This window comes from Nocardia mikamii NBRC 108933 (genome assembly GCF_001613505.1).
Lineage (GTDB): Bacteria > Actinomycetota > Actinomycetes > Mycobacteriales > Mycobacteriaceae > Nocardia > Nocardia mikamii.
On record NZ_BDCM01000001.1, the window covers coordinates 57,672 to 109,254 of the forward strand.

General features: G+C 68.4%; 56 protein-coding genes and 1 pseudogene (1 of these 57 running past the window's edge). 28 read left to right on the forward strand and 29 right to left on the reverse strand.

Annotation, left to right across the window (positions count from 1 at the left end):
- The 5 genes in view from NMI01S_RS00270 to atzF are tightly spaced (at most 34 nt apart) and all read left to right on the forward strand, a layout consistent with a single transcriptional unit that may run on beyond the window.
- Positions 1-1,326: the 3' portion of an amino acid permease gene (locus NMI01S_RS00270; protein ID WP_062994037.1), read on the forward strand. 198 nt of this gene lie to the left of the window's left edge; 1,326 of the gene's 1,524 nt are visible here — the last part of the coding sequence; its start codon lies off the left edge, out of view; its stop codon occupies positions 1,324-1,326.
- A gap of 34 nt (positions 1,327-1,360) precedes the next feature.
- Positions 1,361-2,110: a DUF1989 domain-containing protein gene (locus NMI01S_RS00275; protein WP_062994038.1), complete on the forward strand. Its 750-nt coding sequence runs from the start codon at positions 1,361-1,363 to the stop codon at positions 2,108-2,110.
- Entirely contained in the window at positions 2,107-2,727 is a 621-nt protein-coding gene (locus tag NMI01S_RS00280; protein WP_062994039.1) for an urea amidolyase associated protein UAAP2, read from the forward strand. The genes NMI01S_RS00275 and NMI01S_RS00280 overlap by 4 nt, the downstream gene beginning before the upstream one ends.
- Positions 2,724-4,745 (forward strand): 5-oxoprolinase/urea amidolyase family protein, encoded by a 2,022-nt coding sequence (locus NMI01S_RS00285; protein ID WP_062994040.1) that lies wholly within the window; start codon positions 2,724-2,726, stop codon positions 4,743-4,745. The genes NMI01S_RS00280 and NMI01S_RS00285 overlap by 4 nt, the downstream gene beginning before the upstream one ends.
- A gap of 10 nt (positions 4,746-4,755) precedes the next feature.
- The gene (atzF, locus tag NMI01S_RS00290; protein WP_062994041.1) at positions 4,756-6,348 is read left to right on the forward strand and encodes an allophanate hydrolase; all 1,593 of its coding nucleotides are present in this window, start codon (positions 4,756-4,758) and stop codon (positions 6,346-6,348) included.
- A 6-nt stretch (positions 6,349-6,354) separates the two neighbouring features.
- On the opposite strand, the gene NMI01S_RS00295 is transcribed toward atzF, so the two are convergent.
- From NMI01S_RS00295 to NMI01S_RS00305, 3 genes and pseudogenes are all read right to left on the reverse strand, one after another.
- Positions 6,355-7,170 carry a sulfurtransferase gene (locus NMI01S_RS00295; RefSeq protein ID WP_062994084.1) on the reverse strand — a complete coding sequence of 272 codons (816 nt, stop codon included), beginning with the start codon at positions 7,168-7,170 and terminating at the stop codon, positions 6,355-6,357.
- Between the two features lie 62 nt (positions 7,171-7,232).
- Entirely contained in the window at positions 7,233-8,387 is a 1,155-nt protein-coding gene (locus NMI01S_RS00300; RefSeq protein WP_062994042.1) for a benzoate/H(+) symporter BenE family transporter, read from the reverse strand.
- Positions 8,388-8,668: 281 nt separating this feature from the next.
- Positions 8,669-9,151: pseudogene (locus tag NMI01S_RS00305) on the reverse strand (Lrp/AsnC family transcriptional regulator); the annotation flags it as partial.
- Between the two features lie 180 nt (positions 9,152-9,331).
- Here NMI01S_RS00305 and pdhA point away from each other — a divergent pair.
- From pdhA to NMI01S_RS00320, 3 genes are read left to right on the forward strand one after another with little or no spacing between them, the layout of a single operon-like run.
- A complete protein-coding gene (pdhA, locus tag NMI01S_RS00310; protein WP_084512057.1) occupies positions 9,332-10,468 on the forward strand; it encodes a pyruvate dehydrogenase (acetyl-transferring) E1 component subunit alpha in 1,137 nt (378 codons plus the stop codon).
- Positions 10,465-11,445, forward strand: coding sequence for an alpha-ketoacid dehydrogenase subunit beta (locus NMI01S_RS00315; RefSeq protein ID WP_062994043.1), 981 nt, complete (start codon positions 10,465-10,467; stop codon positions 11,443-11,445). Before pdhA ends, NMI01S_RS00315 begins: the two co-directional genes overlap by 4 nt.
- Positions 11,446-11,469: 24 nt before the next feature.
- A complete protein-coding gene (locus NMI01S_RS00320) occupies positions 11,470-12,855 on the forward strand; it encodes a dihydrolipoamide acetyltransferase family protein (protein WP_062994044.1) in 1,386 nt (461 codons plus the stop codon).
- Here NMI01S_RS00320 and NMI01S_RS00325 read toward each other — a convergent pair.
- On the reverse strand, positions 12,852-13,313 hold the full coding sequence (locus NMI01S_RS00325; RefSeq protein ID WP_245716638.1) for an acyl-CoA thioesterase: 462 nt from the start codon (positions 13,311-13,313) through the stop codon (positions 12,852-12,854). The two genes, NMI01S_RS00320 and NMI01S_RS00325, sit on opposite strands and share 4 nt — an antisense overlap.
- 430 nt (positions 13,314-13,743) lie before the next feature.
- Between NMI01S_RS00325 and NMI01S_RS00330 the strand changes: the two genes are divergently transcribed.
- The 7 genes from NMI01S_RS00330 to NMI01S_RS00360 all read left to right on the forward strand — a co-directional run bounded on the left by NMI01S_RS00330 (position 13,744) and on the right by NMI01S_RS00360 (position 19,249).
- Positions 13,744-15,102 (forward strand): MFS transporter, encoded by a 1,359-nt coding sequence (locus NMI01S_RS00330; RefSeq protein WP_062994087.1) that lies wholly within the window; start codon positions 13,744-13,746, stop codon positions 15,100-15,102.
- Positions 15,103-15,111: 9 nt separating this feature from the next.
- Positions 15,112-15,687: a TetR/AcrR family transcriptional regulator gene (locus NMI01S_RS00335; RefSeq protein ID WP_062994045.1), complete on the forward strand. Its 576-nt coding sequence runs from the start codon at positions 15,112-15,114 to the stop codon at positions 15,685-15,687.
- Positions 15,688-15,757: 70 nt separating this feature from the next.
- A complete protein-coding gene (locus NMI01S_RS00340; RefSeq protein ID WP_062994046.1) occupies positions 15,758-16,546 on the forward strand; it encodes an oxidoreductase in 789 nt (262 codons plus the stop codon).
- 358 nt (positions 16,547-16,904) lie between these two features.
- Positions 16,905-17,225 carry a hypothetical protein gene (locus tag NMI01S_RS00345; protein ID WP_062994047.1) on the forward strand — a complete coding sequence of 107 codons (321 nt, stop codon included), beginning with the start codon at positions 16,905-16,907 and terminating at the stop codon, positions 17,223-17,225.
- Positions 17,226-17,257: 32 nt separating this feature from the next.
- Positions 17,258-18,652 (forward strand): WXG100 family type VII secretion target, encoded by a 1,395-nt coding sequence (locus tag NMI01S_RS00350; RefSeq protein ID WP_062994048.1) that lies wholly within the window; start codon positions 17,258-17,260, stop codon positions 18,650-18,652.
- On the forward strand, positions 18,653-18,955 hold the full coding sequence (locus tag NMI01S_RS00355) for a hypothetical protein (protein WP_062994049.1): 303 nt from the start codon (positions 18,653-18,655) through the stop codon (positions 18,953-18,955).
- Positions 18,956-18,964: 9 nt separating this feature from the next.
- Positions 18,965-19,249 carry a hypothetical protein gene (locus NMI01S_RS00360; protein ID WP_157125985.1) on the forward strand — a complete coding sequence of 95 codons (285 nt, stop codon included), beginning with the start codon at positions 18,965-18,967 and terminating at the stop codon, positions 19,247-19,249.
- A 6-nt stretch (positions 19,250-19,255) separates the two neighbouring features.
- On the opposite strand, the gene NMI01S_RS00365 is transcribed toward NMI01S_RS00360, so the two are convergent.
- On the reverse strand, positions 19,256-20,692 hold the full coding sequence (locus tag NMI01S_RS00365) for an MFS transporter (protein WP_062994051.1): 1,437 nt from the start codon (positions 20,690-20,692) through the stop codon (positions 19,256-19,258).
- A gap of 59 nt (positions 20,693-20,751) precedes the next feature.
- Between NMI01S_RS00365 and NMI01S_RS00370 the strand changes: the two genes are divergently transcribed.
- A complete protein-coding gene (locus NMI01S_RS00370) occupies positions 20,752-21,261 on the forward strand; it encodes a MarR family winged helix-turn-helix transcriptional regulator (RefSeq protein ID WP_062994052.1) in 510 nt (169 codons plus the stop codon).
- Positions 21,262-21,267: 6 nt separating this feature from the next.
- On the opposite strand, the gene NMI01S_RS00375 is transcribed toward NMI01S_RS00370, so the two are convergent.
- From NMI01S_RS00375 to NMI01S_RS00390, 4 genes are all read right to left on the reverse strand, one after another.
- On the reverse strand, positions 21,268-21,585 hold the full coding sequence (locus NMI01S_RS00375) for a hypothetical protein (protein WP_051024354.1): 318 nt from the start codon (positions 21,583-21,585) through the stop codon (positions 21,268-21,270).
- 189 nt (positions 21,586-21,774) lie between these two features.
- A complete protein-coding gene (locus tag NMI01S_RS00380) occupies positions 21,775-23,187 on the reverse strand; it encodes an NAD(P)(+) transhydrogenase (Re/Si-specific) subunit beta (RefSeq protein WP_062994053.1) in 1,413 nt (470 codons plus the stop codon).
- Positions 23,188-23,190: 3 nt separating this feature from the next.
- Positions 23,191-23,532, reverse strand: coding sequence for an NAD(P) transhydrogenase subunit alpha part 2 (locus NMI01S_RS00385; RefSeq protein ID WP_062994054.1), 342 nt, complete (start codon positions 23,530-23,532; stop codon positions 23,191-23,193).
- Entirely contained in the window at positions 23,532-24,620 is a 1,089-nt protein-coding gene (locus tag NMI01S_RS00390) for a Re/Si-specific NAD(P)(+) transhydrogenase subunit alpha (protein ID WP_062994088.1), read from the reverse strand. Before NMI01S_RS00390 ends, NMI01S_RS00385 begins: the two co-directional genes overlap by 1 nt.
- Positions 24,621-24,946: 326 nt before the next feature.
- On the opposite strand from NMI01S_RS00390, the gene NMI01S_RS00395 reads away from it, so the two are divergent.
- The 3 genes from NMI01S_RS00395 to NMI01S_RS00405 are packed head-to-tail and all read left to right on the forward strand — an operon-like array spanning position 24,947 to position 26,910.
- Positions 24,947-25,417: an HIT family protein gene (locus NMI01S_RS00395; RefSeq protein ID WP_062994055.1), complete on the forward strand. Its 471-nt coding sequence runs from the start codon at positions 24,947-24,949 to the stop codon at positions 25,415-25,417.
- Complete coding sequence (locus tag NMI01S_RS00400; RefSeq protein ID WP_062994056.1) at positions 25,414-26,253, forward strand: maleylpyruvate isomerase family mycothiol-dependent enzyme; 840 nt, start codon at positions 25,414-25,416, stop codon at positions 26,251-26,253. Before NMI01S_RS00395 ends, NMI01S_RS00400 begins: the two co-directional genes overlap by 4 nt.
- Before the next feature lie 6 nt (positions 26,254-26,259).
- Positions 26,260-26,910 (forward strand): Type 1 glutamine amidotransferase-like domain-containing protein, encoded by a 651-nt coding sequence (locus NMI01S_RS00405; RefSeq protein ID WP_062994057.1) that lies wholly within the window; start codon positions 26,260-26,262, stop codon positions 26,908-26,910.
- Positions 26,911-26,934: 24 nt separating this feature from the next.
- On the opposite strand, the gene NMI01S_RS00410 is transcribed toward NMI01S_RS00405, so the two are convergent.
- A complete protein-coding gene (locus NMI01S_RS00410; RefSeq protein ID WP_030513638.1) occupies positions 26,935-27,267 on the reverse strand; it encodes a winged helix-turn-helix transcriptional regulator in 333 nt (110 codons plus the stop codon).
- A gap of 67 nt (positions 27,268-27,334) precedes the next feature.
- Between NMI01S_RS00410 and NMI01S_RS00415 the strand changes: the two genes are divergently transcribed.
- Both NMI01S_RS00415 and NMI01S_RS00420 read left to right on the forward strand, forming a co-directional pair.
- Entirely contained in the window at positions 27,335-27,661 is a 327-nt protein-coding gene (locus tag NMI01S_RS00415; protein ID WP_062994089.1) for a YciI family protein, read from the forward strand.
- Positions 27,662-27,670: 9 nt separating this feature from the next.
- Positions 27,671-28,315 (forward strand): cysteine hydrolase family protein, encoded by a 645-nt coding sequence (locus NMI01S_RS00420; RefSeq protein ID WP_062994090.1) that lies wholly within the window; start codon positions 27,671-27,673, stop codon positions 28,313-28,315.
- Between the two features lie 12 nt (positions 28,316-28,327).
- On the opposite strand, the gene NMI01S_RS00425 is transcribed toward NMI01S_RS00420, so the two are convergent.
- Complete coding sequence (locus NMI01S_RS00425; protein WP_062994058.1) at positions 28,328-28,915, reverse strand: TetR/AcrR family transcriptional regulator; 588 nt, start codon at positions 28,913-28,915, stop codon at positions 28,328-28,330.
- 157 nt (positions 28,916-29,072) lie between these two features.
- Here NMI01S_RS00425 and NMI01S_RS00430 point away from each other — a divergent pair, with 157 nt between their 5' ends.
- On the forward strand, positions 29,073-30,536 hold the full coding sequence (locus NMI01S_RS00430; RefSeq protein WP_062994059.1) for an MFS transporter: 1,464 nt from the start codon (positions 29,073-29,075) through the stop codon (positions 30,534-30,536).
- A gap of 47 nt (positions 30,537-30,583) precedes the next feature.
- Here the strand turns inward: NMI01S_RS00430 and NMI01S_RS00435 are convergent, their stop codons facing one another.
- On the reverse strand, positions 30,584-30,904 hold the full coding sequence (locus NMI01S_RS00435) for a GroES family chaperonin (RefSeq protein ID WP_062994091.1): 321 nt from the start codon (positions 30,902-30,904) through the stop codon (positions 30,584-30,586).
- A gap of 50 nt (positions 30,905-30,954) precedes the next feature.
- Here NMI01S_RS00435 and NMI01S_RS00440 point away from each other — a divergent pair, with 50 nt between their 5' ends.
- The 3 genes from NMI01S_RS00440 (at position 30,955) to NMI01S_RS00450 (ending at position 33,081) form a co-directional block, all read left to right on the forward strand.
- Positions 30,955-32,313, forward strand: a complete 1,359-nt coding sequence (locus tag NMI01S_RS00440) for an FAD-binding oxidoreductase (protein ID WP_062994060.1) — start codon at positions 30,955-30,957, stop codon at positions 32,311-32,313.
- 111 nt (positions 32,314-32,424) lie between these two features.
- Positions 32,425-32,745 carry a hypothetical protein gene (locus tag NMI01S_RS00445; RefSeq protein WP_062994061.1) on the forward strand — a complete coding sequence of 107 codons (321 nt, stop codon included), beginning with the start codon at positions 32,425-32,427 and terminating at the stop codon, positions 32,743-32,745.
- A gap of 45 nt (positions 32,746-32,790) precedes the next feature.
- The gene (locus NMI01S_RS00450) at positions 32,791-33,081 is read left to right on the forward strand and encodes a GNAT family N-acetyltransferase (protein WP_062994062.1); all 291 of its coding nucleotides are present in this window, start codon (positions 32,791-32,793) and stop codon (positions 33,079-33,081) included.
- A 22-nt stretch (positions 33,082-33,103) separates the two neighbouring features.
- Here NMI01S_RS00450 and NMI01S_RS00455 read toward each other — a convergent pair whose 3' ends face one another.
- The 5 genes from NMI01S_RS00455 to NMI01S_RS00475 all read right to left on the reverse strand — a co-directional run bounded on the left by NMI01S_RS00455 (position 33,104) and on the right by NMI01S_RS00475 (position 37,517).
- The gene (locus tag NMI01S_RS00455) at positions 33,104-33,412 is read right to left on the reverse strand and encodes a hypothetical protein (protein ID WP_063920619.1); all 309 of its coding nucleotides are present in this window, start codon (positions 33,410-33,412) and stop codon (positions 33,104-33,106) included.
- A gap of 300 nt (positions 33,413-33,712) precedes the next feature.
- Positions 33,713-34,870 (reverse strand): acyl-CoA dehydrogenase, encoded by a 1,158-nt coding sequence (locus tag NMI01S_RS00460; RefSeq protein ID WP_062994064.1) that lies wholly within the window; start codon positions 34,868-34,870, stop codon positions 33,713-33,715.
- Between the two features lie 183 nt (positions 34,871-35,053).
- A complete protein-coding gene (locus NMI01S_RS00465; RefSeq protein ID WP_062994065.1) occupies positions 35,054-35,734 on the reverse strand; it encodes a TetR family transcriptional regulator in 681 nt (226 codons plus the stop codon).
- 51 nt (positions 35,735-35,785) lie between these two features.
- Positions 35,786-36,322 (reverse strand): 5-(carboxyamino)imidazole ribonucleotide mutase, encoded by a 537-nt coding sequence (gene purE / locus NMI01S_RS00470; protein ID WP_062994066.1) that lies wholly within the window; start codon positions 36,320-36,322, stop codon positions 35,786-35,788.
- Complete coding sequence (locus tag NMI01S_RS00475; protein WP_062994092.1) at positions 36,315-37,517, reverse strand: 5-(carboxyamino)imidazole ribonucleotide synthase; 1,203 nt, start codon at positions 37,515-37,517, stop codon at positions 36,315-36,317. Before NMI01S_RS00475 ends, purE begins: the two co-directional genes overlap by 8 nt.
- Positions 37,518-37,668: 151 nt before the next feature.
- Here NMI01S_RS00475 and NMI01S_RS00480 point away from each other — a divergent pair, with 151 nt between their 5' ends.
- A complete protein-coding gene (locus NMI01S_RS00480) occupies positions 37,669-38,214 on the forward strand; it encodes a GtrA family protein (RefSeq protein WP_062994067.1) in 546 nt (181 codons plus the stop codon).
- 9 nt (positions 38,215-38,223) lie between these two features.
- Here the strand turns inward: NMI01S_RS00480 and NMI01S_RS00485 are convergent, their stop codons facing one another.
- The 7 genes from NMI01S_RS00485 to NMI01S_RS00515 all read right to left on the reverse strand — a co-directional run bounded on the left by NMI01S_RS00485 (position 38,224) and on the right by NMI01S_RS00515 (position 42,934).
- On the reverse strand, positions 38,224-39,534 hold the full coding sequence (locus NMI01S_RS00485; RefSeq protein ID WP_062994068.1) for a sensor histidine kinase: 1,311 nt from the start codon (positions 39,532-39,534) through the stop codon (positions 38,224-38,226).
- A gap of 6 nt (positions 39,535-39,540) precedes the next feature.
- The gene (locus tag NMI01S_RS00490; RefSeq protein ID WP_030513615.1) at positions 39,541-40,218 is read right to left on the reverse strand and encodes a response regulator transcription factor; all 678 of its coding nucleotides are present in this window, start codon (positions 40,216-40,218) and stop codon (positions 39,541-39,543) included.
- 60 nt (positions 40,219-40,278) lie between these two features.
- Positions 40,279-40,827: a PH domain-containing protein gene (locus NMI01S_RS00495; RefSeq protein WP_036498425.1), complete on the reverse strand. Its 549-nt coding sequence runs from the start codon at positions 40,825-40,827 to the stop codon at positions 40,279-40,281.
- A 29-nt stretch (positions 40,828-40,856) separates the two neighbouring features.
- Positions 40,857-41,654: a biotin--[acetyl-CoA-carboxylase] ligase gene (locus NMI01S_RS00500; RefSeq protein WP_245716639.1), complete on the reverse strand. Its 798-nt coding sequence runs from the start codon at positions 41,652-41,654 to the stop codon at positions 40,857-40,859.
- A 126-nt stretch (positions 41,655-41,780) separates the two neighbouring features.
- Positions 41,781-42,011 (reverse strand): hypothetical protein, encoded by a 231-nt coding sequence (locus NMI01S_RS00505; protein ID WP_062994069.1) that lies wholly within the window; start codon positions 42,009-42,011, stop codon positions 41,781-41,783.
- Between the two features lie 132 nt (positions 42,012-42,143).
- Complete coding sequence (locus NMI01S_RS00510) at positions 42,144-42,482, reverse strand: hypothetical protein (protein ID WP_062994070.1); 339 nt, start codon at positions 42,480-42,482, stop codon at positions 42,144-42,146.
- On the reverse strand, positions 42,482-42,934 hold the full coding sequence (locus NMI01S_RS00515) for a DUF1707 SHOCT-like domain-containing protein (RefSeq protein ID WP_062994071.1): 453 nt from the start codon (positions 42,932-42,934) through the stop codon (positions 42,482-42,484). The genes NMI01S_RS00510 and NMI01S_RS00515 overlap by 1 nt, the downstream gene beginning before the upstream one ends.
- A gap of 279 nt (positions 42,935-43,213) precedes the next feature.
- Here NMI01S_RS00515 and NMI01S_RS00525 point away from each other — a divergent pair, with 279 nt between their 5' ends.
- Entirely contained in the window at positions 43,214-44,875 is a 1,662-nt protein-coding gene (locus NMI01S_RS00525; RefSeq protein ID WP_062994073.1) for a serine/threonine-protein kinase, read from the forward strand.
- A gap of 149 nt (positions 44,876-45,024) precedes the next feature.
- Here NMI01S_RS00525 and NMI01S_RS00530 read toward each other — a convergent pair whose 3' ends face one another.
- Both NMI01S_RS00530 and NMI01S_RS00535 read right to left on the reverse strand, forming a co-directional pair.
- The gene (locus NMI01S_RS00530) at positions 45,025-46,827 is read right to left on the reverse strand and encodes an acetyl/propionyl/methylcrotonyl-CoA carboxylase subunit alpha (RefSeq protein WP_062994074.1); all 1,803 of its coding nucleotides are present in this window, start codon (positions 46,825-46,827) and stop codon (positions 45,025-45,027) included.
- A 121-nt stretch (positions 46,828-46,948) separates the two neighbouring features.
- Entirely contained in the window at positions 46,949-47,878 is a 930-nt protein-coding gene (locus NMI01S_RS00535) for a sulfurtransferase (protein ID WP_062994075.1), read from the reverse strand.
- 158 nt (positions 47,879-48,036) lie between these two features.
- On the opposite strand from NMI01S_RS00535, the gene NMI01S_RS00540 reads away from it, so the two are divergent.
- Positions 48,037-48,828 carry a helix-turn-helix transcriptional regulator gene (locus NMI01S_RS00540; RefSeq protein ID WP_062994076.1) on the forward strand — a complete coding sequence of 264 codons (792 nt, stop codon included), beginning with the start codon at positions 48,037-48,039 and terminating at the stop codon, positions 48,826-48,828.
- Here NMI01S_RS00540 and NMI01S_RS00545 read toward each other — a convergent pair.
- The 3 genes from NMI01S_RS00545 to NMI01S_RS00555 form a co-directional block, all read right to left on the reverse strand.
- Complete coding sequence (locus tag NMI01S_RS00545; protein ID WP_062994077.1) at positions 48,736-49,461, reverse strand: nucleoside triphosphate pyrophosphatase; 726 nt, start codon at positions 49,459-49,461, stop codon at positions 48,736-48,738. The genes NMI01S_RS00540 and NMI01S_RS00545 overlap by 93 nt on opposite strands.
- Position 49,462: 1 nt before the next feature.
- Positions 49,463-49,795, reverse strand: coding sequence for an acyl-CoA carboxylase subunit epsilon (locus NMI01S_RS00550; RefSeq protein WP_062994078.1), 333 nt, complete (start codon positions 49,793-49,795; stop codon positions 49,463-49,465).
- Between the two features lie 205 nt (positions 49,796-50,000).
- A partial coding sequence (locus NMI01S_RS00555; RefSeq protein ID WP_062994094.1) for an acyl-CoA carboxylase subunit beta occupies positions 50,001-51,583 on the reverse strand: 1,583 nt, incomplete at its 5' end.

Below are 51,583 nucleotides of genomic sequence, written 5' to 3' on the forward strand. Positions count from 1 at the left end.
TTCTGGACCTGGCCGATCGTGTTCGCCGGTCAGTTCCTCGTCGCGCTGAATTTCGCGGAACTCGCCGCGCGCTATCCCATTTCGGGCTGCATCTACCAGTGGTCGCGCCGGCTCGCGGGTGAGGTGGTGGGCTGGTTCGCGGGCTGGATGATGATCATCGCGCAGATCGTCACGGCCGCCGCGGCCGCCATCGCGCTGCAGGTCGTGCTGCCCTCGATCTGGAGCGGTTTCCAGCTGATCGGCACCGACACCGCCCTCACCTCCACCGACGGCGCCGCGAACGCGGTCCTGCTGGGCAGCGTGCTGCTGGTGATCACCACGGTGATCAATGTGATCGGCATCGACCTGATGGCCCGTATCAACTCGATCGGCGTCACCGTCGAGATCGTGGGCGTGCTCGCCGTCATCGCCCTGTTCTTCACCCATACCGAACGCGGCGCCGATGTGGTGCTGCAAACCGATCAGGCCGCGCCGGGCCCGTACTGGGCGGCGTTCCTCGTCTCCGGTTTGATGGCCGCGTATGTGATGGTCGGATTCGATTCCGCCGGAGAGCTTTCCGAGGAGACGAAGAATCCGCGCCGGGTCGCCCCGCGCACCATCCTGCTGGCGCTCGCCGCCTCCGCCCTCGGCGGCGGACTGCTTCTGCTGGGCGCGTTGATGGCCGCACCCAACATCAGCGACGGCCACCTGGCCACCGAGGGACTGGCCTACGTGATCACCGCCAAACTCGACAGTCCGGCCGGCACCGTGCTGCTGTGCTGTGTCGCGGTGGCGATCACGGTGTGCACCTTGGCCATTCAGACCGCGGGTTCACGACTGATCTTCTCGATGGCCCGCGACGGCCGCCTGCCGTTCGCGTCGCGGCTGGCCGCCGTGCACCCGCGCTTCGGCACCCCGGTCCTGCCCGCGGTGATCATCGGTGCGCTCGCCGTGGCGCTGCTGGTGGTGAACCTCGGCAACGCCGCGCTGTTCGCGACGCTGGCCAGCGTGTGCATCGTGACGCTGTACGTGGCGTATCTGCTGGTCACCGTCCCGCTGCTGATCCGGCGGCTGCGGGGGCTGCCTCCCGCCGAACCCGGCCTGTTCTCGCTGGGCCGCTACGGCATCGCGGTGAACGTCGCGGCGGTGCTGTGGGGCGTCGCGATGGCGGTGAACCTGGCGTGGCCGCGCGCGGAGGTGTACACGCCCGCCGGCGGCGGCTGGTGGATGCTCTGGGCCGCACCGCTGTTCCTGCTCCTGACCGTCGCGGTGGGCGCGGTGGTGCACCGCATCGTCACACCCCGCGCCGCGGCCGCCGAAGCCCGGCCCGCACCGCAACCCGCCTGAGCGACATTCCCATCCGACTCTGCGAGGAGACATCATGTCCGCAACCGCCTCCACCGTCGGCGCCCGCGACCACGCGCGAGCGCAGGCCGCGGCCGCGACCGTCGCCGGCCCCGATCTGCCCGAGGGCGTCGATCCCGCGAAAGTGACCTTCGCCCAACGTGTTCCGGGCAACGGCTACACCACCGCGGTACTCGCCCGCGGCACCCGGCTCCGGCTGGCCGATCCGGACGGCGCGGCCGGCGCCCACCTCCTGCTCCTGCGGGCCGAGGCGCCGTGGGAACGGCTGAACGTCGCCGACACCATCAAGGTGCCGTGGCAGGCGTATCCGGGCCCGGGCCATCCGCTACTGTCGGATCAGGGGCGCGTCCTCGCCACGATCGTCGCCGACACCTCCGGCCACCACGACACGCTGTGCGGACCGACACCGCGAGTACGACAGGCACTGCGGGTCGCGGGCGCGAAACACGGTCTCACACCGCGCGATATCGGCCCGTCCGTCGCCCTGTTCCGCGGGGTGCGCGTCGGCGCGGACGGCGCCCTCACCGCCACCGGCAGCGCCGGTCCGGGCCGCTCGGTCGAACTGCTGATCCACCTGCCGCTGACCGTCCTCATCGCCAACGGCACCCATCCACTCGACGACCGGCCCGCCACGGCACTGGACGTCGTCGCCTGGCGCGGCGCCGCGGAGCCGGACGACGCCGACACCGAGCCGGAATATCGCCGGGCCGTGGAGAACACCGAACAGGCCTGGCTGGCCGCACACGATCCGGAGGCGATCGCATGACCACCGTTACCGAACGCACCGTCGTCCTGGACGAGACCGTGGCCGCCTGCGCACCGTGGTCGACCGTGGTCCGGGCGGGTCAGCAGTGGCAGATCATCGACCTGTACGGCAACCAGGCGGTGGACTGCCTGCTCTATTCGGCCGCCGATCACGCCGACCGCTACAGCGCCCAGGCGACCGTCGCCGCCCAGCGCAATATCTTCCTGACCACCGGCAGCGTGCTCCGCGCCGAATCGGGGACCGCACTGATGACCGTGGTCGCGGACGAGGTCGGCAATCACGACACCATCGCCGGCGCGTGCTCACAGGAATCCAACACCCTGCGTTACGGCCACCACACCCGCCATCAGCACGCCTGCGTGGAGAACTTCCTCACCGAGGCGTTGCGCTGGGGGCTGGGCAAGCGGGATCTGGTCTCGAACATCAACTGGTTCATGAACGTTCCGGTCGAGGCCGACGGCACTCTCGGCATCGTCGACGGGCTCTCCGCACCGGGAAAGTCGGTGACGCTGCGTGCCGAGATCGACACACTCGTCCTGATCTCCAACTGCCCGCAGATCAACAACCCCTGCAACGGATTCGATCCGACGCCGGTGAGAATGGTGGTGACGCGATGACGACGGCGATCGAAACAGACTCCGGAACAACGACTCTGGAGGCCCGCGCCACCGATATCGAGGTAGTGCGGCCGGGGATGCTGACCACCGTGCAGGATTGGCCGGGCCGCGTCGGCTACTGGCACGTCGGCGTCCCGCCGTCGGGACCGATGGACGATCTGTCGTTCCGGCTCGGCAATCGGGCGCTGGGCAACGACGAGGGCGCGGCCGGACTCGAATGCACCCTCGCCGGGCCCGCGCTGCGATTCCGCACCGCGACCCGGGTGTGCGTGACCGGTGCGCCCGCGACGGTGACCGTCGACGACGAGCGCGTACATCAGTGGCGCACCGTCGAGGTCCCGGCGGGCGGCACGCTGGATGTCGGCGCCGTGCAGGGACCGGGGATGCGGACCTACATCCTGTTCGCAGGCGGTCTCGATCTGCCCGAATACCTCGGCAGCACAGCCACTTTCACGCTCGGCAGGTTCGGCGGCGGCACCGGTGCCGCCCTTCGCGCAGGCGACCGGTTACCCCTGGGCGAGCCGACCCGCGCCGTCGGGTCCGGGGTGCCGATGGCCGAGCAGCCGGTACTGACGCGCCGATGGGAACTCGCGGTCACCGAGGGCCCGCACGGCGCGCCGGAATTCTTCACCCGCGCCGATATCGACACCATCCTCGGCACCGACTACGAGGTGCACTTCAACTCCGATCGGACCGGGGTGCGGCTGATCGGGCCGAAACCGCACTGGGCGCGCAGCGACGGTGGCGAGGCCGGACTGCACCCGTCGAACATCCACGACACCGCCTATTCGATCGGCGCCCTGGACTTCACCGGTGATACGCCGATCCTGCTGGGTCCGGACGGACCCAGCCTCGGCGGATTCGTCTGTCCCGTCACGGTTGTCGCCGCGGAGCGCTGGAAACTCGGGCAGCTCTGCCCCGGTGACACCGTGCGCTTCGTCCCGGTACGCGCCGACCGCGCCGCCTCGATCCGCGCCCTCGGCCCGGCCCGGCGAGCCGACTGGCCGATCGTGCTGTCCGACGGCGGTGACGGCGACGACGGCATTCTGGCCCGCGCCGACGCCGACGACACCACCACCGTCACCTACCGCCGCGCCGGTGACGACGGTGTCCTCGTCGAATACGGTGATATGACGCTGGATCTCGCATTGCGCGCCCGCGTCCACGCCCTGCACCGGCATCTGCTCGAATACGCCGAGCCGGCGATCACCGAACTGACACCCGGAATCCGTTCGCTCCAGGTACGTTTCGATCCGGACCGGCTGGCCACGCCGAAACTGTTGCGATTGCTGCGCGAGGCCGAATCCGCCCTGCCCGCGGCCACGGAACTGGTGGTGCCGAGCCGCACCGTGCACCTGCCGCTGTCGTGGGACGATCCGGCCACGCGCGAGGCCATCATCCGCTATATGCACGGTGTGCGGGCGGATGCGCCGTGGTGCCCCTGGAATATCGAGTTCATTCGCCGGATGAACGGATTGTCCACGGTGGCAGACGTTTTCGACACCGTCTTCGCCGCCGAGTACCTCGTGCTCGGCCTCGGCGACGTGTACCTCGGCGCACCGGTCGCGACCCCGACCGATCCGCGTCACCGCCTGGTCACCACCAAATACAATCCGGCTCGCACCTGGACGCCGGAGAACGCGGTCGGCATCGGCGGCGCCTATCTGTGCATCTACGGCATGGAGGGACCCGGCGGATATCAATTCGTCGGCCGTACCACGCAGGTGTGGAACCACCGCTCCACCGGCGCCGCCGAGGATCCCTGGCTGCTGCGGTATTTCGATCGCATCCGCTGGTATCCGGTGTCCGCGGAGGAACTGCTGGACCTGCGGGCCGACTTCGCCCGCAGCCGCGGCGCGCTGCGTGCGGAGGAGGGCGAATTCCGGCTCGCCGAATATCGCGATTTCCTGTCCGCCAACGCCGAATCCATCGCCGACTTCCGCGCCGTACAGGCGGATGCGTTCGCCGCCGAACGTGATTCGTGGCAGGCCGCGGGTGAATTGCACGAACGAGGATGAGGAGTCCGACATGAGCATCTGGATTCATCGCTCCGAAGACCCCGGTCCGCACGGCACCGGCCCGCTCGCCGGTCTGCGGGTGGCGGTCAAGGACAACGTCGATGTCGCGGGCCTGCCGACGACCGCCGGCTGCCCGGACTACTCCTTTCTTCCCGACCGCGACGCACCCGCCGTCGCGGCCCTGCGCGCCGCGGGTGCGGTGGTGGTCGGCAAGACCAATATGGATCAGTTCGCGACCGGTCTGGTCGGCACCCGCTCGCCCTACGGTCCCGTCTCCGATTCGCGCCGTCCCGAATTCATCTCGGGCGGTTCGAGTTCCGGGTCGGCCGTGGCCGTCGCGACCGGTGCCGCCGATATCGCGATCGGCACCGATACCGCGGGTTCCGGGCGCGTTCCGGCGGCGCTGCAGGGCATCGTCGGAATCAAACCGACCGTGGGGGTCGTCTCCACCGCGGGCGTCGTCCCGGCCTGCCGTTCCTATGACTGCGTGACGATCTTCGCCGCCGCCCCGGCGCGCGCCGATCAGGCGATGGGAGTGATGGCCGCCGGAGCGCCCGGCCGCGCGTGGCCCGCCGATACCCGGCTGGCGGCGCCGCCCCATCCGACCGTCGCGATCTTCGCCGAACTGCCGGAACTGGATCCGGTGTGGCGGGCGGCGTTCGACCGGACCGTCACCGCGCTCCGGCAGCGCGGGGCGACCATCGTGGAGGTCGACCCGGCGCCCTTCCTGGCCGCGGCCCGGTTGCTCTACGACGGGGCGCTGGTCGCCGAAAGGTACGCCGCGGTAGGTGAATTCATCGAGGCACGACCGGATGCGGTCGAACCGACCGTCGCGAGCATCATCCGCGCCGCGCGCGAGATTCCGGCGCATCGGCTGGTCGCCGACCGCGCCGAACTCGAGCGCTTACGCGCGCTCGCGATGGACAGCCTGGGCGACGCCGACGCTCTGCTCGCGCCGACCGCACCGATGCATCCGACCATCGCGCAGGTCGAGGCGGATCCGATCGGGATCAACTCCCGCATGGGCACCTACACCAACTTCTGCAATCTGTTCGATCTGTGCGCCGTGGCCGTGCCCGCCGGGATGGCGGGCGAATCCTGTTTCGGTGTCACGGTTTTCGCGCGTCCGTTCGAGGATGCGGTGGCGTTGGATATCGCCGTCTCGATCACCGGCGACGCGGAGATCACGCGACCGTGGCCACTGGCGGCCGCGCCGGTGTGCGAGCTGATCGTGTTCGGGGCGCATCTGCGCGGCCAGCCGTTGGAACACCAGTTGCATGCGCTCGGCGCGCGCTGGGCCGGAGCGGTCCGCACCGCCGCGGCCTATCGCCTCGCCGCCCTGGACACCACGCCGCCGAAACCGGCGGTGACCCGCTGCGAGGGTGGGGTGTCGGTCGCGGGTGAACGCTGGTTGCTCTCCCCCGCCGCCCTCGGCCGCTTCCTCGCCGCACTGCCGGCGCCGATGCAGCTGGGCGCCGTCGAACTCGCCGACGGCACCTGGCACACCGCGTTCGGATGTGAGGGGACCGCCGCCGCCGATGGCAAGGACATCAGCGAATACGGTGACTGGCGTGCGGCCCTCGCGGCGGGGGCCGTGGGCTGATTCGCGTCAATCCAGCGCCGTGGCGACCGGGCGCTCGGGATCCGACGACCACTGCGACCACGAACCCGGATACAGCGCCGCCGAGACTCCCACGACCGACAGCGCCGCGATCTGGTGGGCGGCGGTCACCCCCGAACCGCAGTAGACCGCCACCGGGCCGGAGCCGAGATCGGAGAACCGCGCCCGCAACTGGTCCGGAGTCTTGAAAGTGCCCTCGGGCGTGAGGTTTTCCGCGGTCGGCACGCTCACCGCGCCGGGAATGTGCCCGGCACGCGGGTCGATCGGCTCGACCTGCCCGCGATAGCGTTCCCCGGCTCGCGCGTCCAGCAGCGCGCCCCGCCAGCCCGCGACCTCGTCGGCTTCCACCACCGGCATATTTCCGGGCGTGAGCACCACGTCGCCGGGCTTCGGGTCGGGTTCGGCGCCGACGGCCATCTCGCCGCCGCCGCGCTCCCACGCGGGCAGGCCGCCGTCGAGAATGCGCACGTCGCGCAGGCCCGCCCAACGCAGCAGCCACCACGCCCGCGCTGCGGCCATGCCGCCGGTGGCGTCGTAGACGACCGTCGGCTCCCCGGCGCGCAGGCCCCAGCTGCGGGCACATTTCTGCAGGTGGGTGAGTGTCGGCAACGGGTGGCGGCCGTGCGCCGGGGACGGCGGCGCGGCCAGTTCGGTCTCCAGATCGACGAAGATCGCGCCGGGAATGTGGCCGGCGAGATAGTGCTGAGGCCCGTCGGGATCGCCCAGCGCCCATCGCACATCCAGCAGATGCACCCGGCTCTCGCTGTCCGCCAGCGAATTCCGGAGTTCTTCGGGGGAGATCAGTACCGCGGTCAAGCCCGGCTCCTCAGTCAACAGATGTACCCGTGACGCGAACAGGTGTCAGCCTACGACACGGGCGCGTCCCCGCGAGTCAGCATCCACCGCACGACCAGGCCCGCGACCACCGCCCAGAACGCGGCGCCGATACCGAACACCGCTATCCCGGAGGCCGAGACCAGAAACGTCACCGTGGCCGCGACACGATGTTCGGCGACCCCGAGCGCGGCGGTGAGCGCGGCCGCGAAGGTGCCGACAAGGGCAAGTCCGGCAACGGTTTCCAGCACACCGGCGGGTGCGGCGGCGGCGAGCGCGACCAGCGCCGCGGCAGCGGGAGCCAGTACGAGATAGGACCCGCCGGCGGCCATGGTGGCCGCCCAGCGCCGGCGCGGGTCGGGGTGGGCCGACGGCGCGGCCGCCAGCGCCGCGCTGATCGCGGCCAGGTTGATCGCATGCCCGCCCGCCGGGGCACCCACGATGGTCCCGAGCCCGGTGACCGTCATCGACGCCCGCCACGGCACCCGATATCCGAACGAGCTCATGACCGCCACGCCGGGAATGTTCTGCGCGGCCATGGTGACCACGTACAGCGGAATCGCGATGCCGATGATCGCCTGCCAACTCCAGTGCGGCACAGTGAGTTCCAGCTTCGGCACCAGCTCGGCGGCCGGAATCGAGCGATGTCCGGCGACCATCGCGATCGCCGCCCCGGCCACCGCGGTGACGAAGGCGCCGGGCACCGCCCACCGCTGCGCGTACCGCTGCAGCACCACCCACACCACCAGCACCGGCGCGACCACCGCCGCGCTCGAGGTGGTCAGGGCCCGCAGCGGCGCCAGGCACAGCGGCAGCAGTACGCCGGCGAGCATGGCCTGTGCGATCTCGACCGGGATCGCGGTGATCAGCCGGCCCAGCCGTGACCAGCATCCGGTGAGGACGATCAATACCCCGGTGACCACGAACGCTCCCACCGCCGCGGGCCAGCCACCGGTCACCGCGCCGGCGCCGGCCAGCAGCGCCGCCCCCGGAGTGGACCATGCGAGGGTGATCGGCATGCGGTAGCGCCGGCTCAGGATCCACATGCCCACCGCCTGCGTGACACAGACCGCCAGCAGTCCCGAGGCGGACTGGGCCGGGGTCGCGCCGACCGCGGTCAGTCCGGCCAGCACGACCGCGAACGAACTGGTGAAACCGACCAGCGCCGCGATGATTCCGGCGCCCATCGCTTGTCCGGTACCGCCGGGTCCGTGCCCGCCCTCGACGGCCGCCGCCGGAAGGCCCGTCTGCGTCTCGGCAACGTCGGGCGGGTGGGATGCGGAGTCGGCGGTGGCAGTCACCGAGCTATCTTCGCGGGCGGCTGGCCCTGCCGTCAGCGGCCAGTACGCCGGAACTGGACCGAATTCTGCCCGGCCTCGGATCGCGCTGTGTCTTCTCGCGCCGCATCGTTTCGCCCTGTGTCGTTTCGCCCGGCGTCCTGTCGTGGGGCTGCCGACTCGTCGGCTCCGGCCAGTCGCTGCAGCAGCGGCGCGGTGCGCGGCCCGACCAATTGCTGCATCACCAGCGCCATATTGGTGCGCTGCACGCCCGCGATCTTCAGGATCGCGCCGGTGATCCGATACAGATCGTCGGCGTCGCGCGCGACGACGCGCACGGTCAGATCCGTCTGCCCGGTCGTGCCGCACACCTCGGTGACCTCGGGGATCTCGTCGAGTTCGGCCACCACGTCGGCGAGCCGATGCTGATCGACCACCACCGCGACGAAGGCCGCCAACCGGTACCCGAGGGCGCGCGGATCCACCCGACGTTCGAATCCGGCGAGCACACCGGCGGCCTCCCACCGCGCCAGCCGGGCCTGGACGGTGTTGCGGGACAACCCCAGGCGCGTGGCCAGTTCCACCCCGGTGGCACGAGGGTTGGCAACCAGTTCCAGCAGCAGCCGGGCGTCGGTGGCGTCGATTGTCGCCGGAGGGGGTTCAGCACTGGGCATGTAACGCAGTATGACAGTCCCCAACCCGTCCGGATCGAGCATTCTGCGCAGTCCGCGTGTCACCACTTGCGCATTGCGCTCAACAGTGGATGCTGTGAGGTACAGCACACAGCTGGCGAAAGAGCAGTCTGCCGGATCGCGCGGGACGGAGACCCCGTCGGACGCGACAACGAGGAGGTGATGGCTGTGCACAACACCACGACGCACAACCCCACAACCAGGTACGACACCGGGACGAACCCCTATCCCGTGCAACTGGTCCAGCCCGACGGGCGCCGTGTTCTCGACCGCGAGCACGCGGCCCTGATCGCGGATATCGGTCCGGCCGAACTGCGCGAACTCTACGAGGACCTGGTCGTCACCCGCCGCATCGACGTCGAGGCGACCGCACTGCAGCGGCAGGGCCAGCTCGGGCTGTGGGCGCCGCTGCTCGGCCAGGAGGCATCGCAGATCGGCTCGGCCCGCGCCCTGCACGACGACGATTACGTCTTCTGCAGCTACCGCGAGGCGGGCGTCGCCTACTGCCGTGGCGTGGATCCCACCCTCATCACCCGACTGTGGCGAGGCGTCGCGCATTCGTGCTGGGATCCGGACGAGATCAACATGACCAATCCGGCCATCGTGGTCGGCTCTCAGGGCCTGCATGCCACCGGTTACGCCTACGCCGCACATCTGGAAGGCGCGGAGATCGCGGTGCTCACGTACTTCGGTGACGGGGCCAGCAGTCAGGGCGATATCGCCGAGGCGCTCGGCTTCGCCGCCTCCTGGAGTGCGCCGGTGGTGTTCTTCTGCCAGAACAACCACTGGGCGATCAGCGAACCGGTACAGCTGCAGAGCCAGACGCCGATCGTCCGGCGCGCCTACGGGTACGGCATCCCGGGTGTGCAGGTCGACGGTAACGACGTGCTGGCCGTACTGGCGGTGACCCGCCAGGCCGTCGCCCGCGCCCGCGCCGGGGGCGGGCCGTCGTTCATCGAGGCGATCACCTATCGGATGGGCCCGCACACCACCGCCGACGATCCCACCCGGTACCGCTCGGCCGCGGAAACCGAACTGTGGAAGCGCCGCGACCCGATCGACCGCATGCGACGGCTCCTCGAACGAGAAGGGCTGTGGGACAGCGACTTCGAGCGGCAGGTCACCGCACGCGCCGACGCGGTCGGCGCCGCGGTCCGCACCGCGACCATCGAGATGCCCGATCCCGATCCGATGCAGCTGTTCGAGCACGTCTACACCACCGCGCATCCGCTGATCGCCGCCGAGCGCGACGAGTACGCCGGGTACCTGGCGGGTTTCGAGGAAGGAGTACGGGCATGATCACCACCTTCGCGAACGCGCTGAACACGGGGATGCGCCGGGCCTTGGAGGACGATCCGAAGGTCGTGCTGATGGGTGAGGACATCGGGCGGCTCGGCGGTGTATTCCGGGTGACCGACACGCTGCAGAAGGATTTCGGCAACAATCGCGTCATCGACACACCGCTGGCCGAATCCGGCATCATCGGAACCGCTTTCGGCATGGCTCTGCGCGGTTTCCGGCCGGTGTGCGAGATCCAGTTCGACGGGTTCGTCTACCCGGCCTTCGACCAGATCGTCTCGCAGGTCGCCAAGATCCACTACCGCACCCAGGGCAAGGTCCGCGCGCCGATCACCATCCGGGTTCCGTTCGGCGGGGGAATCGGTTCGGTCGAACATCATTCGGAATCTCCGGAGGCGTATTTCGCGCATACGGCCGGTCTGCGCGTGGTCTCGCCGAGTACGCCCGAGGATGCGTACAGCCTTTTGCGCCAAGCTGTTTCGTGTGACGATCCGGTCGTCTTCTTCGAGCCCAAGCGGCGTTACTGGGACAAGGCCGATCTGGATTTCACGGCCCTGGACGCGGATCCGCTCCCCCTGGACCGGGCGCGCATCCGCCGTTCGGGCCGCGACGCCACGATCGTCGCCTACGGCGGCATGGTCGCGACCGCGCTGACGGCGGCTGAAATCGCGGCCGGAGAGGGGCATTCACTCGAGGTGATCGATCTGCGCAGCCTGTCGCCGATCGACTTCGACACCATCGAGGAATCGGTGCGCCGCACCGGCCGGCTGATCGTCACACACGAGGCGCCGGTCTTCGCGGGGCTCGGCGCCGAGATCGCCGCCCGCATCGCCGAACGGTGTTTCTACTATCTCGAGGCGCCGATCCTGCGCGTCGGTGGCTTCGACATCCCGTATCCCCCGGCTAAGCTCGAACGGCACCACATGCCAGACCCCGACCGCATTCTCGACGCGGTCGATCGAACGTTCGCCGCCTGATACGTGTTGGGACAGAGGTGCCCGTTGGAAGACCCTGCTGTGGACGACAACAACCACATACTCGAGTTCCGGCTGCCCGATCTCGGGGAGGGATTGACCGAGGCCGAACTGATCTCCTGGTCGGTGGCCGTCGGCGATACCGTGGAACTCAACCAGACCATCGCCGAGGTGGAGACCGCCAAGGCACAGGTCGAACTACCGTGCCCGTTCGCCGGGCAGGTCGCCGAACTGCTGGCCCGGCCCGGTGAAACGGTGGCGGTCGGCGCGCCGCTGATCAGAGTGCGCACCGCCGCGCCCGGCGACGCTCCCGCAGCGGCCGGCGAGAGCCGCACGTCGGTGCTCGTCGGTTACGGGCCCGGGGCCGAAGCGCCCACGCGGCGTCGCGCGGCGTCGAAAAACGGTGCGGCGAAGCCACATTCGGCCACACCGGAACGGTCCGACGAGATTCCACCGGAGTTCCCGGGCCGCCCGCCCGCCACTCCGGCAGCCCGCCAGCTGGCTCGCGAACTCGGTATCAATATCGCGTTCGTGGCCGGTTCGGGTCCGGGCGGAGCGGTGACGGTCGAGGATGTGCGCCACGCGGTACCGGTATCGCAGCCGCCGCGCCGGGTGCGGACCGAGGAGGAGGCCGCCGATGCTCCGCGCCCGGTCGCTCCACCGGTGCCCACCATGCGACCCGACGGCGGCATCATCCGGCCGACACCGAGCGAACGCGAAACCCGAACCCCGGTCAGCGGTGTCCGCAAGCGTATCGCCGCGGCCATGACCACCAGCGCCCGCACGATTCCGCAGGCCAGCGCATTCGTGACCACGGATTTCACCGCCTCGATGGAGCTGCTCGACCATCTGCGCAGCACCGACTCCTTCACCGGGCTGTCGCTCACTCCCCTCGCCCTGGTGGCGAAGGCGACGCTCGCGGCGATCGCCGAATTCCCGGGGATCAACTCCTGCTGGGACGCCGACGCCAACCAGATCGTCACCAAGCACTACGTCAACCTCGGCATCGCCGTGGCCACCGAACGCGGGCTGCTCGTCCCCAACATCAAGGAGGCGCAGTCGCTGAGCCTGCGCGAGCTGTGCCGGGAGATCGGCTGGCTCGCCGATGTGGCCCGCGCCGGTTCGGCGACCCCCGCCGATCTGCGCGGTGGCACCTTCACCATCAGCAATGTGGGTGTCTTCGGCGTCGATACCGGTGTGCCGCTGGTGAATCCGGGTGAGGGCGCGATTCTGTGCCTGGGCTCGATCCGGAAACGCCCGTGGGTGTATCGCGACGAGCCGGCGATCCGGTGGATCACCACGCTCGGTGTGAGCTTCGATCACCGCATGATCGACGGGGAACTCGGCGCGCGGTTCCTGTCGACGGTCGCCTCACTGCTCGAGGATCCGCTGACCCTGCTGGGCCGGGTCTAGGTCTCGTCGGTCACCAGCGCGGCTGCGGCGCGGCGGATGATCGCCGGGATCTCCACCGATTTGCGGGTCTCGTTGTCCACGTAGACGTGCACGAAGGTGCCGGTGGCGGCAAGTTCCAGGTCCTCTCCCGCGGTGCCGGCGGCGGTGCCGGCGTCCAGGACGCGGAAGATCGCCAGATCGTAGGTGATGCTGGAGCGGCCGAGGCGGCTGATCCGCAACCCGACCCGCAGGTGGTCGGGGAAGCTCAGCGAGCCCAGATACTGGCACGAGGTCTGGGCGACCACGCCGATCGCGGGCAGCTCCCGGATATCGGTGCCGGTCGCGGCCATCAACCAGGCGTTGACCGCCGTGTCGAAGTACGAGTAGTAGGTCACGTTGTTGACGTGGCCGTAGTGGTCGTTGTCGGCCCATCGGGTCGGCACCGGCCAGAGCACCGGATAGTCCTGCTGTGTGGTCACCGCCCCGACAATAGTGACGCGACCGGAGCGACGCGGGCGGAGGCGGCAGCCCGCGTCACCACGGAGCCCGCCGCGCAGGTCGCCGGAGAGCACCGACCGGAGCGACGCGGGCGGAGGCGGCGGGTGAACCCGGCGCGGCGCCGAAACGTGTCGGTGGTAGGTCATACACTCGAATCGAAACCGGTTACATCCGGGGCCCGTGCGGTGACGTCGACGATGCCGTGATCGCTCGGGATACGGGGAGCCGCCGACCGCGGTCGGCACCGCCGAATCAACGACGCTTCGACGCACTCCTCCGCTCCGGAGTCCGTACCCGCGGGGCATGCGCTTCGAGTGTTGGGCCCCAAGGGGTTCCGCGTGCCGGGCCAGCTGGTTCGGCACGGCCTCTCGTGCGGTGAACAATCGGTGCGCGCCCGGTACCGTCGAATCGATGCATTCATCGGTGGGGACGACACGGCGCGGGACGGTTGCTCCGGCCGCTCGTCGCGCGCGGGCAGCGGTGTTCGCGGTTTTCGCGCTCAACGGGTTTCTGGCCGCGATGTGGGTGGTGCACATTCCGGTCATCACCGATCGCACCGGGGTATCGCACGGGACCCTCGGAATTCTGATTTTGGTGATGGCCGGCAGCGGCATCGTCGGTATGCAGGCGGCGGGTCCGCTCGCCGACCGCTTCGGCAGCCGAACTCTGGTCGCCGCCGCCGTCACCTGGCTGGTCGTGGCGGTGAGCGGACCGGCGTGGGCCACCGGGCCGGTACAGCTCGGTATCGCCCTCGCGATCTTCGGTTTCGGCAACGGCGCGCTCGACGTGTCGATGAACGCCCAGGCCGTGCAGGTCGAGCGGGTCTACCGCCGGCCGATCATGGCGGCGTTCCACGCGCTGTTCTCCTGCGGCGGCCTGGTCGGCTCGCTCGCCGGTGCGGCGGCCATGCACGCCGGTGCCGATATCCGGGCGAGTTTCGCGGTCGCGGCCGTACTGGGCCTGCTGGTGATGCTGGCCAGTGTGCCGAGCCTGCTCCCCCGTCCGCACGCCACCTCGCACGTCGAGCCGGCGGCCACCGTCGCCGAATCCGCGGCGGTCATGGACACGGCCGGAAATGGCGTGGCTCTTACCGAATCGGCCACGGCACTTCCGGCGGCCGACGCCCACGCCTCGGATTCGCCGGCCGGTCGGCGCGCAACCGATGCGGCGGTGCGGCGACGCGTCCGGCGCTGGCTGCCGCCGAAGGTTCTGGCGCTGGCCGCGATCGCTTTCGCCCTGCTGATGGCCGAGGGCGTGGCCAACGACTGGAGCGCACTGCAGACGCACGAACATCTGGGCGTCAGCGACGCCACCGCCGCCCTGTCGTTCGGTGCGTTCTCCATCGCGATGACCGTCGGCCGCTTCACCGCCGACCGGGTCAGCGAACGCTTCGGCCGCATCGCCGTCGTCCGCTGGGGTTCGGTTCTCGGCGCCGCCGGTCTCGCCGTCATCATGGCCTCGCCGTGGCTGCCCCTGAGCCTCGCGGGCTGGATCCTCGCCGGCCTCGGCCTCGCCGGCGGCGTCCCCCAGATCTTCACCGCCGCGGGCAATCTGAGCACCGCCACCGCCGCCACCGACATGTCCAAGGTCTTCGGCCTCGGCTACCTGGGCTTCCTCGCCGGCCCCTCGGTCATCGGCTGGCTCGCCCAACTCACCTCCCTCACCCTCGCCTTCACCTTCCCCCTACTGGCCGTCCTACTCTGCGCCTGGTTCGCGGGAACCGTCGGGAACGACGATCGAATTATTGACCTAGAGGACAAAAACTCGTAGTGTCCAGGTATGGGCAGACCGCGTAACTTCGAGACCGAGACCGTGGTGGATCGGGCTCTGGATGCGTTCTGGACTCATGGGTATGCGAATACCTCGCCGGCGCAGCTGGCCGAGGCCACCGGGATCGGGAAGGGGAGTTTGTACAACACGTTCGGCAGTAAGCGGGAGCTGTTCGAGCTGGTGTTGAACCGTTACGACCGGATGGGAGCGGAAGTGGCCGGGGAGTTCATGACTCGGCCGGGGACCGCACGTGAGTGCATCGGCGCGTTCATCCGGTTTCTGGTGGATTCCGATGTGGCACAGCCTGTTCGGCGTGGCTGCCTGGCGGTGAACACCGCTACCGAATTCTCCGCGCAGGATCCCGAGATCACGAAGGCGGTCCGGACCATGCAGGAGCACACCATGACCGCGCTGTCCGATCGGATCGATCGGGGCCGACGCGACGGCGACGTAGGACAGGACGTCGATCCGCGGGCCGCCGCCGAATTCCTGATGAACACCATCGTGGGACTGCGCGTCATGGCGAAGACCAGCGATGCGGAGACCCTGCACCGCATCATCGACACCGCACTGACCACCCTCTGATATCCGGGCCGCCACCGCGGCCCTTTTTCACACCGCAATTTTTGACCTGAAGTTCAAGAAAGGGAAGCTCATGGACCTCGAACTCACCGGCAAGACCGCCGTCGTCACCGGCGCGAGCCGCGGCATCGGACTGGCGATCGCCGAGGCGCTGACCGCCGAGGGAGCACTGGTGGTCGGCGCCGCGCGCACCGTCACCCCGGAGCTCGAAAAGGCCAGTGTGGCAGCCTATTCTGTCGATCTCGGTACCTCCGAAGGCGCCACCACACTGATCGACTCGGCGCTGCGCGAACTCGGCGGTATCGACATCCTCGTCAACAATGTCGGTGGCGGTGATGCGGATCGGCTGGGACTGGGCGCATTCACCGACGTCACCGACGAACAGTGGCGAACCCTGTTCGACCTCAATCTGTTCAGCGCCGTCTGGACCACGCGCGCGGCGCTGCCCAGTCTGCTGGAACGCCGCGGCGCGATCGTGAACATCTCCTCGATCAACTCGCGCCTGCCCGCGGCCGGGCCGATCGGCTACAGCGAGGCCAAGGCCGCGCTCACCTCGCTCAGCAAACGCCTCAGTGAGGAACTGGCCCCGCGCGGCGTGCGCGTCAACACCGTATCCCCCGGCGTGGTGGGCACTCCGCTGTGGCGGGACCCGAACCGATTCGGCGGTAAACTCGCTGCGGCGCAGGGCATCTCGCACGAAGACCTGCTCGCGGGCATCGGCGAGAGTTTCGGCATCGCCTCGGGGCGGATCTCGGAGCCCGAGGAGGTGGCCGCGCTGGTCACCTTCCTCGTCTCCGCCCGGGCCGGCAATATCGTCGGCGCCGACTACGTCATCGACGGCGGGACATTGAAAGTCGCGTAACCACTACCGTTCGTGCTTGTGCCGCAGGCCGTTGCCCAGCGCGACGGCCGCGGCCGGCCACGCCCCGACGGTCAACTGCATCCCGGCAAGCGGCGCAGGCCGCTCTGAATGTCGGCGACGAGATCGGAGTAGGCGACTGCCAGCTCGCCGAGTTTCCCCACAGATTCCGTAATTCCGCGGCGCGCGCCTCGGCGAACGCCGCATCGACACTGGCGGTGTAATAGGCGAGACACCCATCATCGTCGGCAACGTGGTGAGCCGGATAGACGAAGTGGTGCGGGGTGTGCGCTCGGTCGTCGCGGTCGTCATCCATCGCGAGACCCGCTTCCCTGCTCTACGCTGACACGAGGAGGGGAAAATGACATTTCAAGTCAATCCGGATGGACTGCGGGCCGCGGCGGGGGAGCTGGCGCTACTACCGACCGAGATCGACAATGCGCCCGAACTCGACGCCGGTCCGGTGGCGAAATTCCTCGCGGGTTTGTCGGTAGGGACCGAACTCGGCAAGTCCAATGCGGCGAGTAAGCAAGCCAAAGACGTTCTGAAGGCGCGTTTCGACGAGTTCTCAGCCCTGTTGGTGACGTGTGCAGACAGCTTTCACGGCAACGACCAAGACGCCGCTCATCGCCTCGCCGCTGTCGCGGATCTGAATTCCGGCGACCCGCACGCGGGCCGGTAGCCAATATGCCGACTCCGAAAGAAGTACTGGCCATGGATACCTCGGGCCTGCAGGGCGTCGCCGACCGGGCCGGCCAGATTGCTGACGCTATCGTCAAAGTAGCGGGCACGCTGCACAAGACCATCCACGACGATCTTGCGTGGCAAGGCACGGCGGCCCGAGCCGCTGAAGACAAAGCCGACCGCGAACAGACTCAGATGCGAGCGATTGCCACCGCATACGATGACCTCAGTGCCGCTTGCGCCGGCGCGGCTCGCGACCTTCAGTACCCGATAGCGGAAATCAAGACGATCTTTCAGCATTACGTCGTCCCGCCGGTTGCCGTCGCGGACGACTGGAGCGCAACCGGAATACAAGATCCGAATTCCGAAGCGGGCGTACAGCTTTCTCGCCTGCCGGGACTGGTCGCCGGCCTCCGAACCGCCGATGCGCAGTGGAGCGCCGCCATTGCCACGGCCAACGACGAACTGACGAGGATGGCATCGACGACTACCTTGACGGCGATCAAGGTCGCCGATCAGAGCTTCAAATCGATAGATTCCCGCGCCGATCCGGAGCGGATCCGTACCTCGGCCGCGGCATTCCAGCAGTTGTTCGGGCGTCCGCCGACAACCGCATCCGACTGGAGTACAGCCGAGGTCCTGAACCCGAACAGCTATACCCCGGAGTTCAAGGGAGTCGGGCCCGAGATCCGTGTCGTCAAGATCACGCCCGTTCCTGGGCAGGGGGTGGTCCGATCGTCTCAGTACATCGAGCAACGTGACGTCTCCGACCCGGACCCCAACCCGCTCAGTCTCAATCCCGGCGCTCGCGACTTGGGGAACAATCGAACGGCCGACCCGAACTTCGATCCCGAACACACGAAGGTCACCACGTATGTCGACTACGAGAACGGCATCGTCGTCATGCGCCAGAACCCATCCGTCCGCGAGAACGACGACGGCAGCCCGGGCGAGGTCAAAGTTGGTGCGCCGGACGGGAAAGTGTGGCAGAACCCAGACGGGTCGGTCCGCATCCAGTACGACGCGGGTAATCCACTGCCGCCCTCCTGGATGACCAAGCCTCCCGGCCTGGATGGCCACGATGTCACGGTCAACGGCGATTTGGTGTTCCAGCCCGGTCCGAACGGGGTCCAAGTGAACGGGACGCGCACCGATTATCCATCATTGGAGGTGTATCAAGACACCCCCGACGGTCGCACGCAAACGATCGCGCTGGACCCGGCGCGATCCGGGAGCTCACTCGGCCCAGCCATGAATCTGCCGTTTCACCACGACATCGGCGTGGGCGGTGCGGCCTTCGGTCCGTTCACCGACTGGAACGACCGCTACGACGTGCCAGGGAATCCGAAGCCGTCGACATCGTTCGGTCCGGTCACGGCGCCGCCCACCGCCCCAGTGCAGCGGATACCCGCAGGGACGGCCTGAATGACGCCGTCTTCGTCGGAAGATGCGCGGTTCTGGCGCCTCGCCACATGGGGCGTGGCGGGTTTCTTCCTGCTGCAGTTGGTGGTCATGATGATCGCGGCGCGGGTGATGCACTCGGACACCGACGGCACGATCTTCGGTTCGTTTCTCGCCGCCTCGGTGGTAGGTACCCTCATCGCCTCGCTCCTTCGATGGAAGGCACGGGGGCCCCTCCGCGGTGTAGCTCTTGCCGCAGTGACCACCGCGGGCATATGGCTCGGGTCGTCTGTCATCATCGGATGCCTCTATTTCGCGACCAGGTAGGAGCGTCCTGTGACCCGAGAACACTCCGCTCCGCAGCACAGGCACGAAACCTGGTTCGGCCAATTGTCATTCAGAGGGGCTGCAGTGTGCCTCACGCTGAACGTGATCCCGTTTTTCATCAACGGATACCTGATCTTCGCGCTCGTCCTGCTGTACGCGATCGAATTGATCGCCGCTGCTCTGCTCTGCGCTCGCGGAGGGCGCGCGCGACAGCTCGGCACAGGCATCGCGGTGGCGTTGGCCGGCACTGCCGTCTGCTTTGTGCTGCTCCCCGCCCTGGGACGGTTGTCCTGACGTCCACTACCGTTCGTGCTTGTGCCGCAGGCCGTTGCCCAGTGCCACGGCCGCGGCCAGCCACGCCCCGACACTCAGCACCGCGAAGCTGACCACGTAGGCGTGCAGCGACGGCACGCCGGTGTGACCGATGGTGAGAGCGCTCAGAATCGAGGCCGTGATGGCGCCGGCGATGCTGCCACCGGCGGTGCGGACCAGTGAGTTGATACCACTGGCGATTCCGCTCTCGCTCATCGGAACATGCTGGACGGCAAGGGTTCCCAGTGCGGCGTAGCCGATCCCGAAGCCGATGCCCTGCAGCGTATTCGAGATGACCATGTCGTAGCCGTGCGCATTGGACAGCGCGAGCCATCCGGTCGCCGCGCCGGCGAAGGCCGCGCCGATGGCCAGGGTGAAGGCGGGGCCGATGCGCGCGACGATACGCCCGGTGCGGAAGGAGAAGAAGGTCATCAGCACCGAGCTGGGAATGCCGTAGAGTCCCACAGCCAGGACCGACCCGGACAGACCGTAACCGACCTTGTCGGCGGGGGTCTGCACGAAGTTCGAGATCAGGGTGAAGGAGCCGAACATCGCGAAGCCCAGCAGCGCCGACGCCATATTGGCCGACAGCGAGCGCGGACCGACCAGCAGCGGCAACCGCACCAGCGGCTGCGCGACCCTGCGCTCCACCAGCACCCACACCACGGCCAGCACGGCGGCCGCGGCGAACAGGCCGATCACGCTGGTCTCGCCCCAGCCCCAGCGCGGCCCCTCGCTGATGGCCAGCAGCAGGCACACCAGCAGACCGGCGAGCAGGACCGCGCCCAGATAATCCGGCTGCCCGCCGTGGCGCTGCCCCACATCCCTGGCGCTCACGCCGACGAGCACGGTGGCGAACACGGCCAGCACCGCCGTCATCCAGAACACCGGATGCGGGTCGGTGGTCTTGTCCGCGATGACACCGGTCACCAGCATGCCGATGGTGCCGCCGACGCCCATGGTGCCGCTGATGACGCCGATGGCGGTGGTGAGCCGTTCGCGCGGGAAGGTGTCGCGAATGATGCCGATCCCCAGCGGAATCAGCGCCGACGACGTGCCCTGCAGCGCCCGGCCGACGATGTAGACGCCCAGCGAACTCGCCACCGCGCAGACCACCGAACCGATGATCAGCAGCCCCATGCAGAACATCACCATGCGCTTCTTGCCGTACATGTCGCCGAAGCGCGAAAGCAGCGGTGTGGCAACGGCTCCGGTGAGCAGCGCGGCGGTGAACAACCACGTGACACCCGCGACGTCGGTGTGCAGTTGCCCGATCAGCCTGGGGAGCAACGGAATTACCACGGTCTGCTGCAGTGAGACCACGAGTCCGGCCGCGCACAGTGCCAGCAGTGTCAAGAGCAGGTGCGCCGGCGCACCGGTTTCGGAATCGGTCCCGGTGGATCGGCCGGTGACGGTCGACGTCATCTGAGTTCCCTATCTTTATACTTACCTAACTTAAGTAAGTTGGGTAGTAGGATAACCCTGTGCCGCGTTCCGAAGGAAGTCCCGAATCGGTGGTCGATGCCGACTACATCGTGGAACTCGAGCGCGCGCTGACCCGGATCGCGCACCTGCTCACCCGGGCCAGACGGCACGATCGCACCGTGGCCGCCGCCGGGGTGAATCTCGATCGCGCCAACGTGCCGCTGCTGCGGATGCTCGCCGACGCCGCGGAGCCGATGCGCATGGGTGAGCTCGCGACCTGCCTGGATGTGGAGGCGCCGCATGTCACGCGCCAGATCCAGCGCCTGGAGCGGGCCGGTTACGTCGACCGGGTGACCGATCCGGAGGACCGCCGGGCGCAGCGGGTGCGCATCACCGACGAGGGCCGGGCCACCGTCGACGCGATCCGCGCGGTGAGCCGCCGCCACATGCGCGACGCGCTGGCGGAGTGGTCGACCGAGGATCTGCGTCAGCTCGCCGCGCTCAACCACCGCATGGTCGACGCGTTTCTCGACAATGCCGAGCGCACCGACGCCTTCGGGCGGCGATGAAGCTGCTCAGCGCTCCTTGCGGTCGATCCGGATGGTGACGTCCGGCCACGGCGGATTCCGCACCACCGCGATCAGGGACAGCGTCGTCGCCACCAAGCCGACGAAGATGCCCAGCAGCGCGATGGCGGTGTCGTCGGTGACGGCGTGCCAGCCGGTGTTGCCGTCCTCGATGACGAAGACGCCCAGCGGCCGGGCGCGCCGGAACTTTCCGCCGGGGCGCGTCACCGGGATGACCGTGGCGCCTTCGGGGGTCTGATACGGCGTCCCGTAGATCGCCGAATCATCGCCCACCGCAGGCAGATCGAACCGCTCCCGAACCGTCATCTCGACCCCTTCCGGCTGCCGTGCCGCGCTCGCGGCACCACCGAGCCCTGCGGGCCACTCTAGTCCGTCACCCGAGCCTGGGAGGCACCGTGCGTCCACGGCGCCGCGAGCACGCGGCTCACCGCCGGAAAACCGGAAAACGGCCCGCAGCAGATGCGCTGCGGGCCGTTCGGGTCGAACCTACGCTCGTTACAGCGCCTTGAGTTCCTCGGTGACGGCGCCGACGGACTTCTTGGCGTCGCCGAACAACATCGAGGTGTGATCGGCGTAGAACAGCGGGTTGTCGATACCGGCGAAGCCGGAGTTCATCGACCGTTTCAGCACGATCACGCTCTTGGCCTGGTCGACGTTGAGCACCGGCATGCCGTAGATCGGACTCGAGGAGTCCTCGCGCGCGGCGGGGTTGGTGACGTCGTTGGCGCCGATCACCAAAGCCACGTCGGTACGCGAGAATTCGCCGTTGATGTCGTCCATTTCCTTGAGCGCGTCGTAGGAGACCTCGGCCTCGGCCAGCAGCACGTTCATGTGGCCGGGCATACGACCCGCGACCGGATGGATGGCGTATTTGACCTCGACACCCTTGGCTTCCAGCAGCGAGGCCATCTCCTTGACCGCGTGCTGGGCCTGCGCGACGGCCATACCGTAGCCGGGCACCACGATCACCTGGTTGGCGTAGGCCATCTGGATCGCGGCATCGGCGGCCGAGGTGGCCTTGGCCTGCTTCTGTTCACCGTCACCGGCAGCCGCGGCACCGCCGCCACCACCGAAACCACCCGCGACGATGGCCGGGATGGACCGGTTCATGGCCTTGGCCATCAGGTTGGTCAGAATGGTGCCCGACGCGCCGACGATCATGCCGGCCACGATCATCGCGGTGTTGTTCAGCGCCAGACCGGCCGCCGCGGCCGACAGACCGGTCAGCGCGTTCAGCAGCGAGATCACCACGGGCATGTCCGCGCCACCGATCGGCAGCACGACCATCAGGCCCAGCACGGCGGCCAGCACCAGCAGCAGCACCATCCACCACCACGGCGCACCGTCCTCGGTGGCGCCGATACCGATCACCACGGCGGAAGCGATCGCACCCAGGGCCAGCAGCAGGTTGACCGGCTGCTGCAGTTTGCCGAGCCCGATCGGGCGGCCGGGCAGGATCTCCTGCAGCTTGCCGAACGCGATCAGCGAGCCCCAGAACGAGATCGAACCGATCATCGCCGCGAACAGCGAACCGATCACGATGTGCACGGTGGGCTGTTCGTGCAGCGACGAGAAGCCGTCGCTGTTGAGGAATTCCGACCACGCGATCAACGCGACCGTGCCACCACCGACACCGTTGAACGCCGCCACCAGCTGCGGCATCGCGGTCATCTTGGTGAACCGGGCCGGCGGAACACCCAGCGCCACACCGACGACCAGGCCCGCGATGATGATGATCCAGTTCGAGGTGTCGCGGATGGAGATGAACGTCGCGATCACCGCGATGCCCATGCCGACCGCCGCGATCCAGTTGCCACGGACCGCGGTCTTCGGGCCGGTCAAGCCCATCAGACCGTAGATGAACAGCGAGAACGCGACGATATAAAGAATGTTGACCAGATTGTCCATGAGTCAGCGGCCCGCCTTCTCGGTGTTTCCAGGGCGCTGGGCGCCCGACGCAGCGGGCTTCTTGCCCTTGAACATCCCCAGCATCCGGTCGGTCACCACGAAACCACCGACCACGTTCAGCGTTCCGAACACCACCGCGACGAACAAGATGATCTGCGTGATCACCGACGGGTGCTCGACCTTGCCGAGGGTGACCAGCGCACCCAGCACCACGATGCCGTGGATGGCGTTGGTGCCCGACATCAGCGGGGTGTGCAAGGTGTTGGGCACCTTGGAGATCACCGCAAAACCCACGAATCCGGACAGCACCAGAATCGCGATATTGGCCAAAAGCTCGGTATACATCAGCCCTGCTCCTCGGAGTCGGCGGGACGGCTCGGCGCACCGGCCACACAGGAATCGGCGAGCACCTGGTCACCGAAATCGGGCTCGAGCCTGCCGTCTTTCAGCATCAGCTCCAGCAGCGCCGCAATATTCTTCGAGTACAGCTCCGAGGCGTGCTCGGGCATCGTCGCCGGCAGATTCAGCGGCGAGCAGATCGTGACACCGTGCTTGACCGCCGTCTTACCGGGTTCGGTCAGCTCGCAGTTGCCGCCGGTCTCCCCCGCCAGGTCGACGATCACACTGCCGGGCTTCATTCCCTCCACCGCGGCGGCGGTCACCAGGCGCGGCGCGGGGCGACCCGGTACCAGCGCGGTGGTCACCACCACGTCGAAGCCCTTGATCGCATCCTCCAAAGCCTGCTGCTGCTGGGCCTTTTCGTCATCGGTCAGCTCGCGGGCGTAACCACCCTCACCGGCCGCGTCGATGCCCAGGTCCAGCCACTGCGCGCCCACCGACCGCACCTGGTCGGCCACCTCGGGCCGCACGTCGTATCCGGTGGTGCGCGCACCGAGGCGCTTGGCGGTGGCCAGGGCCTGCAGACCGGCGACACCTACACCGAGCACCAGCACCGTCGCCGGCTTCACCGTGCCCGCGGCGGTGGTCAGCATCGGGAAGAACCGCGTCGACTCCGACGCCGCCAGCAACACCGCCTTGTATCCGGCGACATTGGCCTGCGAGGACAGGGCATCCATCACCTGCGCGCGCGAGATCCGCGGAATCGCCTCCACGGCGAAGGCGCGCACGCCCGCATCCTGTAGCGCGCCGATCTTGTTGTCCGCGTTGCGCGGAGCCAGGAATCCGATCAGCGTCTGGCCCTGCGACAGCTTGGCGATCTCCGCATCGTTGGGCGGGGCCACCTTCACCACGACCTCGGCCTGCCACGGATCACCGATCGTCGCGCCCGCGGCCTCGTAGGCTTCGTCGGGGATCAACGCCCCGACACCCGCGCCGGCCTCGACGACGACCTGTACACCCTGCTTCACCAGGCTCGGGATGATCTTCGGCACCAACGCGACGCGTCGTTCATCGGCATTGGTCTCGCGAACCACACCGACACGCGTGCAGTGCGACGCGCGACTGTCGTCGCCGGGCTGCGCGCCCTCGTTCGCGCCCTGCGTTGTCTCCACTGGTCAACTTCCTTACTTGTGACGGCAAGCTGGCCCCCTGATGTCCAGGTGGGCCGCCTGTTGGGTCTGGCCGAGCGGAACTTACTTTCCAGTAAGTTCCGAAATAATTCTCGCAACTGTACCCGGCAGGCCGGTGAGATTAGTTGAGATCAACGTCACACCACACCACGCCTTTTCTGTCGAATGCCCCTTCACGCAGCACAGAAGCGGGCTATGCCGGGTGCGCCTTACGCCGTAATGTCTGCCTGGTGAGTGGCTGCCTCTTCTGCCGGATCGTCGCGGGCGACGCACCGGCGACGCGGATCTACGAGGACGAGCGGGTGTACGCCTTCCTCGACATCCGGCCGATCACCCGGGGACACACCCTGGTGATTCCGAAGAGCCACGCCGCCCACCTCGACGAACTCGACGCCGACCTGGGCGCGGATCTGTTCCGCGTGGGTCACCGCATCGCGAAGGCGTTGCGGCGCAGCGACCTCGGCGCCGACGGGGCCAACCTCGTCCTCAACGACGGTAAGGCGGCCTTCCAGACAGTGCATCACGTCCACCTGCACGTGGTGCCGCGCCGCGGTGGTGACCTGTTCACCTTCGCTCGCGGCTTCCTGCTGCGGCGCCCGCACGATCCGGCGGCCACGGCGGCCGCGATCCGCACCGGGCTCGACCGGCTCGGCGCGGAGCCGGACCGACTCGATCCGACCGACAGGGAGACTCGTTCATGAGCACAGCCTCACCCGACCGCACCGAACTGACCAGTGCGCTCTCCGACCAGTGGGATGTGCTGGCGGAACTGACCGGCGGATTGGACGAGGACCGCTGGCGGCTGCCGTCACCGCTGCCGGGCTGGACGGTCTTCGATGTGCTCGCTCACGTGGTCGGCATCGAATCGATGCTGCTCGGCGAGCCGCTGCCACAGGTGGACAACGATGTCCGCGCGTTCGGCCACGTTCGCAACGACACGGGGGCGCTGAACGAGATGTGGCTGGAATCGCTGCGGCCGCTGCGCGGTGAGCAACTGCTGCGCCGGTTCACCGAGGTGACCGTACGCCGCCGCGCCGCGCTGGCCGACGTCGACGCGGCCGCCTGGGCAGCCGACATCCAGTCGCCGATCGGGGTGGTGCCGTACGGCCGGTTCATGCGGGTGCGGTTGTTCGACTGCTGGATGCATCAGCTCGACATCACCGACGCACTCGGCGGTGACGCGAAGGCCCTGGGTATGGACGAGGGTGGGCGGCGCGCCGAGCTCGCGCTGGACGAGATCGAACCCTTCCTCGGGCGCGTGGTGGTCAAGCGTGGCGGTGCGCCCGACGGGTCCCGGATCACGATCGAGACCACCGGCCCGGTCGCCCGCACCGTGCACATCCGCGTCGACGGACGCGCGGAAGTCGTTGCGGCCCTGGATGGTCCGGCCGATACCGTGATCCGGCTGGGGTCGAGTCTGTTCGCCCGGCTGTGCGGCGGACGCACCGCCGCGGCGGATCATCGCGACGAGATCGAGGTCGACGGCGACCGGGAACTGGGTGAGCGGATCGCCGCGAATCTCGCGTTCACGATCTGATTCGCCGTGCGACTCTTCCTGTCCAGCTACCGCTTCGGCGCCCACTACGACCGGTTCGCCGAACTGGTCGGCGGCCCGGGGCCGATCGCGGTGATCCCGAACGCCTGCGACGCATGGCCGTCCGCGTGGTCCGGAGCGGTGACCAGCGATCTGGTTCCCCTGCGGCGCAGCGGATTTCGACCCGAGGTGGTCGATCTGCGCGATTACCTCGGCCGGCCCGCCGCATTGGAGCGGGTGCTGCGCGGATATCCGGCGCTCTGGGTCCGCGGCGGCAACACATTCGTCCTGCGGGCCCAATTCGCCCGCAGCGCAGCCGATCTCGTTCTGCGCGAATTGCTGGCCGAGGATGCGCTCGCCTACACCGGTTACAGCGCGGGCGCCTGCCTGCTGACGCCCGACCTGCACGGCCTGGAGGACGCCGACGATCCGGCCGAGGTGCGGGCCGCCTGCGGTATCGATCCGCGCTGGGACGGACTCGGGGTGGTGGACCGGGCGATCGTGCCGCACGTGGATTCGCCGGGCACCGATCCGGACGGGTACGGCACCCGCCTGGCCGAGCGCTTACGCGCGGCGGGTACGCCGCACTGGGCGCTGACCGACGACGATGCCGTCGTGGTCGACGGTGAACGCACCGAGATGCTGACCGCGGGCACCTGACGCCGCACCCGTCGACCGGCGAGCTCATCCGAGGGTGATACCCGTTCGCTCACACCGCTTTTCGCCCCATTCGTACAGGGCGGTCAGAACCGGAACCAGGCTGCGCCCCTCGGCGGTCAGATCGTATTCCACCTGCGGCGGGACCGTGTCGAATACGGTCCGGCTGACGAGACCGTCGGCTTCGAGCTCGCGCAACTGCTGTACCAGCATCTTCTCACTGGTCGAGGGCATGGCCCGGCGCAGGTGACCGTAACGCCGCACCCCTTCCTTCAGATGCGCGAGGATCACCGGTTTCCACTTCCCACCGATCAGGTCGACTGTGACCTCGACCGGGCAGTAATACCGCCGTTGCGACACCGCGCTCACCTACTTACCGAAAAGTGCGCCCTTGTAACACTGTAATCACCGGACTTGCATGGATCTCATGAAAGTTATCGCCTTCGACCGCTTCAAACCCGGCGTCACCCTCGAGACCATCACACCGTATCTGCCCGAGGAGGTCGCCAATGTGTGGCGCCTCTGGAAGGCCGGAATCGTCCGGGAGAACTATGCCCGCGCCGACGAATCGGGCGTGGTGATCGTCTTCGAGGTGGACAGTGTCGCGGAGGCCCGGCGTTATGTGGACGATTTCCCGTTGTCCAAGAAGGGCTTTCTGGAATGGACCTACGTCCCGGTGACCGCCCCGCTCCCGCTCGAGGCGCTGATGGACGCGTCGGTCGACACCGGCGAACCCTACGACCGGACCAGGTGAGCGGTGTATATGCAGCATGCATTCGGTCTCGACATTCCCCGCACGGTGGCGGACGCGTGCGATCCGGCTCGGACCGCGGTGCTGATCTACGACATGCAGGTGGGCATCGTCGGTCAGATCGCCGCCGGTCAGCAGATCGTCGACGCCTGCGTCCGGCTTCGAGACATCGCTCGTGAGAACGGCTTTCGCGTGTTCTATACCCGGCACATGTCGCTGCCGCCGGCCGCTTCCGGGGTATCACAACTGCGGACGGCCATGGCGTGGCAGCGGGTGGACGATCCGGGCCGGGTGCGCTCGATGTTCCCCCAGGGCTCACCGCAGTATCAGCTGGTTCCGGAGCTGACGCCGGGCCCGGACGAGGTGGTCTTCGACAAGATCACCATGTCGGCATTCGCGGGCACGCCCCTCGATATCGCTCTGCGCGACCTGCGCCTCGACACCGTCGTGATCGCGGGAATCGCCCTCGAGGTCGGTATCGAGCCGACGGTGCGGCACGGCATCGATCTGGGTTATCTGCCGATCATGGTGACCGACGCCTGTGGGGCCGGACATCCCGATGCGGCCGAGCGGTCCTATGCCGCAATGGATTTCGCCGGTGGGTCGCTCACCACCGATCTCGCCGGCCTCGAAAAGGAGATGGCCGCGCGCCGGTAGCGAGCGTTCGGCTCAGCCCTCCTCGCGCGGCGCCACGATCCGGCGCGCGGCGTCGCGCACCCAGTTGCGCAGCTCCGCCGGGTCGTCGGGGCCGCCGACGACGAACCGCCGCGACTGCGGGAGCGCCTGCTGATAGTTGATCAGTCCGGTGAGCAGGGTCAGCAGGTATCCCGGCGGCATATCGTCGCGCAGCAGTCCCCGTCGTTGCGCGGCCTCGACCTTCTCGATCTTGTCCCGGTAGCGGCGCGCGCGGGCCTCGCCGGCGGTGACCTGATCCGGCGCCAGTTCCAGCGCCTCCCACATCTGCAGCCGGAGGAATTCCGGATGCTCGCGGTGGTAGGCGATATGGGCGTCCACCCAGGCGTCGATATCGTCGATATCGGTCGAGACCGCCGCGGCCACATCGATCATCGCCTTCTCGAGCACCTGCTCGAACAGTTGCTGTTTGTCGCCGAAGTAGGCGTAGATCAGCTGCTTGTTGGCCTTGGCATTGCGGGCGATGCGATCCACGCGGGCACCGGCGATCCCGTGGGCGGCGAACTCCTCGGTCGCCGCCTCGAAGATGCGGGCCTTGGTGGCGTCGGGATCGCGCGGGGGCATGTCATCGATGCTAACCAACCAATTGGTTGACACGACGTCGCGGGCGCTGGAATAGTTCTAACCAACCGGTTAGTTACATCCCTCGCGGAGACCGATCCGCATCCCGTGGCGCAGCGCGGCGCCGCCGACACTCTCGACCGATTCCGGGGAGTCCGATATGTCCACCCTCGAAACCCCTACCGCCCCACCGCTTCTGCGCACACCACCGGCCGACGTCGTGCCCTACCCGGCTCGCTGGCGGGTCCTGCCGGTGGTGCTGAGCGCCATGTTCATGGCGATGTTCGACTGGTTCGTCGTCAATGTCGCCGCCTCCTCGCTGCAACACGACCTGAACGCCGGCGAAGCGGCGCTCGAACTGATCGTCGGGGGCTACGGCTTCGCCTACGCCTCGGGCCTCATCACGGGCGGCCGGCTCGGCGACCTGTTCGGCCACCGGCGCCTGTTCGTGATCGGCATGCTGGCCTTCACGGTGGCGTCGCTGCTGTGCGGCCTCGCGACCGACGCCTGGACGCTGGTCGGGGCCCGAGTGCTGCAGGGCGGCACCGCGGCGCTGATGGTGCCGCAGATGCTGGCGCTGATCAACACCCTGTTCCCGCCGCTCGAGCGGCCGCGGGCGATGGCCGCGTTCGGCGCCACCATCGGCCTCGGCGCGGTCGCGGGCCAGGTGCTCGGCGGCATCCTGCTCGACGCCGATCTGTTCGGCTGGGGCTGGCGGACCATCTTCTACATCAACGTGCCGATCGGGCTGGTCGCGGCCGCCCTGGCCGCACGCTGGCTCCCCCGCACCGGCAGCACCCGCCGGGCACGGCTGGATCCCGTCGGCGCCGTGGGCATTTCCGCAGCGCTGGCCCTGCTGCTGATCCCGATCACACTGGGCCGGCCGGAGGGCTGGCCGCTGTGGACCTGGGTGTCGATGGCGGCCGCGGCGCCGGTGCTGCTGGCGACACTGCGCTACGAGAACCGGCTGGCACGCCGGGGCGGGGAACCGGTCCTCGACACCGCCATGGTCCGCGAACGCGGCTTCAGTCTCGGTCTGGTGATCGCGGGCGGTTATCTGACCTTCTTCGCCGGCTTCATGCTCTGCCTGACGCTGATGCTGCAGGGCGGACTCGGATTGTCGCCGCTGCGTGCGGGTTTGGCGTTCGCGCCGCTGGGACTGTGCTTCGCGGGCAGTTCACTGTTCCTCGCGCCGCGCGTCGCCGGCCGCTTCGGCAACCGGGTCATGGTGATCGGAACCTGCACCAGCCTGACCGGTCTGGGAATCACCCTGGCGGTGCTGGCCGGCATGGGCACACAGGTGAGCGCCCTCGCGCTGATTCCCGGCATGATGATCGTCGGCCTCGGCAACGGTATGACCATCCCCTCGGTCGTCTCGGCCGTGCTGTCCTCGGGTATTCCCGCACCGCAGGCCGGGATGGCGGCCGGCGTGCTCACCACCGCGCAGCAGTTCGGAAATGCCATCGGCGCAACGGTTCTCGGCGTCATCTTCTTCTCGGCGCTGGGCGCGGCACACACCACCGGCAGCTATGTGACCGCCATGGAGATGGCCGCGGTGGCCGGGATCGTGGTCCTCGGGGTGGTGCTCGCCGCCGCGCTGGCGCTGCCGCGACGAACCCGTTGATCCGCTCGATGCTCCCGGTCGCACGACCGGGGGCATCGCCATAGCGGTTACAGGTAGAGGCCGGTGCCGTGTTCGGGCCGCTCGCTGGCGACCGCGTGCAGATCGCGTTCGCGCAGCACCAGGTAGGCCTGGCCCTGCACCTCCACCTCGAACTGATCCTCGGCGCTGAACAGCACGCGGTCGCCGACACCCACGCTGCGCACGTGCGACCCGACCCCGCTGACCTCACCCCAGGTCAGCCGCTTGGCCACCTGCGCGGTGGCGGGAATCAGAATGCCGCCGCTGCTGCGTCGTTCGCCCTCCTCCGGGGAGACACGAACCATGATCCGGTCGTGGAGCATCTGGATCTCGAGCTTGGCATCGGACACCGCGGCAGTGTACTGCGCACGGATCCCGTGCAAGCACGTAGGTTCGGGGTGTGGACATCGCAACACTCGCAGACCGGCTCCCCGACGGCACGGTCGTCACCGATCCCGACATCCTCGCCGGGTACCGCCACGACCGCGCGCTCGATCCACATGCCGGGATGCCGGTGGCGCTGGTGCGGCCGCGGACCACCGAGCAGGTCGCGACCGTGGTCGGCTGGGCACACGAACATCGGGTTCCGCTCGTGCCGCGCGGCGCCGGAACCGGACTCTCCGGCGGCGCGACCGCGCAGGACGGCGCCCTGCTGGTGAGCACCGAGCGGATGCGCGAGATCACGGTCGATCCGGTCACCCGCACCGCCGTGACCCAGCCCGGACTGCTGAACGCGGAGGTCAAACGGGCCGCCGCCGAACACGGACTGTGGTACCCGCCGGATCCGTCGTCGTTCGAGATCTGCTCGATCGGTGGCAACGCCGCCACCAACGCGGGTGGGTTGTGCTGCGTGAAATACGGCGTCACCACCGACTACATCCTGGGTATGGAAGTGGTGCTCGCCGACGGCACGGTGGTGCGGCTGGGCGGGCCGCGGCTCAAGGATTCCGCCGGGCTGTCGCTGACCAAACTGTTCGTCGGCAGCGAGGGCACCCTCGGCATCATCACCGAACTGACACTGCGCCTGCTGCCCGCGCAGCCGCAGCAGAGCACCGTGGTCGCCACGTTCTCCACCCTCACCGCGGCCACGGCGGCGATCGAGGCGGTCGCGGCCCGGCTGCGTCCCTCGATGCTGGAATTCATGGACTCGGTGGCGATCAACGCGGTCGAGGACGAAATGCGGATGGGACTCGATCGCGAGGCCGCCGCCATGCTGGTGGCCCGCTCCGACGCCCCCGGCGAATTCCGCGCGCGAGAGGCCGCGATCATCGCCGAGGCCTGCGAAAGCGCCGGAGCCGCCGAGGTTTTCCGGACCGAAGACCCGGAGGAGGGTGAAGCGTTCTGCGCCGCACGACGATTCGCGATACCCGCGGTGGAACGAAAGGGCCCGCTCCTGCTCGAGGACGTCGGCGTGCCGCTGCCACGCCTGGGCGACCTGGTCACGGGGATCGCCGAGATCGCCGAGCGGCGCGAGGTGCTGATCTCGGTGATCGCGCACGCCGGTGACGGCAACACCCACCCGCTGATCGTCTACAACCCCGCCGATGCGGACGAGACCGCGCGCGCCCATCAGGCCTTCGGCGAGATCATGGACCTGGCCATCGCGCTGGGCGGCACGATCACCGGTGAGCACGGGGTCGGGCGGTTGAAGAAGGCGTGGCTGCCCGATCAGGTCGGTCCGGAGGTGATGGATCTGACCCGGCGTATCAAGGAGGCCCTGGACCCGCACGGCATTCTCAATCCGGGCGCCGTGCTCTGAAATCGAACGCAGCCGGAAAAATCTCGCAAACCGGACAGTTGGCGGCTATGCTGCGAGACCCTGGCTCGCTCGCCTGATGAGCGGCCCCTGTCGAAAGCCTCCCGAGGACACATGATCAAGAGCCTGCCCGCCGTCGTATTCGCCACCGCGACGACCGCTTCCCTGCTGATTCTCCCCGCGGCCACCGCCCAGGCGAAGTCTCCGGCCTGCGATCGAGCCATCGCCATGGTCAACGCGGGCGTGCAGATGAGCGGCGGCACATTCGATGCCGAGACGGCCCGGGCCCTGCACGATCGGCTGTGGACCGTCGGCGATCTCGCCGTGGGTGAGGAGCGGGCGGCGATCACCGGATACGCCGATGCCCTGATCGACGACAACGTCACGGACCTGCAGCCCTTCACCGACGAACTCAATCGAGTCTGCGGGAGCTGACCCGCGCGCGGAACAAATCGGCCCCGGAGGGCGGTTCCACCTCGTATGACGACCAGGCTCGAGCACAATACGGCCGCCGGCCGCTACGAGATCTACATCGACGACACTCTCGCGGGCTACGCGGACTACAACGAAAGCAGCGCGGGCGACAAGCCGATTCGCGACCTCAACCACACCCTCACCTTCCCCGAATTCCGGGGGCGCGGGGTAGCGGCGCAACTGGTCGACTACGCGCTCACCGACTGCCGCGACAGCGGATTCGCCGTGGTGCCGACCTGCTGGTACGTGGAGCAGTACATCGGCGACCACCGCGAATACGCCGACCTCGTCGCCTAGCGGACGTACTCCGGCGGCCGCGTCAGATGCGGCGCCGCCAGACCAGGAACTGCCGGTCGCCGACCGTCTCCATCGCCTCGATCACGGCGGCGTTGTCGAAGCCCGGCAGTTTCTGCAGGCGGGCCAGGAACTCGGTGTCGGCAGCGGAATGCGGGACCACGCAACCGTTCCCGCGCACACCGATCAGCACGAAGAACACATCGTCGGCGAAGGGGCCGTCGGCGGTCGTGATGATCCGCACCTCGGTCAACTCCAGCCAGGTGACCTCTTCGATTCGCCCGTTGTCCAGGGTGCGGCGGACGAACCTGTCGGTGATCTCCACGCCTGCCATGCATCAATATTGCGCTGCGAAAGCCGTTGGGACAATTCCGAATTCGCCCGATTGCGATTGAACGAACATTTGAAATTGCAGATGAAAGTACTTCGCAGAGATTTTCTGGGCACTACCATTCTACCAGCGAAAATTGCCGGTAATTCACTGAATTCGGCGCTTCGATACCGTAACGCGCCCTGACAACCCGCCGCGCGCGACGCGCCACGAGCCGCGGCCGCTGCGGTTCGATGTCACAAGATGACGTGGGCGGTGCCGAGTCGTCACCGGCACCGCCCACGCCCTCGGGCGACCGTGCGATCAGCGCAGCAGCTGACGCGACATGACCAGACGCTGAATCTGGTTGGTGCCCTCGTAGATCTGGGTGATCTTGGCGTCGCGCATCATCCGCTCCACCGGGAAGTCGGTGGTGTAGCCGGCGCCACCGAACAGCTGCACCGCGTTGGTGGTCACCTCCATCGCCACATCGGAGGCGAAGCACTTGGAGGCGGCGGAGATGAAGCCCAGGTTCTTCTCGCCGCGCTCGGCGCGGGCGGCCGAGGTGTATACCATCAGGCGCGCGGCCTCCACCTTCATCGCCATATCGGCGAGCATGAACTGGGTGTTCTGGAAATCGGCGATGGCCTTGCCGAACTGCTTACGGTCCTTGGTGTAGGCGATCGCGGCGTCCAGCGCACCCTGCGCCAGGCCGACGGCCTGCGCACCGATGGTGGGCCGGGTGTGGTCGAGGGTCTGCAACGCGGTCTTGAAACCGGTGCCCTCGGCGCCGATGATCCGGTCGCCCGGGATGCGGCAGTTCTCGAAGTACAGTTCGGCGGTCGGCGAACCCTTGATGCCCAGCTTGTGCTCGAGCGGGCCGACCACGAAGCCCTCGTCGTCCTTGTGGACCATGAACGCGGAGATGCCGTTGGCGCCCTTCTCCGGATCGGTCACGGCCATCACGGTGTACCAGGTGGACTGGCCGCCGTTGGTGATCCAGCACTTGGAGCCGTTGATCACCCAGTCGTCACCGTCGCGCTTGGCGCGGGTGCGCATGGAGGCCGCATCCGAACCGGCCTCGCGCTCGGACAGGCAGTAGGAGGCCATCTTGCCCTCGACGAGGTCGGGCAGCACCTTCTGCTTCAGCTCCTCGGAGCCCTGCAGGATCAGGCCCATGGTGCCGAGCTTGTTCACGGCCGGGATCAGCGAGGACGAACCGCAGACGCGGGCGACCTCCTCGATGACGATGCAGGTGGCGACCGAGTCGGCACCCTGACCGCCGTAGGCCTCGGGGACGTGGACCGCGTTGAAGCCCGCGGCGTTCAGCGCGGCCAGGGCCTCCTGCGGGAACCGGGCGTTGCCGTCGACATCCTTGGCGTGCGGGGCGATCTCCTTCTCGGCCAGCCCGCGAATCGCCGCGCGCAGCTCGTCGTGGATGTCGTCCAACTTGAACAGATCGAAATCGGGGTTGCCCGCCATGGGTTCACTCCTGGTCGTGGGGTTTCGGTTCGCCTGGTCCGCGAATTCCGGCACTACACTGGCGCACCTCGGCACTCAGTGCCAGTCGCATTCGAGTATACGCTGCCGAAGCGCGACAACGTGAGGAGATACCCGGAATCTCCCGTGGCACTCAGTGCCAAATGGCGGAATCGTCGGCCCGGGTCACAGGTTATCGAGACGGTCGGCCAGGAGGTCGGCGACCTGCCGGGCCGGCATCGCGCGCGGGAAGACCGCCACCACCAGCTCGGCCGGATCCGGGGCCGGACCGGGTGGCGCGATCGCGCGCACCGCCGCGCGCAGATCGGCCGCGCTCGCCTCGGATCGACCACGCACCATGCGGCGCAGCAGATAGTTGTGAGTGGCGGTGACGGCCGCACTGAACTGGATCAGCGCCAGATCGGGCACCTCGGGAAGCCGATCACGCAGATAGTCGGTGAACAGCCGTTCGTACCGGAACACGGTCACGATCTCGCGATCGCGCAACGCCGGCGCCTGCCGGACGACCCGATAGCGGCGCGCGGCCAGTTCCCTGGTCTCGGTGAACCGCTCGAAGATGCCGACCACCGCCTCCCGCACGGCATCCCACGGATCACCTTGCGCCGCAGTCAGATACGCCGTCGCGCGGGCGATCTGCTCCTCGTGGTCGGCGAAGACCACATCCTCCTTCGACCGGAACTGCCGGAAGAAGGTCCGCCGCGAAATCCCCGCCGCCTCCGCGATCTCGTCCACCGTGGTCGCCTCGTACCCCTGCTCCGCGAACAGCCGCAACGCGTGATCGACCACGGTCAGCCGGAACTCCGCGGCGTCGGCGGCACGAACGGGGATCGAATTGTCGCTGGGCACCCCACAACGGTAGCCGTGCCGTACGGGGAGATCCCGGACGCGCCGACGGCGCTAGCCGAGCAGGCGGGCGCGCAGGGCTTCATCCTTGTCCAGGACCAGTTTCTCCAGGTCGGCCTGGAACTGCTCCATGCGGGTGCGCAGCTGCGGGTCGGCGGCGGCGAGGATGCGGACGGCCAGCAGGCCCGCGTTGCGGGCGCCGCCGATGGAGACCGTGGCGACGGGGACGCCGGCCGGCATCTGCACGATCGACAACAGGGAATCCATGCCGTCGAGATACTTCAGCGGGACCGGGACACCGATCACCGGTAGCGGCGTGGCCGAGGCGACCATACCGGGCAGGTGGGCGGCGCCGCCGGCACCGGCGATGATCACCTTGACGCCGCGACCGGCGGCCTCGCGGGCATAGTCGAGCATGCGCTGCGGCGTGCGGTGCGCCGAGACCACACCGACCTCGAAGCGAATCCCGAACTCCGCCAACGCTTCCGCGGCCGCTTCCATCGTGGGCCAGTCGGAGTCGCTGCCCATGATCAGGCCGACCGCCGGAGCGGAGCTCGCGGAGCGACCATCGAACCCGATTCCGTTACTCATGGGGATCCCATCCATCGGTCCACACCGCGTGCGACATCCAGTGCGCCGCCCGTTCGGCCTTCTCCCGCACCTCGGTCACGTCGTCACCGAGGATGTTCACATGCCCGATCTTGCGCTTCGGGCGCTCGCCCTTGCCGTAGAGGTGCACCTTCGCCTCCGGGATCCGGGCGAACAGGTGATGCAGCCGCTCGTCCATCGACATCGCCGGCGCCTCGGCCGCGCCGAGAATATTCGCCATCACCGTCACCGGCGCCAGCGGCGTGGTGGCGCCCAGCGGATAGTCCAGCACCGCGCGCAGATGCTGTTCGAACTGTCCGGTGACGGCGCCGTCCATCCCCCAGTGCCCGGAATTGTGCGGGCGCATCGCCAGCTCGTTGACCAGCAGGTCACCGGCGTGGGTTTCGAACAGCTCGACGGCCATCGCACCGGTGACGCCGAGTTCGGCCGCCAGCCGCAGGGCCAGCGATTCCGCCTCGGTCGCGGCCTCGTCCGACAGCTCCGGCGCGGGCGCGATCACCACGGCGCACTGCCCCTCGCGCTGCACGGTCTCCACCACGGGCCAGGCCGCGGCCTGCCCGAACGGCGAGCGCGCCACCATCGCGGAGAGCTCGCGCTTCAGATCCACCCGCTGCTCGGCGAGCAACGTCACACCGTGCCCGAGCTGATCGGTGACGATGCGTTCGGCCTCGGCGGCGTCGTCGATCATCCACACGCCGCGCCCGTCGTAGCCGCCCCGCACCGCCTTCAGCACGAACGGACCGTGCTCGGCGAGGAATCCGGTGGCGTCCGCGACGGCGTCGACCGCCGTGAACGCCGGAACCGGCACGCCCATCCCGGCCAGCTTGCGCCGCATCGCGAGCTTGTCCTGGGCGTAGACCAGCGCGCCCGGCGGCGGCTGGACGTTCACACCCTCGGCCACCAGCGCCAGCAGATGCTCGGTCGGCACATGTTCGTGGTCGAAGGTCACCGCGTGCGTACCGACGGCAACCTTGCGCAGCGCCGCGAGATCGGTATGCGATCCGAGCACCACCTCCGGGCTGACCTGAGCCGCCGGATCGCCGGGTCGCTCGGCCAGGACCCGCAGGCACTGTCCCAGCGCCACCGCAGCCTGATGCGTCATCCGCGCCAACTGCCCGCCGCCGATCATCGCGACGGTCGGCATCCCACCGCCTTCGAAACTGCGCGAAACCGGCATCGGTTCACCTTCGGCAACCTCTTGCACCCCGGTGGAAGGGTCCATCGATGGCCCACTACGCTCGCTCACAGCCCACCATGTTGTCATGCGCCCACACGCGGGAGTGAGTGCGGGTTGATTGCCCATTGCGGGACGGACGTAGACTCACCGGGTGCCATTTGTCGACGATGTGGTCAACATCCTGCCGAAAACACTACGGGACCTCGCTATTCGTCATCACGAGCTGATCAAGTTCGCGATTGTCGGAGCGACCACTTTCGTCATCGACAGCGGTATCTTCTACCTCCTCAAATTGACCGTTCTCGAGTCGAAGCCGATCACGGCCAAGATCATTTCCGGGGTTATCGCGGTCATCGCGTCCTACATCCTCAACCGGGAATGGTCGTTCAAGGGTCGCGGCGGTCGTGAGAAACACCACGAAGCCCTGCTGTTCTTCATGGTCAGCGCCATCGGAGTGCTGCTGTCGAATCTCCCGCTGTGGGTTTCGCGGTATTTCTTCCACCTGCACGTGCCCGATGTCAGCTTGACCGTGGAGAACATCGCCGACTTCGTCAGCGCCTTCATCATCGGCAACATCCTGCAGATGGTGTTCCGATTCTGGGCGATGAAGCGCTGGGTGTTCCCCGACGAAATCGATGCGCTGGTCGAAGAATTCGAAGAGCTGTACGAGGAAGAGAAACCGCTCGGCTTCAGCTGAACCCATCGTTCAGCGGGGCTCCCCGATGACGCCGTTACCCGATCGCCCCGCGGTCGGCTTACCGAGAAATACCGCGAACAGCGCCGGACGCCGACGCTGGAGTTCCAAGCGTCCGCCGTCGGCTTCGATCAGCGCGCGCGCCAGCGCCAGCCCCACTCCGGTCGATCCGGCGCCGGAGAAGCCGCGGTCGAAGATGTGCGGCGCCAGTTCGTCGCTGACCCCCTCGCCCTCGTCGGCCACCTCCACCGCCACCAGCGGTTCCCGGTCGGGGCCGCCGTAGACCGTGCGCACCGACACCGAGCAGTCACCTCCGCCGTGCACCAGCGCGTTGTCGACCAGCACGGCCACCGCCTCACGCAACCGCGATCCGGTCACCGGGGCGCGTAGACCCGGATCGCCGGAGAGCACGAGCTTGCGCCCCGCCTCGGCGAAGGGATGCCGCCATTCGGCGACCACCCCGCGCAATTCGGCGACCACCGGCACCGGTTCGTGATCGGCGGCGTCCTCGTCGCGGGAATCGCGGACCAATTCGTCGATCGCCTCGGTGAGCCGATCGACCTGCGCCATCGCCTCCTCCGATTCCTGGACGACCGCCGGATCCGGATGCGCCGACAATTCGTCGAGGCGCAGCCGCACCGCGGTCAGGCGACTGCGCAACTGATGGGAGACATCGGCGACCAGCGCGTGCTCGCGCTGCAGCCGGCCCGCGATCTCCACCGTCGCCGAATCGAGCACATCGGAGACGCGGTCGAGTTCGGTGATTCCGTGCCGGCGCGGATCGGGCCGGAAATCGCCCTTCGCCAGCCGCGCGGCACGCGCGGCCACATCGCGCAGCGGATCGGCGACCCGGCGCGCGGTCACCACCGCCACCGCGGCCCCCGCGGCCAGCGAGGCCAGGGCCACCAGCGCGACCGCGCCCACCGCTTGCCGCTGCATCGAATGCATGGGGGCGGCCGGCACCTCGAGTCGCAGCGAGCCGGACGTGCCCATCGACAGCGATTCCACCACCGGGTTCTCGACCTCCGGCGCACCCGCGTCCACGCGCAGCGCCGCGTCCTCGGGCGTCGGATAGATGATGGTCAGCCGTCCGCCGGACGGGATCAGCGGCCGCACCGAGCGCAGGTCGAGCACGCCGTGGACCAATCCGTCGTCACGTTCCTGGCCGACGATCTCCACCGACATGCGATCCAGCCGGGCCCGCAGGTCGCTGCGGGTGATATCGGCCACCCACTGCCACGCCGTGAACGCCAAGGGGATCCCCAGCACCACGGTGGTGAGGGTCAGGGCCGCCAGCATGGACAGCAGAATTCGGCGCCGCATCGGCGATCAATCGGTGTTGAAGCGGAAACCGACACCACGTACGGTGACGATGCGCCGCTCCGCGACGGGGCCCTCGTCGCCGATCTTGCGGCGCAGCCAGGACATGTGCATGTCGAGGGTTTTGGAGCCGCGCAGATCGGCATCGCCCCACACCTCGCGCAGAATCGTCTCGCGCGGCACGACCTGCCCGGCCCGGTCGATCAGCACCTTGAGCAGTTCGTATTCCTTGTTGGCGAGATTCACCTCGTGGCCGTTGACCAGTACCCGGCGCGCCGCGGGTTCGAGCCGCACGCCGCCGATCTCCACCGCCTCGTCGCCGATGCCGCTGCGCCGCAACAGGGCTCGCACGCGGGCGAGCAGTTCGGCGAGGCGGAACGGTTTACCGACATAGTCGTCGGCGCCGGCGTCGAGACCCACCACGAAATCGACTTCGTCGGTGCGGGCGGTCAGCATCAGCACCGCGAGATCGGCGCCCCGGGCGCGTACCTGGCGGCACACCTCCAGGCCGTCCATACCGGGTAGCCCGAGGTCGAGGATGAGCAGATCGTGTTCACCCTCCAGCGCCCGGCGCAGCACGGCGGGGCCGAAACTCTCGACGGTTACCGAATAGCCTTCGCGCCCCAGGGCTCGCGAGAGCGGAGCGGCGATGGCCTCATCGTCCTCGGCCAGCAGTACGGCGGTCACAGCACAAGATTACTGGCGAACCGGGCCGATCGGGCGTGCGCCACCGAACCGCGGCGGCCGCTACCGCCGGCGGCCGTAACGAGGGTCCTGATACTGGTCGTGGCCCGGATCGCCGTGCGGGTTGTCGAAGACCTGGTGGTACAGCAGCGAATGCACCTTCTGCACGTTCGGAATGTCGTCGTATTCCAACGGATCCCCCGAGGCGGCGTCGATGATCAGCGTGCCCGTTCCCAGCAACCGGTCCGACAAGCCGTGGCGGAACTGCACACTGGAGATACGGTTCATCGGGATATCGATGCCGGTGTGGGTGAGCACGCCCTCGCGTACCAGCACCCGCCGGTCGGTGATGATGAAATGCGTTGACTTCCAACGGATCACCTGCGACAGGCAACGCCACACGACCAGCAGCGCCCACACCACGACGATCGCGATGAGAACGATGTTGCGCGTGGTGCCCTCGGTGTTGCGCCAGGCCAGCCCGCTCAGGAATCCGGCCAGCGCCGTGGCGAGGATGAAGGTGAGCGCCGGCAAGAACAACATCTTCCAATGCGGATGACGATGCAGTAGCAGCTGCTCGTCCGGCGCGAGCAGCTCCTCCGGATAACTCATATGCGAACCCTACCCCCTGATTCGTCCCGCTATGCCGGGCGAAGATGAGTGACGTCGCCCGCCGATACCGAACGGCCACCGATGATCAAGCGGCCGTAGGCGTCGATGTCGGTGGCAACGCCGGTGAGGACCTCGCCGCCCGGCAATTCCGCCCGCACATCCGCGCCGAGGGTGGCGCAGCGGGCACGATACGCGTCGGCCAGCCCGCCGACATTCCAGTTCTCCGTCCGCCATTCGGTGAAGTGGCGGGCGAAGGCGCGCAGCAGGGCGAGGACCAACGCGTTGCGGTCGGCGTTCTCGGCACCGGCCAGGGTCAGTGAAATGGCATGCGGCACAGGAAGTTCATCCTCGGTGAGACTCACATTCAGCCCGACGCCGACGACGACCGCCGGAGCGTCCGCGCCGGAGGCCACCTCGGCCAGGATGCCGGCCACCTTGCGGCCGCCGATCAGAACATCGTTGGGCCACTTGAGGTTCGCGTCCAGGCCGGTCGTTTCGCGGACCGCGTCCACGACGGCGACACCGGTCAGCAACGGCAACCAGCCGAGGACGGCCGGTTCGATACCGCCGAGCCGCACCAGAATCGACATCGCGATCTGCGCACGCGGCGGACTCACCCACGAACGTTCATGACGGCCGCGGCCGCTGTCCTGATATTCGGCGACCAGCACCCGTCGATCGGAGGACGGATCGCCGGCCTCGCCGATCAGATCCGCATTGGTCGAACCGGTCGACTCCACCACATCGATACGGGAGAAGAACGACAGGTCGGGCTGTTCGGCGACGGCATGTCGCAGGATATCGGCGTCCAAGGGTGGCCTCTGCACGCCTCGCAGGCTACTCCTGCGAGCTACGGCCGCCGATATGCCGCTCCGCAACGAACCTCCGCATCCGGCGAGTGCGACCGGGACGCGGGCGCCGGTATATCGGCGGCACCCGCGTCGCGGTTCCTCTCATCGGGCCAGGTCGTACTCCGGCAGCTGGATCGAGCGCACCATCGCGCTCGCACCGTTGAATGCCGTCACGGCGTCGGAGGCCGGTTCGCCGACCTCTTCCGGGGCCGGCTCCCCCGTCCGCTCGGCCCAGACCTCCGGATCCACGACGGTCGGCGCCGGTTCTCCGGCCGGCCGGGTCCACGCTGTCGCGGTAGCCCGTTCCGCGACCGATCTACTCCACTCCCACATCGCGCACCTCCCCAGTGCTTGATTTCGGAGTCCTCACGGTACGGGTACGGGCACCCGGCAATCCACCGAATTAACCTGCCGACACGGCCCGATCGACGCGAAAAGCGCTGCGGTACAGCATGTTCGGTGCAGTCACAAAGGTTGCAGGCCCAGGGCTCCGGCGACGAAGCGGCTCACCGCGGTCAGCCCGGACTGCAGCGCGGAATCGTAGCCCGCACGCGACCAGCCCGAAATCTCCGCGGTGCCATCGGCTTGCGGCGTCACCACGATCTCGGCGACCAGCTCAGCGGTGGTGGGTTCACACACCGCCCACGAATATCCGGTCTGCTCGGCCCATTCGCGGGCACGGCGTTCGACATAGCCGGGATCGGTGATACCGCCGTCGGCCAGTGCCGGGCGGTCGTCGATACGGTCGTCGGCGCGCAGCGCGCGCAGATACCAACTGCCGGCGTTGATTTCGATCGGTTCCATCACAACCTCCGGCGACGGTCGCGCCGACGGCGGCGGTCGAGCACGCGATGATCATCGCCGCCGAGGAGACGGCGATCGTGGCCGCGCTGCTGCAGGCCGCCGGTGATGATGCCTGCCGCGGGAATGAGCAGGAACCAGAGCCAGGTGTGGGTGGTGAAGAACAGCACCAGCGCGAGGATCACCACCAGGCCCATCATCGAACCGGCGAATTCGCGGCGCCCGCCCGGCTGGGCGGCGGCCGGTTCCGGCGGTTCCGGGGGCTCCGGTACGGCGGCGGGGAGGTCGCTGAACACCGGCGCCAGATCGCCTCGCGTCACCGCCGCGGCGATCAGGCCGCTGCGTTCGTCGAACTCGGCGACCGACAACCGACCGGCGGCGAAGTGCTCCGACAGGCGCTGCATCGCCTGCTCGCGCTCCGCGGTGCCGATGCGGACGTCGGGAGAATCAGACATGGCACGAGATTACCGCGCTGCGCGCCGGTGAGCGGGCCCGATCCACCCGCGGTACCGCCGACCGCATATCCGCACTATCGTCGGTCTCATGTTCCGCCAGCGCGGCATCGGCACCGCTGCCGCCCCGCTCGTCGAAGCGCCGACGGGTCGAGCCCCACAGCCGAGGTCCGACACGCGACCGCAGATCGGCGACGCGGGGCACCGGACGCGGACGACACCGGCGAGCGGCCGTCTCCCCGGGGGCTTTCGGGCGAATGACACGCACAGCGGACGGATGCGATGACTGCGCGGGAATTCGGGCGGTACCGGCTCGATCGACTGCTCGGCCGGGGGGCGGCCGGGGAGGTGTGGCTGGCGTACGACCCGGCGGACGCCCGGACCGTCGCGCTGAAGATCTTGTCCGGGAGTGCGGCCGAGGACGCGGATTACCGGCGGCGGTTCGAGCGGGAGGCCCGGATCGGGGCGCATCTGGACAATCCGCATATCGCGCCGATCCATCGGTTCGGCGAATACGCCGGACGACTGTATCTGGATATGGCCTACATCCCGGGCGTGGACCTGGCCCGGCTGGTGCGGTCGAGTGCGATGGGGGTGGCCGAGGCGGTCGAGCTGATCTCGCAGATCGCCGAGGCGCTCGATGCCGCGCACGCGGCCGGACTGGTGCACCGAGATGTGAAGCCCGCCAACGTCATCGTGCACACGAGCGGATTCGCCTACCTCATCGATTTCGGCATCGCCCGTGCGGCCGGGCAGACCACCATCACCGCAACCGGTTTCACGGTCGGAACGCTCGCCTATATGGCGCCCGAACGCTTCACCGGGCACGGCGACTCCCGCTCGGACGTGTACTCGCTGGCGTGTGTGCTGTACGAATGTCTCACCGCGCGAAGGCCGTTCGGCGATACCGACGCCGTGCGGCAGTTGCACGCCCACCTGCACGAAGCCCCGCCGCGCCCCTCCGCCGCCGACGCGCGCATCCCCGCCGCCCTCGACGCGGTGGTCGCACGAGGTATGGCCAAGCGTGCGGACGACCGATACCGCACCGCGGGCGAGTTGGCGGCCGCGGCGCGGGCCGCCGTCGGACTGACGATCTCCGATCGCACACCGCCGTTGCTGCAATCCGAACAGGGATCCACGACGCGACTGGGGTCGACACCCGCGACCAGCCACATCCGCCCTGCACCAGCGGCGAACGGACCGGCCGGCCCCACCTTCGCGGCGACTCGGCAGGACGCCGCGCCGGCCCCGAGAGGACACTCCGGCCCCGCGTCCGCCGTATACGGGTACCCCGGACCCGCGCCCGTGACGAGAAAAGTCGGCTCGGGCCCCGCGGGCGTAGCCGCCCATCGGCCGCCCGCCCCGGTGCGGGCTACTCGTATCCTGCCGGACGCGAGCGCACCCGTCGGCCCGCCGGCGGCCCCGGCAGATCACGCGGTGTCCGGCCGGCCGCATCCGCCGTCCGTCCGTAACCCCCGGCCGACTCTCCTCGGTAGCACGTCCTTTCCGATGAAATCGGTTCCAGCACAGCATGGTCCGGCGACGCCGCCACGACGCCCGACTCTCGCTGTCGCCGCCGCACTGATCGGCGCCGCCATCGTCGCCCTCGCGGTCGTCGCCGGGTGCACGGCCCTGCTCAGCAGTGGCTCCCGCACTCCGTCCGACCAGCCGTCGACCACCCGGACCGAGATGAACGCTCCCGCGCCGACCACCGCGGCGCCGGCCACCCCGGAACCCGAATACACCACGACGGTCATCCCACCGCGTTGGACGCTCCCCTTCCCGACGAACATTCTGCCGCCGCCCCTCCAATTTCCCCATCCCGCAGCGCATTCCGAGGAGCATCACCGTAAACCGGCGGACACCGGCGGCCCCGGCGCACCGCGCGCCGACCGAGTCTCCTGCGCCGAGCACACCGCCGCCTGCGAGGACGCGACACGATAATCTCGTCCCACGAGCGGCCGCCGACGAACCGTCGCGACCTGCCCGCCGGGATACACGCCGACCGGTACCGGGCTGCCGCACATCACGGCCGAAACGTCGCAGGCCCCGCTCCGGATCCGGAGCGGGGCCTGCGACGAAAACCGTTGGTACTACTTGATTTCGGCGAGCACGGTGCCCTGGGTGATGGCGGCGCCGGCCTCGACGGCCAGACCGGTGACCACACCGGACTTGTGCGCGTTGACCGGGTTCTCCATCTTCATGGCCTCGAGCACGGCGATCAGGTCACCCGCCTCGACCGACTGGCCCTCTTCGACGGCCACCTTCACCACGGTGCCCTGCATCGGCGCGGTCACCGCGTCACCGGAGGCGGCCGAGGCGCCCGCGCCGCCACGCTTGCGCGGCTTGGGCTTCTTGCGGATCACGCCCGCGCCGTTGCCACCGGCGCCGGCCGCGCCCGCGCCCACGGTCAAGTGGCCCGGCAGCGATACCTCGAGGCGACGGCCGCCGACCTCGACGACCACCGTCTGGCGCGCACCCTCGTCCTCGTCCTCGATGGGCTGGCCACCGGTGTAGGGCTCGATGGTGTTTTCCCACTCGTTCTCGATCCACTTGGTGTAGACGTCGAACTTGGTTCCGTCGCCGACGAACGCCGGGTTGGTCACGATGTGGCGGTCGAACGGCAGCACCGTCGCCAGGCCCTCGATCTCGTACTCCGCCAGCGCCCGCGCGGCACGCTCCAGCGCCTGAGTGCGGTTCTCGCCGGTGACGATCAGCTTGGCCAGCATGGAGTCGAACTGGCCGCCGATCACGCTACCGGCGACCACGCCGGAATCGACGCGCACGCCGGGGCCCGAGGGCTCCTTGTAGACGGTGACCGGGCCGGGTGCGGGCAGGAACCCACGACCGGCGTCCTCACCGTTGATACGGAATTCGATCGAGTGACCGCGCGGGGTCGGGTCCTCTTTGATGGTCAGTTCCTCGCCGTTGGCGATGCGGAACTGCCAGCGCACCAGATCCAGACCGGAGGTCTCCTCGGTGACCGGGTGCTCGACCTGCAGGCGGGTGTTGACCTCGAGGAAGGAGACGGTCTCGCCCTGCACCAGGTACTCCACGGTGCCGGCGCCGTAGTAGCCGGCCTCCTTGCAGATCCGCTTGGCGGACTCGTGGATCTTGGCGCGGACCTCGTCGGACAGGAACGGCGCGGGCGCCTCCTCGACCAGCTTCTGGAAGCGGCGCTGCAACGAGCAGTCACGCGTGCCGGCGACGATCACGTTGCCGTGCTTGTCGGCCAGCACCTGGGCCTCGACGTGGCGGGCCTTGTCCAGGTACTGCTCCACGAAGCATTCACCGCGGCCGAAGGCGGCGGTCGCCTCGCGGGTGGCCGAGTCGAACAGCTCCGGAATCTCCTCGATGGTGTGGGCGACCTTCATGCCGCGGCCACCACCACCGAAGGCGGCCTTGATGGCCACCGGAACGCCGTACTGCTTCGCGAACTCGACGACCTCGTTCGCGTCCTTCACCGGATCCTTGGTGCCCGCGGCCATCGGCGCCTTGGCGCGCTCGGCGATATGGCGAGCGGTGACCTTGTCACCCAGATCGCGAATCGACTGCGGCGACGGACCGATCCAGATCAGCCCGGCGTCCAGGACGGCCTGGGCGAAGTCCGCGTTCTCGGACAGGAAGCCGTAACCGGGGTGGATCGCGTCGGCGCCGGATTTGCGCGCCGCGTCGAGAAGCTTGTCGAAGACCAGGTACGACTCGGCCGAGGTCTGCCCCCCGAGCGCGAATGCCTCATCGGCCAATTTGACGAACGGCGCGTCCGCGTCCGGTTCCGCGTACACGGCGACACTGGCGATACCGGCATCCTTGGCGGCCCGGATCACACGCACCGCGATCTCGCCCCGATTGGCGATCAGGACTTTCGTGATCTGCGCGCTGGCATGGCTGGGCACTGAGCCTCCTGTGCTGTGGACAACTTACGTCTCGGGTGAGTGTAGGCAGTGTGCCAACAGACGCCGAACAGGGCTAGGGCTACCGAACAGTAGCCCGGACCCCCGTGACGTGAACAACACCTTAGACCGACTGTGCCGCCGCCGACACGGCGGCCGGAGCCGCGCCCGGTTCACATCCCTTGACGATCGGCGTGCGCACGGCGTTGCTCCACTCGGTCCAGGAGCCGTCGTAGTTGCGCACATTCGCCACTCCCAGCAGCGAGGTCAGCACGAACCAGGTGTGTGCCGAATGTTCGCCGATGCGGCAATAGGCGATGGTGTCCTCGGCGCCGAGCAGCGGCGCGTAGATCTCCTCCAGCTCCGCACGGCTGCGGAATCGGCCGTCGCCACCCACGGCCGCGGTCCACGGGATGTTGATCGCGGTCGGAATGTGCCCGGCGCGCAACGACTGTTCCTCCGGACGGTCGAGGATGCGGTCGTCGTCGCCCGTGTATTCGCCCACCGCGCGCACGTCGACCAGTCCGATGCCCGATCCGCCGCGGTCGAGGTAGCCGCGCACGTCCTCGAGGAAGGCCCGGCTGCCCCGGTCGTCGCGCTCGACGACCGGATACTCCCCCAGCCCGACGTCGGGTACCTCGAAGGTGGTGTCGCGGGCCTCGGAGATCCACGCGTCCCGGCCCCCGTCGAGCAGTCGCACGTCGGGATGCCCGAACAGGCCGAAGACCCAGGCGGTGGCGGCGGCCGTGCCGTTGGCCTTGTCGCCGTAGACGACGACGGTGTCGTCGCGGGCGATCCCCTTGGCGCGCATGAGTTCGGCGAAACGGGCGCCGTCGATCACGTCGCGGGTGAGCGGATCGGTAAGCTCGGCCCGCCAATCGACCTTGACCGCCCCTGGCACATGGCCGATGTCATAGAGCAGGATGTCCTCGTTGGACTCGACGATCGCGAGGCCGCGCGTACCGATGTTTGCCGACAGCCACTCGGTGGTTACCAATCGTTGTGGATATGCATGAGAGCCGAAGGATGGATGAGAGTCCGGAGCGACGGGCACGGTGGAAGATCCTTCACACGTGGTAGACGATGGTCGGCTGGGCAGTTCCGATCGTAGGTGCGAACAATGCGCGCCGGCGGTTTCACATCACGAATCGGATGAAGCGCGATTAAGTCGCAGCTTCGTCCGATAAAGTCACATGGGAGGAGGGGTGAGCTATGTCCGATTCTTGGCCACGACGGCGCCTGCTTGCGATCCTACGCGGCGCCAGCGAGCCTCTCGATGCCCAGGAACTGGCGCGCATCACCGGACAACACGTCACCACCGTCCGTTTTCATCTGGATGTTCTCACCCGGGAATCGCTGGTCCGCCAATTCCAGCAGCCACCCCGGGGCCGCGGCCGCCCGCGCATCGGATATACGGCGGTACAGCGATCGGTCGGTTATCAGGATCTGGCGCAGGTGCTGGCCGATCAGCTCGGCAGTGATCCCCGCCGGCGTTCCGAAGTGGCCGTGACGGCCGGGCGAGCGTGGGGCGCCAAGGTCGAACAGCTCGAACAACCCATCGCCTCGCTCGACGACGCGCGCGACGTCGCGGTGACGGTGAGCTCGGAGCTCGGTTTCGCCCCCGAGCGCGACTCCGCCTCCGAAACCGGCGACCAGCTCAACATCCGCCTGACCGCGTGCCCGCTGCGCGAATTGGCGCGCACCCATTCCGAGGTGGTCTGCGGTGTGCATCAGGGCCTGATTCGCGAGGTACTGGATCGCAACGGCGGACGCGATGCGGTGAACGTCCGGCTGCACCCGTTCGTGGGCCCGGAACTGTGCGTGATCCACCTGGAGGCACTGGCGAGCACGCTGCCGGATCCGGCCCGCATCCCCGATCAGGCGGGGGCGGCGCCGCGACTGCCGACGCCGTCAGCCAATCGCGTCGGCCCGCAGCTGCGCACCGATCCACAACTGCGCAATACCGACGCCCACGTCGCCCAGGAGGCGACGCAGCAGCGGTAGGCCGATCCCGATGACGCTGGACGGGTCACCGTCGATGCGGTCGACGAACCAGCCGCCCATTCCGTCCAGGGTGAACGCACCGGCCACCCGCAGTGGCTCGCCGGTGGCGATGTAGGCATCCAACTCGACCGGCCCGGGTTCGGCGAAATGCACGGTGGTGGTGCTGCAGTCCTGGGCGTCGGCGACGATCGTCCCGTCGCGCAGACGCAGCACGCAGTGGCCGGTCAGCAGATCGGCGCTGCGCCCGGCCATCTCGGCCCAGCGAGCGCGAGCGACGTCGGGAGTATGGGGCTTGCCCTGCAGGACGCCGCCGACCAGCAGCATCGAATCGCAGCCGACGACCACACAGTCGTCCACCAGGCGCGGAGCCCGCGCGGAGACGATGCCGTAGGAATCAGGAGCGGCCGGGCCGCGTCCGGACGCCGCGGCGTCGGCGATCAGGCCGGCGGCCACGGTGTGCGCCTTGGCCGTGGCGAGGGCGGTGACCACACCGGCGGGCGGAGTGTCCCGCGGCAGGGCCGCGGCGACCGCGTCCTCGTCGACCTCGGATATTCGCACCACCGGATCCAGCCCGGCCGCGCGCAACACTTGCAGCCGCGCGGGCGAGGCGGAGCCGAGAACGAATCCCGTCACGTCAGCCGCGGAGGTGCGACAGGTAGGGGAAGGCGTACGGGGAGAACGGCGAGGTACCGCGGTGCATCATGGTGGGCCGGCCCCAGTTGTCCACCGGGCCCTGGTCCTGCGGCGCGCCGGCATTCGCGCTCGCGGCGGCGAACACGGTGACCAGTGCGGCGAGGTCCTCGTCGGTGGGCGAACCCTTCAGGACGCGGATGACCGGCCCGTGACCGGCCTCGACCTCGACGGCAGCGGTGACGGATGCGAGCTTCGTGTCGTCGTCACCGAATTCGTCGACCGCCAAATCCAATTCGGCAGCGCGCAATATCTCTTCGTCAGCCACAGCCGTCACAGCGCCAACTCCTCCTGTTCTGTGCCGGCCCCGAGGGGCCGGCGTTCACGGTGCGGGACGAACCCACGCCGCGAAGGGTATTCGTGCGGCCCTCATCGAATGAGGGCCTTTTCCTACCATCTTCGCCCGGATGCGGCGATCGTGCGCGGTGCGAACGCATCACTCATCGGGAAAGTGTGCCTCCGCTACCGCACATATCGTCGGATCAGAGCGGAATGTTGCCGTGCTTCTTCGGCGGAAGAGTAACCATCTTTCGCTCGAGCAAGCGCAGCGCGGAGACGATCTGCCCGCGGGTGTGCGAGGGCGGGATCACCGCGTCGACGTAACCGCGCTCGGCCGCCACGTACGGGTTGACCAACGTGTCCTCGTACTCGTTCTGCAGCTCGAGGCGCAGTGCGTCGACATCGGCGCCCTCCGCGGCGGCCTGCTGCAGCTTCTTGCGGTAGACGAAGCCGACCGCGCCCGAGGCGCCCATGACGGCGATCTGCGCGGTGGGCCACGCCAGGTTCACATCGGCGCCCATGTGCTTGGAGCCCATCACGTCGTACGCGCCGCCGTAGGCCTTGCGGGTGATGACCGTGATTTTGCCCACAGTGGCCTCACCGTAGGCGTAGAGCAGCTTCGCACCGCGGCGGATGATGCCGTTGTACTCCTGGCCCGTGCCCGGCAGGAAGCCCGGAACGTCGACCAGCGTGATGATCGGAATGTTGAACGCGTCGCAGGTGCGCACGAACCGCGCGGCCTTCTCCGAGGCGTCGATGTCGAGGCAGCCGGCGAACTGGGTGGGCTGGTTGGCCACGAAACCCACACTGCGGCCGTCGATGCGGGCGAAGCCGACGATGACGTTCATCGCGCGCTCGGCCTGCACCTCGAAGAACTCGTCGTCGTCGACCAGGCGCCGGATGACCTCGTGCATGTCGTAGGGCTGGTTCGGCGAATCCGGGATCAGGGTGTCGAGCTCGAGATCCTCCTCGGTCAGCGAATCCTCGATCGCGCCGGCGATCGGGTCGGTGGCCGGGAACCGCGGCGCCTCGGCGCGGTTGTTGCTGGGCAGGTAGCTCAGCAGGTCCTTGACCCAGTCCAGCGCGTCCTGCTCGCCGGAGGCGACGTAATGCGCGGTACCGGACTTCACCATATGGGTGTGGGCGCCGCCCAACTCCTCCATGGTGACCTCTTCACCGGTGACGGTCTTGATGACGTCCGGGCCGGTGATGAACATCTGGCTGGACTGGTCGACCATCACGACGAAGTCGGTCAGCGCCGGGGAGTACACGTGCCCACCGGCCGCGGCGCCCATGATCAGCGAGATCTGCGGGATCACGCCGGAGGCCTGGATGTTGCGGTGGAAGATCTCGCCGTAGAGGCCGAGCGAGACCACGCCCTCCTGGATGCGAGCGCCGGCGCCGTCGTTGATGCCGATCAACGGGCGGCCGGTCTTGAGCGCCAGATCCATCACCTTGACGATCTTCTCGCCGTAGACCTCACCGAGGCTGCCGCCGAACACCGTCGAGTCCTGGCTGAAGATGCAGACGTCGCGGCCGTCGATGGTGCCGTAACCGGTCACCACGCCGTCGCCGAGCGGACGGTTGTTCTCCAGGCCGAAGTTCACGCTGCGATGCCGCGCCAGCGCGTCCATCTCCACGAACGAACCCTCGTCCAGCAGGGCCAGGATGCGCTCACGCGCGGTGAGCTTGCCCTTGGCGTGGACCTTCTCGACCGCACCCTCACCCATCGGGTGCTGGGCCTCTTCCAGCCGATTGCGCAGATCAGCCAGCTTCCCTGCGGTGG

What these genes read in the sequence shown, in the direction of transcription:
- NMI01S_RS00275 (WP_062994038.1), top strand. Translation starts at nt 1,361, where the DNA reads ATGTCCGCAACCGCCTCCACCGTCGGCGCCCGCGACCACGCGCGAGCG.
- NMI01S_RS00280 (WP_062994039.1), top strand. Translation starts at nt 2,107, where the DNA reads ATGACCACCGTTACCGAACGCACCGTCGTCCTGGACGAGACCGTGGCC.
- NMI01S_RS00285 (WP_062994040.1), top strand. Translation starts at nt 2,724, where the DNA reads ATGACGACGGCGATCGAAACAGACTCCGGAACAACGACTCTGGAGGCC.
- atzF (WP_062994041.1), top strand. Translation starts at nt 4,756, where the DNA reads ATGAGCATCTGGATTCATCGCTCCGAAGACCCCGGTCCGCACGGCACC.
- NMI01S_RS00300 (WP_062994042.1), bottom strand. Translation starts at nt 8,387, where the DNA reads ATGGGCGCCGGAATCATCGCGGCGCTGGTCGGTTTCACCAGTTCGTTC.
- pdhA (WP_084512057.1), top strand. Translation starts at nt 9,332, where the DNA reads ATGGCTGTGCACAACACCACGACGCACAACCCCACAACCAGGTACGAC.
- NMI01S_RS00315 (WP_062994043.1), top strand. Translation starts at nt 10,465, where the DNA reads ATGATCACCACCTTCGCGAACGCGCTGAACACGGGGATGCGCCGGGCC.
- NMI01S_RS00330 (WP_062994087.1), top strand. Translation starts at nt 13,744, where the DNA reads ATGCATTCATCGGTGGGGACGACACGGCGCGGGACGGTTGCTCCGGCC.
- NMI01S_RS00335 (WP_062994045.1), top strand. Translation starts at nt 15,112, where the DNA reads ATGGGCAGACCGCGTAACTTCGAGACCGAGACCGTGGTGGATCGGGCT.
- NMI01S_RS00340 (WP_062994046.1), top strand. Translation starts at nt 15,758, where the DNA reads ATGGACCTCGAACTCACCGGCAAGACCGCCGTCGTCACCGGCGCGAGC.
- NMI01S_RS00345 (WP_062994047.1), top strand. Translation starts at nt 16,905, where the DNA reads ATGACATTTCAAGTCAATCCGGATGGACTGCGGGCCGCGGCGGGGGAG.
- NMI01S_RS00350 (WP_062994048.1), top strand. Translation starts at nt 17,258, where the DNA reads ATGGATACCTCGGGCCTGCAGGGCGTCGCCGACCGGGCCGGCCAGATT.
- NMI01S_RS00355 (WP_062994049.1), top strand. Translation starts at nt 18,653, where the DNA reads ATGACGCCGTCTTCGTCGGAAGATGCGCGGTTCTGGCGCCTCGCCACA.
- NMI01S_RS00365 (WP_062994051.1), bottom strand. Translation starts at nt 20,692, where the DNA reads ATGACGTCGACCGTCACCGGCCGATCCACCGGGACCGATTCCGAAACC.
- NMI01S_RS00375 (WP_051024354.1), bottom strand. Translation starts at nt 21,585, where the DNA reads ATGACGGTTCGGGAGCGGTTCGATCTGCCTGCGGTGGGCGATGATTCG.
- NMI01S_RS00380 (WP_062994053.1), bottom strand. Translation starts at nt 23,187, where the DNA reads ATGGACAATCTGGTCAACATTCTTTATATCGTCGCGTTCTCGCTGTTC.
- NMI01S_RS00385 (WP_062994054.1), bottom strand. Translation starts at nt 23,532, where the DNA reads ATGTATACCGAGCTTTTGGCCAATATCGCGATTCTGGTGCTGTCCGGA.
- NMI01S_RS00400 (WP_062994056.1), top strand. Translation starts at nt 25,414, where the DNA reads ATGAGCACAGCCTCACCCGACCGCACCGAACTGACCAGTGCGCTCTCC.
- NMI01S_RS00415 (WP_062994089.1), top strand. Translation starts at nt 27,335, where the DNA reads ATGAAAGTTATCGCCTTCGACCGCTTCAAACCCGGCGTCACCCTCGAG.
- NMI01S_RS00420 (WP_062994090.1), top strand. Translation starts at nt 27,671, where the DNA reads ATGCAGCATGCATTCGGTCTCGACATTCCCCGCACGGTGGCGGACGCG.
- NMI01S_RS00425 (WP_062994058.1), bottom strand. Translation starts at nt 28,915, where the DNA reads ATGCCCCCGCGCGATCCCGACGCCACCAAGGCCCGCATCTTCGAGGCG.
- NMI01S_RS00430 (WP_062994059.1), top strand. Translation starts at nt 29,073, where the DNA reads ATGTCCACCCTCGAAACCCCTACCGCCCCACCGCTTCTGCGCACACCA.
- NMI01S_RS00445 (WP_062994061.1), top strand. Translation starts at nt 32,425, where the DNA reads ATGATCAAGAGCCTGCCCGCCGTCGTATTCGCCACCGCGACGACCGCT.
- NMI01S_RS00450 (WP_062994062.1), top strand. Translation starts at nt 32,791, where the DNA reads ATGACGACCAGGCTCGAGCACAATACGGCCGCCGGCCGCTACGAGATC.
- NMI01S_RS00455 (WP_063920619.1), bottom strand. Translation starts at nt 33,412, where the DNA reads ATGGCAGGCGTGGAGATCACCGACAGGTTCGTCCGCCGCACCCTGGAC.
- NMI01S_RS00460 (WP_062994064.1), bottom strand. Translation starts at nt 34,870, where the DNA reads ATGGCGGGCAACCCCGATTTCGATCTGTTCAAGTTGGACGACATCCAC.
- purE (WP_062994066.1), bottom strand. Translation starts at nt 36,322, where the DNA reads ATGAGTAACGGAATCGGGTTCGATGGTCGCTCCGCGAGCTCCGCTCCG.
- NMI01S_RS00475 (WP_062994092.1), bottom strand. Translation starts at nt 37,517, where the DNA reads ATGCCGGTTTCGCGCAGTTTCGAAGGCGGTGGGATGCCGACCGTCGCG.
- NMI01S_RS00485 (WP_062994068.1), bottom strand. Translation starts at nt 39,534, where the DNA reads ATGCGGCGCCGAATTCTGCTGTCCATGCTGGCGGCCCTGACCCTCACC.
- NMI01S_RS00495 (WP_036498425.1), bottom strand. Translation starts at nt 40,827, where the DNA reads ATGAGTTATCCGGAGGAGCTGCTCGCGCCGGACGAGCAGCTGCTACTG.
- NMI01S_RS00505 (WP_062994069.1), bottom strand. Translation starts at nt 42,011, where the DNA reads ATGTGGGAGTGGAGTAGATCGGTCGCGGAACGGGCTACCGCGACAGCG.
- NMI01S_RS00510 (WP_062994070.1), bottom strand. Translation starts at nt 42,482, where the DNA reads ATGGAACCGATCGAAATCAACGCCGGCAGTTGGTATCTGCGCGCGCTG.
- NMI01S_RS00515 (WP_062994071.1), bottom strand. Translation starts at nt 42,934, where the DNA reads ATGTCTGATTCTCCCGACGTCCGCATCGGCACCGCGGAGCGCGAGCAG.
- NMI01S_RS00525 (WP_062994073.1), top strand. Translation starts at nt 43,214, where the DNA reads ATGACTGCGCGGGAATTCGGGCGGTACCGGCTCGATCGACTGCTCGGC.
- NMI01S_RS00540 (WP_062994076.1), top strand. Translation starts at nt 48,037, where the DNA reads ATGTCCGATTCTTGGCCACGACGGCGCCTGCTTGCGATCCTACGCGGC.